Source organism: Halomonas heilongjiangensis (genome assembly GCF_002879645.1).
Classification (GTDB): Bacteria; Pseudomonadota; Gammaproteobacteria; order Pseudomonadales; family Halomonadaceae; genus Halomonas; species Halomonas heilongjiangensis.
Genome location: NZ_PNRE01000082.1, coordinates 1 through 42,603, shown reverse-complemented (window position 1 = coordinate 42,603; position 42,603 = coordinate 1). Strand labels below are relative to the sequence as shown.

The 42,603-nt window shown below is 68.5% G+C and carries 40 protein-coding genes, 1 tRNA gene and 1 pseudogene; 21 read left to right on the top strand and 21 right to left on the bottom strand.

Going from position 1 to position 42,603, the window contains the following annotated elements:
- A pseudogene (locus C1H66_RS23290) lies at positions 1 to 101 on the top strand (electron transfer flavoprotein subunit alpha/FixB family protein); the annotation flags it as partial.
- Positions 102 to 269: 168 nt separating this feature from the next.
- Here C1H66_RS23290 and C1H66_RS17860 read toward each other — a convergent pair.
- The 5 genes from C1H66_RS17860 to C1H66_RS17840 form a co-directional block, all read right to left on the bottom strand.
- Positions 270 to 1,391 (bottom strand): acyl-CoA dehydrogenase family protein, encoded by a 1,122-nt coding sequence (locus C1H66_RS17860; RefSeq protein ID WP_102629231.1) that lies wholly within the window; start codon positions 1,389 to 1,391, stop codon positions 270 to 272.
- A gap of 32 nt (positions 1,392 to 1,423) precedes the next feature.
- Complete coding sequence (locus C1H66_RS17855; protein WP_102629230.1) at positions 1,424 to 2,620, bottom strand: acyl-CoA dehydrogenase family protein; 1,197 nt, start codon at positions 2,618 to 2,620, stop codon at positions 1,424 to 1,426.
- On the bottom strand, positions 2,617 to 4,056 hold the full coding sequence (locus tag C1H66_RS17850) for an enoyl-CoA hydratase/isomerase family protein (protein WP_102629229.1): 1,440 nt from the start codon (positions 4,054 to 4,056) through the stop codon (positions 2,617 to 2,619). The genes C1H66_RS17855 and C1H66_RS17850 overlap by 4 nt, the downstream gene beginning before the upstream one ends.
- Positions 4,057 to 4,100: 44 nt before the next feature.
- Positions 4,101 to 6,113: a TRAP transporter permease gene (locus C1H66_RS17845; protein ID WP_102629228.1), complete on the bottom strand. Its 2,013-nt coding sequence runs from the start codon at positions 6,111 to 6,113 to the stop codon at positions 4,101 to 4,103.
- Between the two features lie 74 nt (positions 6,114 to 6,187).
- On the bottom strand, positions 6,188 to 7,351 hold the full coding sequence (locus C1H66_RS17840; protein ID WP_102629227.1) for a TAXI family TRAP transporter solute-binding subunit: 1,164 nt from the start codon (positions 7,349 to 7,351) through the stop codon (positions 6,188 to 6,190).
- 263 nt (positions 7,352 to 7,614) lie between these two features.
- Here C1H66_RS17840 and C1H66_RS17835 point away from each other — a divergent pair, with 263 nt between their 5' ends.
- Positions 7,615 to 8,448: a universal stress protein gene (locus tag C1H66_RS17835; RefSeq protein WP_102629226.1), complete on the top strand. Its 834-nt coding sequence runs from the start codon at positions 7,615 to 7,617 to the stop codon at positions 8,446 to 8,448.
- Between the two features lie 25 nt (positions 8,449 to 8,473).
- Here C1H66_RS17835 and C1H66_RS17830 read toward each other — a convergent pair whose 3' ends face one another.
- On the bottom strand, positions 8,474 to 10,186 hold the full coding sequence (locus C1H66_RS17830; protein ID WP_102629225.1) for a SulP family inorganic anion transporter: 1,713 nt from the start codon (positions 10,184 to 10,186) through the stop codon (positions 8,474 to 8,476).
- 273 nt (positions 10,187 to 10,459) lie between these two features.
- Between C1H66_RS17830 and C1H66_RS17825 the strand changes: the two genes are divergently transcribed.
- Entirely contained in the window at positions 10,460 to 12,058 is a 1,599-nt protein-coding gene (locus tag C1H66_RS17825; RefSeq protein WP_170064181.1) for a methyl-accepting chemotaxis protein, read from the top strand.
- A 3-nt stretch (positions 12,059 to 12,061) separates the two neighbouring features.
- On the opposite strand, the gene C1H66_RS17820 is transcribed toward C1H66_RS17825, so the two are convergent.
- Both C1H66_RS17820 and rarD read right to left on the bottom strand, forming a co-directional pair.
- Positions 12,062 to 13,219 carry an NAD(P)/FAD-dependent oxidoreductase gene (locus C1H66_RS17820; protein WP_102629224.1) on the bottom strand — a complete coding sequence of 386 codons (1,158 nt, stop codon included), beginning with the start codon at positions 13,217 to 13,219 and terminating at the stop codon, positions 12,062 to 12,064.
- Between the two features lie 114 nt (positions 13,220 to 13,333).
- A complete protein-coding gene (gene rarD / locus C1H66_RS17815; RefSeq protein WP_102629223.1) occupies positions 13,334 to 14,248 on the bottom strand; it encodes an EamA family transporter RarD in 915 nt (304 codons plus the stop codon).
- A gap of 137 nt (positions 14,249 to 14,385) precedes the next feature.
- Here rarD and C1H66_RS17810 point away from each other — a divergent pair, with 137 nt between their 5' ends.
- Both C1H66_RS17810 and C1H66_RS17805 read left to right on the top strand, forming a co-directional pair.
- On the top strand, positions 14,386 to 15,201 hold the full coding sequence (locus C1H66_RS17810) for an amidohydrolase (RefSeq protein ID WP_102629222.1): 816 nt from the start codon (positions 14,386 to 14,388) through the stop codon (positions 15,199 to 15,201).
- Positions 15,201 to 15,902, top strand: a complete 702-nt coding sequence (locus C1H66_RS17805) for a pseudouridine synthase (protein WP_102629221.1) — start codon at positions 15,201 to 15,203, stop codon at positions 15,900 to 15,902. The genes C1H66_RS17810 and C1H66_RS17805 overlap by 1 nt, the downstream gene beginning before the upstream one ends.
- Positions 15,903 to 15,910: 8 nt before the next feature.
- Here C1H66_RS17805 and C1H66_RS17800 read toward each other — a convergent pair whose 3' ends face one another.
- From C1H66_RS17800 to gloB, 7 genes are all read right to left on the bottom strand, one after another.
- Complete coding sequence (locus C1H66_RS17800) at positions 15,911 to 17,656, bottom strand: GGDEF domain-containing protein (protein WP_102629220.1); 1,746 nt, start codon at positions 17,654 to 17,656, stop codon at positions 15,911 to 15,913.
- Positions 17,657 to 17,853: 197 nt separating this feature from the next.
- Positions 17,854 to 19,458 carry an ABC transporter ATP-binding protein gene (locus tag C1H66_RS17795; RefSeq protein WP_102629219.1) on the bottom strand — a complete coding sequence of 535 codons (1,605 nt, stop codon included), beginning with the start codon at positions 19,456 to 19,458 and terminating at the stop codon, positions 17,854 to 17,856.
- Entirely contained in the window at positions 19,451 to 20,536 is a 1,086-nt protein-coding gene (locus C1H66_RS17790) for an ABC transporter permease (RefSeq protein ID WP_102629218.1), read from the bottom strand. Before C1H66_RS17790 ends, C1H66_RS17795 begins: the two co-directional genes overlap by 8 nt.
- A gap of 4 nt (positions 20,537 to 20,540) precedes the next feature.
- Positions 20,541 to 21,614: a microcin C ABC transporter permease YejB gene (locus C1H66_RS17785; RefSeq protein ID WP_102629217.1), complete on the bottom strand. Its 1,074-nt coding sequence runs from the start codon at positions 21,612 to 21,614 to the stop codon at positions 20,541 to 20,543.
- Positions 21,615 to 21,639: 25 nt separating this feature from the next.
- Positions 21,640 to 23,478, bottom strand: a complete 1,839-nt coding sequence (locus C1H66_RS17780; protein WP_102629216.1) for an extracellular solute-binding protein — start codon at positions 23,476 to 23,478, stop codon at positions 21,640 to 21,642.
- A gap of 134 nt (positions 23,479 to 23,612) precedes the next feature.
- Positions 23,613 to 24,857 carry a transglycosylase SLT domain-containing protein gene (locus tag C1H66_RS17775; protein ID WP_306417675.1) on the bottom strand — a complete coding sequence of 415 codons (1,245 nt, stop codon included), beginning with the start codon at positions 24,855 to 24,857 and terminating at the stop codon, positions 23,613 to 23,615.
- An 11-nt stretch (positions 24,858 to 24,868) separates the two neighbouring features.
- Entirely contained in the window at positions 24,869 to 25,636 is a 768-nt protein-coding gene (gloB, locus tag C1H66_RS17770) for a hydroxyacylglutathione hydrolase (RefSeq protein ID WP_102629214.1), read from the bottom strand.
- A 160-nt stretch (positions 25,637 to 25,796) separates the two neighbouring features.
- Between gloB and C1H66_RS17765 the strand changes: the two genes are divergently transcribed.
- From C1H66_RS17765 to nudC, 4 genes are read left to right on the top strand one after another with little or no spacing between them, the layout of a single operon-like run.
- The gene (locus C1H66_RS17765) at positions 25,797 to 26,585 is read left to right on the top strand and encodes a class I SAM-dependent methyltransferase (RefSeq protein WP_102629213.1); all 789 of its coding nucleotides are present in this window, start codon (positions 25,797 to 25,799) and stop codon (positions 26,583 to 26,585) included.
- The gene (gene rnhA, locus C1H66_RS17760) at positions 26,578 to 27,051 is read left to right on the top strand and encodes a ribonuclease HI (protein WP_102629212.1); all 474 of its coding nucleotides are present in this window, start codon (positions 26,578 to 26,580) and stop codon (positions 27,049 to 27,051) included. The genes C1H66_RS17765 and rnhA overlap by 8 nt, the downstream gene beginning before the upstream one ends.
- Positions 27,052 to 27,095: 44 nt before the next feature.
- Positions 27,096 to 27,851, top strand: a complete 756-nt coding sequence (dnaQ, locus tag C1H66_RS17755; protein ID WP_102629211.1) for a DNA polymerase III subunit epsilon — start codon at positions 27,096 to 27,098, stop codon at positions 27,849 to 27,851.
- The gene (gene nudC / locus C1H66_RS17750) at positions 27,851 to 28,624 is read left to right on the top strand and encodes an NAD(+) diphosphatase (protein WP_102629210.1); all 774 of its coding nucleotides are present in this window, start codon (positions 27,851 to 27,853) and stop codon (positions 28,622 to 28,624) included. The genes dnaQ and nudC overlap by 1 nt, the downstream gene beginning before the upstream one ends.
- A 46-nt stretch (positions 28,625 to 28,670) precedes the next feature.
- On the opposite strand, the gene C1H66_RS17745 is transcribed toward nudC, so the two are convergent.
- On the bottom strand, positions 28,671 to 29,012 hold the full coding sequence (locus C1H66_RS17745; protein WP_338066468.1) for an SCP2 sterol-binding domain-containing protein: 342 nt from the start codon (positions 29,010 to 29,012) through the stop codon (positions 28,671 to 28,673).
- A gap of 126 nt (positions 29,013 to 29,138) precedes the next feature.
- Here C1H66_RS17745 and sohB point away from each other — a divergent pair, with 126 nt between their 5' ends.
- Positions 29,139 to 30,179 carry a protease SohB gene (gene sohB, locus C1H66_RS17740; protein ID WP_102629208.1) on the top strand — a complete coding sequence of 347 codons (1,041 nt, stop codon included), beginning with the start codon at positions 29,139 to 29,141 and terminating at the stop codon, positions 30,177 to 30,179.
- A 9-nt stretch (positions 30,180 to 30,188) separates the two neighbouring features.
- Here the strand turns inward: sohB and C1H66_RS17735 are convergent, their stop codons facing one another.
- Positions 30,189 to 30,518, bottom strand: coding sequence for an ArsR/SmtB family transcription factor (locus C1H66_RS17735; protein WP_102629207.1), 330 nt, complete (start codon positions 30,516 to 30,518; stop codon positions 30,189 to 30,191).
- A 383-nt stretch (positions 30,519 to 30,901) separates the two neighbouring features.
- On the opposite strand from C1H66_RS17735, the gene C1H66_RS17730 reads away from it, so the two are divergent.
- Together C1H66_RS17730 and C1H66_RS17725 are read left to right on the top strand one after the other, a co-directional pair.
- Positions 30,902 to 32,812: a propionyl-CoA synthetase gene (locus C1H66_RS17730; protein ID WP_102629206.1), complete on the top strand. Its 1,911-nt coding sequence runs from the start codon at positions 30,902 to 30,904 to the stop codon at positions 32,810 to 32,812.
- 146 nt (positions 32,813 to 32,958) lie between these two features.
- Complete coding sequence (locus C1H66_RS17725; RefSeq protein WP_102629205.1) at positions 32,959 to 33,735, top strand: alpha/beta fold hydrolase; 777 nt, start codon at positions 32,959 to 32,961, stop codon at positions 33,733 to 33,735.
- 7 nt (positions 33,736 to 33,742) lie between these two features.
- Here the strand turns inward: C1H66_RS17725 and C1H66_RS17720 are convergent, their stop codons facing one another.
- Entirely contained in the window at positions 33,743 to 34,984 is a 1,242-nt protein-coding gene (locus C1H66_RS17720) for an ABC transporter substrate-binding protein (RefSeq protein ID WP_240618382.1), read from the bottom strand.
- Between the two features lie 194 nt (positions 34,985 to 35,178).
- On the opposite strand from C1H66_RS17720, the gene C1H66_RS17715 reads away from it, so the two are divergent.
- Complete coding sequence (locus C1H66_RS17715; RefSeq protein WP_102629204.1) at positions 35,179 to 36,885, top strand: potassium/proton antiporter; 1,707 nt, start codon at positions 35,179 to 35,181, stop codon at positions 36,883 to 36,885.
- 46 nt (positions 36,886 to 36,931) lie between these two features.
- Here the strand turns inward: C1H66_RS17715 and C1H66_RS17710 are convergent, their stop codons facing one another.
- Positions 36,932 to 37,486 carry a YaeQ family protein gene (locus C1H66_RS17710; protein WP_102629203.1) on the bottom strand — a complete coding sequence of 185 codons (555 nt, stop codon included), beginning with the start codon at positions 37,484 to 37,486 and terminating at the stop codon, positions 36,932 to 36,934.
- A gap of 137 nt (positions 37,487 to 37,623) precedes the next feature.
- Here C1H66_RS17710 and C1H66_RS17705 point away from each other — a divergent pair, with 137 nt between their 5' ends.
- Entirely contained in the window at positions 37,624 to 38,274 is a 651-nt protein-coding gene (locus C1H66_RS17705) for a metallophosphoesterase (protein WP_102629202.1), read from the top strand.
- 94 nt (positions 38,275 to 38,368) lie between these two features.
- On the opposite strand, the gene C1H66_RS17700 is transcribed toward C1H66_RS17705, so the two are convergent.
- A tRNA-Ser gene (locus C1H66_RS17700) sits at positions 38,369 to 38,458 on the bottom strand.
- 120 nt (positions 38,459 to 38,578) lie between these two features.
- Here C1H66_RS17700 and C1H66_RS17695 point away from each other — a divergent pair.
- From C1H66_RS17695 to C1H66_RS17665, 7 genes are all read left to right on the top strand, one after another.
- On the top strand, positions 38,579 to 39,034 hold the full coding sequence (locus C1H66_RS17695) for an NUDIX hydrolase (RefSeq protein WP_102629201.1): 456 nt from the start codon (positions 38,579 to 38,581) through the stop codon (positions 39,032 to 39,034).
- A gap of 91 nt (positions 39,035 to 39,125) precedes the next feature.
- A complete protein-coding gene (locus C1H66_RS17690; RefSeq protein WP_102629200.1) occupies positions 39,126 to 39,794 on the top strand; it encodes a Bax inhibitor-1/YccA family protein in 669 nt (222 codons plus the stop codon).
- Positions 39,795 to 39,862: 68 nt separating this feature from the next.
- A complete protein-coding gene (gene tusD / locus C1H66_RS17685; protein WP_102629199.1) occupies positions 39,863 to 40,255 on the top strand; it encodes a sulfurtransferase complex subunit TusD in 393 nt (130 codons plus the stop codon).
- Between the two features lie 25 nt (positions 40,256 to 40,280).
- Complete coding sequence (gene tusC / locus C1H66_RS17680) at positions 40,281 to 40,652, top strand: sulfurtransferase complex subunit TusC (protein WP_102629198.1); 372 nt, start codon at positions 40,281 to 40,283, stop codon at positions 40,650 to 40,652.
- 43 nt (positions 40,653 to 40,695) lie between these two features.
- Positions 40,696 to 40,986 carry a sulfurtransferase complex subunit TusB gene (gene tusB, locus C1H66_RS17675; RefSeq protein WP_102629197.1) on the top strand — a complete coding sequence of 97 codons (291 nt, stop codon included), beginning with the start codon at positions 40,696 to 40,698 and terminating at the stop codon, positions 40,984 to 40,986.
- Positions 40,986 to 41,339: a TusE/DsrC/DsvC family sulfur relay protein gene (locus tag C1H66_RS17670; RefSeq protein WP_102629196.1), complete on the top strand. Its 354-nt coding sequence runs from the start codon at positions 40,986 to 40,988 to the stop codon at positions 41,337 to 41,339. The genes tusB and C1H66_RS17670 overlap by 1 nt, the downstream gene beginning before the upstream one ends.
- 1 nt (position 41,340) lies before the next feature.
- On the top strand, positions 41,341 to 41,910 hold the full coding sequence (locus C1H66_RS17665; RefSeq protein WP_102629195.1) for an acyl carrier protein phosphodiesterase: 570 nt from the start codon (positions 41,341 to 41,343) through the stop codon (positions 41,908 to 41,910).
- Between the two features lie 6 nt (positions 41,911 to 41,916).
- On the opposite strand, the gene C1H66_RS17660 is transcribed toward C1H66_RS17665, so the two are convergent.
- Positions 41,917 to 42,603: molybdopterin molybdotransferase MoeA (locus C1H66_RS17660; protein WP_240618380.1), on the bottom strand; the 687-nt coding region annotated here is incomplete at its 5' end.

The window sequence follows — 42,603 nt, the reverse complement described above, 5'->3', positions numbered from 1 at the left end:
CCATCAACAAGGACGAGGAGGCGCCGATCTTCCAGGTCGCCGATTACGGGTTAGTGGCGGATCTGTTCGAGGCGCTGCCGGAATTCGAGAGCAAGCTGTAAGGAAGATCGCTTCCAGGTCGCGCTCTCGACAACTAACGGCCTGGTCGCCGATCTCTTCCAGGCGCTGCCGGAGCTCGAGCAGACGCTGTAGCGAAGATCGTGATCTTCCCGACGTAAAAAACCGGCCCTCTCAAGGGCCGGTTCTTTTGATGCTGACACCATGGGCCGTCAGGCGGCGGTCTCGAGCTGGTCGCTGACATGCTCCAGGTGGTGGTCGCAGTCACCGAGGTAGTGGTCGAACATCACCAGGTGCTTGGCATAGTGGGAGACATGGCACTCGTCGGTCATGCCCATGCCGCCATGCAGCTGGATGGCCTGTTCGGCGACGAAGCGGGCGGCCTCGCCGCAGTAGGCCTTGGCCGCGGCGAGGCGATAGTCGCGTTCGGCGGCGGGGCGATCGAGGCTGGTGGCGGCGAGAATCGCCATGGAGCGGGCCTGCTCGAGGTGCAGATGCATGTCGACCATGCGGTGCTGCAGGCTCTGGAAGCGCGATAACGGGGTGCCGAACTGCTGGCGCTCCTTGAGGTAGTCGAGGGTCTGCTCGCAGGCGACCTCCATGGTACCGACCGCCTCGGCACACAGCGCCGCGCGGCCGAGCGCCAGGGTGGCATCGAGCGCATTGGCGGCGTCGGCGCTCAGGCAAGCGTCGGCGCTCAACGAGACGGCCTCGAGGGCCAGGTTGCTGGCCGACTGGTCGTCGATGGTACGGTAGTCGCGGCGGCTCAGGCCGGCGGCGTCGGCGGGGACCACGAACAGCCCCAGGCGCCCGTCGTCGAGGCGGGCGGTGACCAGCAGGGCGATGGCCGAGGCGGCATTGAGCACCAGCTGCTTGTCGCCATCGAGGCGCCAGCCATCACCCTCCCGACACGCGGTGGTGGCGATGCCATGGGCATCATAGCGGGCGTCACCCTCCTGCCAGGCCAGTGCCAGCTGATGCTCGCCCTCGAGCAGCGGCGCCAGCCAGCGCTTCCGCTGCCCGGCATCGCCGAGTCGGGCCAGCAGGTCGCCGGGCAGCACCAGGCCAGCCAGGTAGGCTTCGGGCACCAGGCCGCGTCCCAGCGCCTGCATGATGAGCATCAGGTCGGTGCCGTCACCGCCGAGGCCGCCGACCTGCTCGGCGAAGGGCATGTGCAGCAGCCCCAGTTCGGCGAAGGTCTGCCACAGCGCCGAACGTTCGCCGGCAGGTGCCTCGAGCAGGGCGCGGCGCTGCTCGGGGGCGACCCGGTCGGCAATCAGGCGCTCGAGGGTGTCGGCGAGCATGCGCTGCTCGTCGGTCAGGGAAAAGTCCATGGGCGGCTCCTTACATGCCGAGGATCGGTTACTTACATGCCAAGAATCGTCTTGGCGACGATGCTCTTCTGGATCTCGTTGGCACCGCCATAGATCGAGAGCTTGCGGCGATTGAAGTACTGGGCGGCGCTCGAGGCGCTCTCGGCCAGGGCCGGATCGTCGAGCTCGCCGTCGCCGTGGAGGAAGTCGGGGAAGAAGGGCAGCGCGGCCGGTCCCAGGGCGCGGCGGGTCAGGTCGCTGAGCTCCTGGCGAAGCTCCGAGCCGCGCACCTTGAGCAGCGAGCTCTCCGCCCCCGGTGCGCCACCATCCCGGGCCGCGGCGATGACCCGCAGGTTGGTGACCTCCAGTGCCATCAGCTCGAGCTCGGCCTTCACCACCCGCTGACGGAAGCTCGCCAGCTCGAGCAGCGGGCGGCCGCGGTGCTGCACCCGGGTGGCCAGCGACTTGAGATGGCGCAGCGCCTGCTTGGCGTGGCCGAGCCCGGCGATGCCGGTGCGTTCGTGGGTCAGCAGGAACTTGGCGCAGGTCCAGCCCTGGCCCTCCTCGCCGATGCGGTTGGCCACCGGCACGCGGACCTCGTCGAGGAAGACCTCGTTGACCTCGTGGGCGCCCTCCAGGGTGATGATCGGGCGTACCGTGATGCCCGGGCTCGCCATGTCGATCAGCAGGAAGCTGATGCCGGCCTGCTTCCTGGCGTCGGGGTCGGTACGCACCAGGCAGAACATCATGTTGGCGTGCTGCCCCAGGGTGGTCCAGGTCTTCTGCCCGGTGACGACATAGTGGTCACCGTCGCGCACCGCACGGGTCTTGAGGCTGGCCAGGTCGGAACCGGCACCGGGTTCGGAGTAGCCCTGGCACCACCAGTCCCGGTTGGCGAGGATGCGCGGCAGGTAGTGGCGCTGCTGCGCTTCGCTACCGAATGTCATGATCACCGGCGCGACCATGTTGACGCCGAAGGGCACCACGGTCGGGGCATGGGCGGCGGCACACTCCTCGTCGAAGATGTGCCGCTGCACCGGGCCCCAGCCGGGACCACCGTGCTCTTCTGGCCAGTTGGCGGCCAGCCAGCCGCGCTCACCGAGAATAGTCTGCCAGCGCAGGTGATCGTCGGCGGAGAGCCGGCGGCCGAGACGGACGCGTTCGCGGATGTCGTCGGGGAGGGAGGTGGCGAGAAAGCCTCGGACCTCCCGGCGGAACGCCTGCTCCTCGGCACTGTAGGTCAGGTTCATGGGGACGTCTCCGAGGTGGCGGATCCAGTGAGGGTGGCCTGGCGGTGGGGACCGCCGAGGTGACGCGGGTAGCCCAGGGCCTCGATGGCCAGCAGGTCGATGTCGCCGGTGCGGTAGCAGAGCCCCTGCTCGGCGAGGGGCAGGCTGGCCGCCTCCATGGCGGCGCACCGGTCGTCGGGCGAGGCGTTCGCGGCCCGGTACAGCGCGGCGAGCAGGCTGTCGCGGCGGCTCACCACGACGGCCTGACGCAGTGCCTTGAGGGCATCGGCCGTGGCCTGCTGCTGCTCGGCGCTGGCGCGAATGGCGACCAGTTCCAGCAGCGCGCCCTGCGGTGGCGTGACCAGGACCAGGTCGGCGTCCAGCTCATCCGGCCGGCCGTCGGCCTCGGCCGGCTGCAGGGCGATACGCAGGCAAGCCGCCGGGCAATCGGGGGGCGCGTCGCGGGGGGCGATCAGGCAGGCCTGTGTCGACGCGTCCGGCCGGTCGGTGAATTCGATGCCGGTGCGCCCGGCATGGCCCTCGAGGCGCTCGAAGAGCGGATGCTCGCCGACCAGGGCGATGCGGGTCAGCGCCGGGGGCTCGCCGGCGTCGGGCACCCGGTGCGGGGCGCGGGCGGCGAAGAAGGCGTGGATCAGGCCGGTCCGCTGGGGGGAGTCCATGCAGGCGAGGAACAGCTCGCGCTCGCGGCGCAGCCCCTCGGCCAGGCTATTCTCGGTGCTGGCCGCGACGGCCTCGAGGCAGCGGAATGGCGAGAACAGGTCGGGCACCTCGGCCTCGAGCCGGGCCCGATGGCGGGCGATGGCCCCGGGGTCGGCGGCGGGGGCGGGCAGCTCGCCGGTCCGGCGGGCGGTGCGCTGGCCCTCCAGGATGGCGCGGGCGGCGCCGAGGCCGGCATCGAGCGGGACATCGGTCTGGTCGATGGCATCGATGATGCCCAGCGTCAGTGCCTCGTCGGCGGCCACGAAACGCCCGCTGGTGATCAGGTCCAGGGCACTGTCCACGCCGACCAGGCGGGGCAGCCGCTGGGTGCCGCCGGCACCGGGCAGCAGGCCGAGCTTGACCTCGGGCAGGCCGACCCGGGTGCCCGGCAGGGCCACCCGGTAGTGGCAGCCCAGTGCCACCTCGAGGCCGCCGCCCAGGGCGGTGCCGTGGAGTACCGCCACCAGGGGCTTGGTGCTGGCCTCGAGGCGTGCGATGACCTCCGGCAGTAGCGGCTGCCGGGGAGGCTGGCCGAACTCACGGATATCGGCGCCGGCGATGAAGGTGCGGCCGTCGGCCATCAGCACCAGGGCACGTGCGCCGTCATCGGCCTGGCCCTGGTCGAGCGCTTCGAGCAGGCCGCTGCGCACGGCATGGCCGAGGGCGTTGACGGGGGGATTGTCGATGCGGATCACGCCGATGTCGTCATGGCGCTGGTAGTGGACAGAGGCTGGCATGCAATGGGCTCCAGGTGAGGGTCGTGGTGTGGGGTGGGGCCGCTTCACAGGCCCGGCTGGGGCGAGCCGTTACGGCTGTGGCGTCGACTCCAGCGGGCCAGCAGCACGGCGGGCACCAGGGCGGCCAGCGAGATGCCGAGCAGCTCGAACTGACCGAGAGGCACCATGCCGCCCCCGGGCAGGGCCAGGGTCAGCCCCGAGATCAGCACCAGGGCGCGGATCGCCGTTTCCTGGATCGCGCCATGGCCCAGTCGCCCGACCCCGATCAGGTAGCCCTGCATGGCCGAGGCGAACAGCACGATGCCCACCAGGGCCTGGACGAACACCAGCAGGATCTGCAGCGGCTCGCCCTGCATGATCAGCGCCGGATTGAGCACGAACAGGAAGGGAATGAAGTAGATCACGCTGCCCAGCCGCATGGCCTGCAGGCCGGTCGCCATCGGCCGCGCCCCGGCGACGGTGGCCGCGGCGAAGGCGCCCAGCGCCACCGGCGGGGTGATGAAGCTGAGCATGCCCCAGTAGAGGATGAACATGTGCACCGCCATGGGGTCGAGGCCGCCGCCCTGGATCAGCGCCGGCGCCAGGGCCACCGCCAGGAAGATGTAGGCGGCGGTCACGGTCATGCCGATGCCCAGCACGAAGCTGGTCAGGGCCCCCATGATCAGCAGCAGCGGCACGCTGCCCCCCGCCAGGTGGATGAAGTCGTTGGCGATGGTGCCGGAGAGGCCGGTCATCGACAGGGCGCCGACCAGCATGCCGACCCCGGCGAGGATGGCGATCAGCTCGGCGAACAGCCTGGCCGCCCCCGACAGGGCGTCGCCGAGGTCCCGCCAGTTCCAGCGGTTGTGCTTGGAGAGCTGGTTGAGCACCAGCAGCAGGGCGGTGGCGTAGAAGGGCGCGACGGCCTCGCGCTGCATCACCAGCAGCATCCACACCAGCAGAGCGAAGACGAAGATGAAGTACCAGCCCTCCTTGAGGGTGGCCCACAGCGAAGGCAGCTCGGCCGCTGGCAGCCCCTCGATGTGGTGGCGCGCGGCATAGGCGTCGATCTGGATGAACAGGCCCAGGAAGTAGAGGACGGACGGGATCACCGCGGCCAGTGCCACGGCGGCATAGGGCACGTCGAGGAACATGGCCATGACGAAGGCCGTGGCGCCCATCACCGGAGGCATCAAGACACCACCGGTGGAGGCACAGGCCTCGACCCCGCCGGCGAAGGAGCGGCTCATGCCGATGCGACGCATGGCGGGAATCGACAGCACGCCGGTGGTCAGCACGTTGCTGATCACGCTGCCGCTCATCGAGCCCATCAGGCCGCTGGAGAAGATCGACACCTTGGCCGGGCCGCCCCGCACGTGGCCGAGCAGGGCGAAGGCCAGGTTGATGAAGAACTTGCCGCCGCCGCTCTTCTGCAGCACCACCCCGAACACCAGGAAGCCGATCACCAGGCCGGCGAAGGCCTGCAGCGGCACCCCCATGATGCTCTCGGTGCTCATGGTGTGGTACATGGCCGTCTCCTCGAGGGAGGAGGGGAAGGCCTGGATCGGCCCCGGCATCACATCGGCCACCAGGGGGTAGAGCGAGAAGGCGGTGACGATCACGGCGATGGGCCAGCCTCCGGCGCGTCGTGCGGCCTCGACGATCAGCAGCCAGTAGGCGTAGCTGGCCCAGATGGCGGGGTCCGGCGCGGCGAAGGCCCAGCCGCGCTCGAGGATGGCGTCGGCGTGGAAGACGAAATAGCCGCCGACGACCAGGGTCACGGCACTGAGCAGATAGTCGTACCAGGGAATGGGCCCGTGCAGGGCGGCGGCCCGGGGCGGCCAGAGCAGGTAGACCAGGGGCAGCAGCAGCGCCACCACCGCATAGTAGAACCGGGTCTCGAGGCCCGTGACGATGTTCAGCAGGCCGAGATTGAACAGGTAGTCCAGGGTCATCAGCATCAGCGCGATCGTGACGGTACCCGGAATCCAGTTGAGCCAGGATGGCAGCCGGCGAATCTGGCTGATCTTCTCCCTGACCTGCGGCGGCGAGCCGCCTTGTGTGTTCGCTGTGGTCATGTCGGGGTCCAGGGCGTTGGAGCGGGGCTGTCGGGAAGGGCGAACCGGGGCGGCGCGAGCCGCCCCGGCGGGGGTCACTCGAAGACGGGGTCGAGACCGGCGTCACGCAGGGCATCGCCGCGGGCGGTCATCCAGGCCTCGCGGAAGGCGTCCTCGTCGTCGGGGGCACCGTCGAGGAAGGCGTTCCAGGCCTCGAGCAGCACGGCCTGGCGCTCGACCAGGGCGTCCTGGTGCGCCTGCATCTCATCGGTCCAGACGCCGATCTCCTCGTAGTACGCCACCACGGCGTCGTGGAAGGGGATCACCCACTGCAGGTCCTGATACTCGAGCGCGTAGCCCACCGCGCCCGGCGCCGCATCCTTGTAGTCGTCGTAGTTGTCCTGCAGGGCCTTGATCAGCCCGTAGGCGACCTTGTCGTCGAGGTCCTGGTTGGCGACCACGATGGGGTAGGGGTAGCTGGCACTGGGCACCGGGTTGTCGGCGCTGACGCCGCCGGCACCGGAGGTGACTTCATGGGGGCGGAAGTAGGGGGCGATCGCCGCCATGCGCTCCCAGCCCTCGGCGTCGTCGGGATCGAGCACCGGCCAGCTGATGCCTCGCGGGCTGCTGGCCAGCTGCTGGGCGGGGGGCGTGACGGTGGTGGTGAAGGAGGCGTCGACGTTGCCGGCGATGATGCCGTCGAAGGAGCGGCCGTAGCCGGGGTAGTCGACGCGCTCGACGTCGTCCCAGCTCAGGCCGCCGAAGGCCAGGTAGGCCTCGGTGCCCTTGTTCAGGGCGTCGTCGCCGCGAATATAGGCGACCCGCTTGCCCCTGAGGTCGGCCGGCGTCTTCACCTCCAGGTCGCCGGCCACCGCCAGCGAGAGCCCGAAGGAGGCCGTGGAGGTGGTGATCACCCGCAGCGGCTGGGGGCCCCAGTCGGGATGGGCGAACATCATCACGCCCTCGGCGCCGTAGTAGCTGGCGATGCCGCAGGCGCAGAGGTCGACGCGCCCCTGCTTGAGGGGGGTCATGCGCGAGACATCGTTGTCGCCGGGCAGGATGCGCACCGAGGTGTCGTAGTGGTCCTGCAGCATGCCGCCGATGGCCACGGCCTGGGCATAGCCGCTGGAACCGGTCCCGTAGGCGGTCCAGGCCATGGTGCGCGGTAGTTCCACTTCCTCGCTGGCCTGGCCGACGGCGGCGGCGAGCAGCGAGAGCGGAAGCGTGGCAATGGCGAGGTGTCGGGCGAGCTGACGCATGGGGGCGCTCCTGTGTCTTGGTTGTTGTTCTCGATGGCTGGTGTTTTGCTATGCGGTACTATGTTCCGAATATGTCATCGATACTAGGGAAGAGCCGGTGCGGGTGTCAACGTCCGAGTGCATCCGGCAGCTGCGGTCCAGCTGACGACACCCTGCTCCATCCCGGCAAAGGATGAATTCATCAACTCGGTGCTGTCTCGTGCTGGCTGGCTTCACTATGCTTCCAAGGAGAGATTGCTTCGGTCCGCTCAGGAGGTGGCACCATGATTCAGTCGATGTTGTTGGCCGTTGACGGTTCGCCGTCCGCGAAGGGGGCGACCCGTTATGCCAGCGACCTGGCCCGTCGCCTGGGGGGCACCATCCATGCCATCTATGTGGTCGACTCCCGTACGGTGGAGATCGGCTTCTATGGCGAGGACGTCCGCCCCGAGGTGGTTCAGGAAGCCATGAAACTGCGGCGCCAGACCGAACAGCAGCTCGAGGCGCTGGGGGAGTCCCTGCTGGCCGCCACCAGCCGCGAACTCGAGGCGGACGGCGTCCAGTGCCACCCCGAGCGTCTCGCCGGGATTCCCGCGGTGCGCATCCTCGAGGCCGCTCAGAACAGTGACCTGATCGTCATGGGGCGACGGGGAGAGTCGGCAGGCCTTGGCGACCCCAAGGGCCTCGGCGAGGTCGCCGAGCGGGTGCTGCGCACGGCGGAACAACCGGTATTGCTGGCCGGCGAGGCGCATCAGGAGTTGACCCGCATCCTGCTCGGCTTCGATGCCTCCAAGCCGGCCCGGGAGGCCATGGTCTATGCCATCGAGCTGGCCCAGCGCCTGGCCTTGCCGGTGACGGCGGTGAGCGTGCATCACGACGAGACGGTCGCCCGCCAGCGCCTCGACATCATCGAGCACTATGCAGGGGACCGCCGGGTCAAGATCGACAGCGAGATACGCAAGGGCGATCCGGCCGAGGTGATTCTCGGTCTGGCCGAGCCGGGCGACCTGATCACCATCGGCGCCTTCGGCGACGGGCGCATCCGCGAGTGGTTGCTGGGTTCGACCACCGAGACGATCCTGCGCTCGGCGCAGCAGCCGGTGCTGCTGCACCGCTGAAGGCCGGGCGAGGGCGGGAGGGGGCTCAGTCCGCCTGGCGAGACAGCTCGCTCCAGGCGGCATAGGTGCTGAGGAAGACCCGCCCGGTGATATCGTCGAGGAAGTCGCTGTTCTTCAGCTGGTCCATCACCGGCCCCTTGACCTCGGCCAGGTGCAGGGTGACGCCGGAGTCCTTGAGGCGGGCGTTGATGGCGTCCAGGCTCTCCAGCGCCGAGGCGTCGATCAGGTTGACCGCCGAGCAGATCAGCACCACGTGTTCCAGCTCCGGACGACCTGCCACCAGGGCGTAGATGGTGTCCTCGAGGTAGCGCGCGTTGGCGAAGTAGAGGCTCTCGTCGATGCGCAGCAGCGCGACATGGCTGGCCGTCTCGGTGTCGTGGCGCTCGATGTTGCGGAAGTGCTCGGTGCCGGGGATACGCCCGACCAGGGCGCTGTGGGGCCGGCTGGTGCGGTAGAGGAAGAGCCCGATGGAGAGCAGCACGCCGGCGATGATCCCGGCCTCCACGCCTTCCACCAGGGTCAGCAGGATGGTTGCCGCCATGGCCGAGAAGTCGCTGCGCGAGTAGCGCCAGGTCCGGCGGATCATGGGGATGTCGACCAGGGTGAGGACCGCCACCGTGATGGTGGCGGCCAGGGTGGCGATCGGCAGGTGGTGGAGCAGCGGGGTCAGGGCCAGGGTCACCAGGCCGATCCCCAGGGCCGCGAAGAAGCCGGCCATGGGGGTCTGGGCGCCGGCCTCGAAGTTGATGACCGTGCGTGACAACCCACCGGTCACCGGCATGCCGGCGGAGAAGGCCGCGGTGAGGTTGGCGCCGCCCAGGCCGATCAGCTCCTGATTGGGCGAGATCCGCTGGCGCCGCTTGGCGGCGAGCATCTGCGCCATGGAGACCGACTCGACGAAGCCCACCAGGCTGATCAGCAGCGCCGGCACCAGCAGGGTGCGCCACAGCGAGGCATCGAAGCCCGGCAGGGTCAGCGGGGGCAGGCCCGGGGGGATGTCACCCACCACCGCCACGCCCCTGCTCGCCAGGTCGAGCTGCCAGGTGAGCAGGGTGGTGACCACCACGGCGAGCACCGGGCCGGCCTTGGCGAGCAGGGCGGCGATGCTCTCGGGCAGCCCCAGGCGTTGCAGCGTCGGCTTGCCGGCGTGGCGGATCGCGACCAGGAAGCCGAGGCTGCCGGCGCCGATGGCGAGCGTCGGCCAGTGGGTGCCGGCCAGGTTGCCGGCCAGGCTCAGCCCGAGCTCGGCCACGGTATAGCCGTTGGCCTCGATGCCGAGCAGGTGGGCCGCCTGGCTGGCGGCGATCAGGATCCCCGAGGCGGAGAGGAAACCGGCGATCACCGGGTGGCTCAGGAAGTTGGTGAAGAAGCCCATCCGCATCAGCCCCATGAGGGTGAGCATGCCGCCCGAGAGCAGCGAGAGCACCAGGGCGGCCTGGAGATACTCCGGCGTGCCCGGGGTGGCGACCCCGGCCAGGGCGGCGCCGGTCATCAGGGCGATGATCGCCACCGGCCCCACCGCCAGGGTGCTGCTGGTGCCGAGCAGGGTGTAGGCCAGCAGCGGCAGGATGCTGGCATAGAGGCCGACCACCGCGGGCAGGCCGGCGAGGATGGCGTAGGCCAGCGACTGGGGGATCACCATGATGGTGACGATGATGCCGGCGAGCAGGTCGGCACCGCAGAGTCGGCGGTTGTAGTGGGGCAGCCAGGTGAGGATCGGCAGATAGCGCTTGAGCATCCGGTCTCGTCGTCGTCGAAGGAACACCCGGCCACGCGGGCCGCTGACAGGCTACCAGACTAAACGATATTGCCGGGCGGGTTGAGTGTTGGTTGGCATCTGGTGAAACCGCCGTCGGCGAGCGCCAATATCGGCCGATGCCGGGAAAGCTTGAGTCCGACCTTGGTGTGTCAGGCCAAAGTGCAGCACAGTCCCGCGTGGCAAGGCGCTATGCTCCATGCTTGAAGACCTTGCCAGCAACAAGACATCCACCATGATCGAGTCTCGACCGCCATGCGAATCCTGATGCTTCTGGCCGCCCTGCTGACGGCCACGGCGGCTGTGCTGCCGCTCGTCCTCCTGCGCGCCGACTGGCCGTTCTATCTCGCCCTGGGCCTTGCCTGGTTGTCCGGGGGCGTGCTGTTCACCGTCGGTATGGCCACCGTCCATGCCGCCGGTGCCGCGGCCCTGAAACGGGACGGCTGGCGCGGCTGGTTGCCGCCGGTGCGCGACTATCTGTCGCTGCGCCGGATGGCCCATGACCTGGTGGGCCGTGCCGGCAGCACGGCCATCGCCTCGGCGGAGGTCTCGCATCACGCCGATCGCATGGACCAGCGGCTGGCGCGCCAGGAGAGCGTGGTGCGTGACGCCTCGTCGAGCATGAGCGCCATCACCAGCGCCATCGAGCAGGTCGCCAGCGGCACCGCCGAACTGGCGTCGGTGGCCAGCCGCTCCCGGGCGTCGAGTCACGAGAGTCGCGAGGCCCTCTCGCGGGTCGTGGTGGACATGCAGGCCCTGGCCGAGCGCTCGCGGGAGGCCCTGGGCCTGCTCGCGGCGCTGGAGCAGAAGGCCGACAGCGTGCGCAGCGTGACCTCGCTGATCGAGGAGATCGCCGAGCAGACCAACCTGCTGTCGCTGAATGCCTCCATCGAGGCGGCGCGTGCCGGCGAGCACGGGCGCGGTTTCGCCGTGGTCGCAGGCGAGGTCCGCGAGCTGGCGCGGCGGACCGCCGAGGCGACGCGCAGCGTGGAGGCGCTGGTCGGGGACATCGGCGGCAGCAGCCACCAGGTGGTGGATACCATCGGCCACCTGATGGCCCGGGTCGGCGACCGCGCCAGCGAGATGCAGCAGGTGGGCGAGCAGCTCACGGCGATGACCGGCGACTTCGATCGCGTCGAGGGCGAGATCGCCGGCATCGCCGAGGCGATGGAAGATACCCGACGGCACAGCCGCCGCGTCGCCGAGACCCTCGCGTCGCTCGAGCGGGAAGTCGACGAGGGCAACCGCGACATGCATGACCTGGCCAGTCAGGCCCGCGCCCTGATGGCCGCGGCCGAGGCCGTGGACGCGGCCCTCGCCCAGCAGCGCCTCGAGGGACGCCATCAGCAGGTGTTCCGGGCGGCCCGCAAGGCGGCCGACCAGCTCGGCCGGTTGCTCGAGCAAGCCGTCCAGCGGGGTGAGTTGAGCCTGGCGGCGCTGTTCGAGCCCAGCTACGAACCCATGGCCGGTACCCAGCCGCCCAAGTACCGTACCGGTTTCGACGGCTTCACCGACGAGCACCTGCCGGCCATCCAGGAACCCCTGCTGGAGCGGCTCGGCCTGGCCTACGCCATCGGCTGCGACCGCCATGGCTATGTACCGACCCATAACCTGAAGGTCAGCCGTCCGCCCACCGGCGACCCCGAGCATGACCTGCAATACAGCCGCAGCAAGCGGATCTTCGACGACCCCACCGGGCGGCGCTGCGGGTCCCACCAGGACACCCTGCTGCTGCAGACCTACAAGCGTGATACCGGCGAGATCATGCACGATCTCTCGGTACCGGTGTTCGTCAACGGCCGGCACTGGGGCGGCTTCCGCATCGGCTACCAGCCGGAGCGCAGTGCCGCCTGAGGGTCAGCGATAACGCGCCATGAAGCGGCGATCCAGCCAGCGTTTCCAGAGCAGCATCAGCCGCCCGGCCCACCAGGACTGACCCCGGATCGCCAGGCCGAGCCCGTCGCCGAGGTCGAGGATCGCCAGGGCCCGCGGCTGGGGCACATGGTCCCGGAGGGGGCGACCCGCGAGCCGTGCGGCCAGGTTGTCGAGCAGCACCGGTGCCTGGCGCACGCTGTAGACCCCGAGCCGCGGCAGCCGATGGTTGACCAAGGCGGCGCAATCGCCGGCAGCGAAGACATCCGGGTCGCCGGTGCTCTGCAGGCTCGCCGCCACCGCCAGCCCGCGGTCCGGGATCACCGGCAGGCCGAGTCGATCGATCACGCCGGGTGGCGTGAGGCCGCTGGCGTGGATCACGTGATCGGCCTCGAGCAGGGCCAGGCTGTCTTCCCCACTGAGCGTCTCGTCGCTGCGGATCAGGGCCCCGCCGGCGGCGTGGCCGATGACGCGGGCGCCACCGAGTACCTGAATGCCGCGGCGCGCCAGCAGGCGTGACAGCCAGCGGCTGGCGCCGCGGGGGGCGTCCTCGAGCAGGCGCTTCCCGCGGGTCACCAGGGTGATCGTGCTGTTGACCCCGTGACGCCGGCTCAGCGCCGAGAGGTTGCAGGCGACCTCGACGCCGCTGGCCCCGCCGCCCACCACGACCAGGCGCGGCCCGACCCCGCGGCGGAAGTCGGCCTCGAGGCAGCGGCGCAGCGCCACCAGGCAGGGAATCGGCTTGACGGTCCAGACCGCCGGGCCCGGATGTCGCGCCGGTGGGGCCTGGCAGCTGGAGCCGAGATTGAGCGAGAGCAGGTCGAAGGGCAGGGCGCGGCCGTCCTCGAGGATCGCCTGGCGATGGTTGAGATCGAGGCCGGCGAGGCGCCCTCGCACCGCCGTGACGCCATGCCGAGCGGCGAGCCGGGCCGGGTCGAGGCGGTCCTCGGCCGGCGTGAGCCGACCGCCGAGCATGCCATTGGCCATGCCCGAATACCAGAAGCCACCGGGGTCGACGAGCGTCACCCGGGTGTCGTCGAGCCGGTGGCGCTGGCTCACCACATGGAGGTGGGCATGGCCCGCTCCCACCAGCACCAGCTGGCGTGACGGCGGGGCCGCGGGGGTGTCGGAGACGTGAGGCATGGCGCGATGGTAGCCGAACGGGCGGGGGGGAGCGAGGGCCGGCGCGACGCCTGGCCCGTCCTCGGGCCTGCCAGGCAAGGGGGTGGCTGGACGATGCCCGAGGTCGGTGGCGGCTCATTCCATGCCGGCGGCGGGTACCCGGGGGCGCGATCGCCAGGCCGACCAGGAATAGAGCGCCAACCCGGTCCAGATCAGCAGGAAGGTGCCGAGCTGTACCGGCGAGAGCGGCTCGCGGAACACCAGCAAGGCGATGAAGAACTGGATGCTGGGGTTGATGTACATCAGGAACCCCAGGGTGGCCAGGCGCAGGCGCCGCGCGGCGCCGGCGAAGGCCAGCAGCGGCAGGGCGGTGATCACGCCGCTGGCGACCAGCAGCAGGCTGATCTCGGTGCCGTCCAGGAAATGGGAGAGGCCGGTCTGGTCGAGCCAGGCCAGGGCCAGCAGGCCCAGCGGGAGCAGCAGCAGGGTCTCGACGAACAGCCCCGAGAGGCCATCCAGCGGTACCTGCTTGCGAAGCAGGCCATAGGTGCCGAAGGAGAGCGCCAGGGCCAGGCTGATCCAGGGGAGCTCGCCGAGCAGTACCAACTGGATGACGATGGCCAGTCCGGCCAGCCCCACGGCCACGGCCTGCAGGCGGTGCATCGCCTCGCGCAGCACCAGCATGCCGAGGGCGACGTTGACCAGCGGGGTCATGAAGTAGCCGAGGCTCGCCTGGAACACCTGGCGGGTCTCCACGGCGTAGATGTAGAGCCCCCAGTTCAGTGCGATCAGCAGGGCGCAGCCCAGTACTCGGCCCAGCCGACGGGGTGCGCGCAACGCCTGGCGGATCGGCGACCAGCGGCCGAGCAGGGTGACCAGCCCGACCAGGAAGAGACAGGACCAGATCACCCGATGGATCAGCACCTCGAACGCCGGCACGCCCTCGAACAGCGCGAAGAACAGCGGGAAACAACCCCACAGGATGTAGGCGGTCAGCCCGAAGGCAACGCCCTTGCCGGTTTCCTGGGCGGGAGTGGGGAGAGTAGGCATGCTCGGCTCGTCCGGGGAAAGCGTTAACTTAGCAGGCTATTGGTGTGGCTGTCATGTCGCAGGACCGTCGGCTGACGTCGGGCGGCCGCTGGGTTACGCTGGTGCCATGCCACTTCACCTGGACGGGAGTCCCCTGCATGAGTGAATTGAGAACGACCCTGGTGCAGTGCGACCTGCGCTGGGAAGACCCCGCGGCCAATTGCCGGATGCTGGAAGAGACCCTGGGGGAGTTGGGGGGCGACGACACCGACCTGATCGTGCTGCCGGAGATGTTCGCCACCGGCTTCACCATGAATTCCCGGGAGATGGCCGAGCCCATGGCGGAGAGCGCCACCGTGGCCTGGTTGAAGGCTCAGGCACGCGAGCGAGGCTGCGTGATCACCGGCAGCATCGCCGTGGTGGAGCACGGCGACTACTTCAATCGACTGGTCTGGGCGCGGCCCGACGGCAGCCTGGTGCATTACGACAAGCGCCACCTGTTCCGCATGGCCGGCGAACACGAGCGCTACGCCATGGGACACGAGCGGGTGATCGCCGAGCTCAAGGGCTTTCGGGTGCTGCTCAGCGTGTGCTACGACCTGCGCTTCCCGGTCTGGCTGCGCCAGCAGCCGGCGCCCGGCGAGCATTTCGAGTACGACCTGCTGCTCTGCGTGGCCAACTGGCCGGCGCCGCGGCGACACCCCTGGCGCATCCTGCTGCAGGCCCGGGCGATCGAGAACCTCTGCCCGGTGATCGGCGTCAACCGGGTCGGCGAGGATGCCAAGGGACTCGCCTATGCCGGCGACTCCATGCTCATCGACTTCAAGGGCGAGGCGCTGATCGACGAGCCGCGGGACACCCCCTTCGTGCGGACCGCGAGCCTCGACCGGGGCGAGCTCGACGCCTTCCGCGAGAAGTTTCCCGCCTGGCGCGACGCCGACCACTTCGGCCTCGCCGACGGGGTCGGCTTCTGATGCGGCTGGATCGATTTCTCACCGAGACCACCGAGCTGACCCGCAGCCTGGCCAAGAAGGCGATGCATCGCGAGGAGGTCAGGGTGGATGGCGAGGTGGTCAGGAACCCCGCGACCCGGGTCGATGCACGCAGCGAGGTGACCTGGAACGGCGAGCGCCTGGCGCTGGTGGGGTTGCGCTATGTGATGCTCAACAAGCCGGCCGGGGTGGAGTGCAGTGCCCGCCGGGGGCTCTATCCGCTGGTCAGGGAGCTGATCGACCTGCCCCAGGTGGAGCGGCTGCAGACCGTGGGTCGCCTGGACGTGGACACCACCGGCCTGGTGCTGCTCACCGACGACGGCCAATGGTCCCATCGGGTCACCTCGCCGCGTCGCCGCTGCGGCAAGGTCTACCGGGTGAGCCTGGCCGAGCCGCTGGTCGGCGATGACCTGGCCCGAGCCGTGTCGCGCTTCGCCGAGGGGATCGAGCTCGAGGGCGAGGAGAAGACCACGCGCCCCGCCGAGCTGATCATGCGCACGGCCACCGAGGCCGAACTGACCCTCTACGAGGGCAAGTACCACCAGGTGAAGCGCATGTTCGCCGCCATCGGCAACCATGTGGAGGCCCTGCATCGGGAGTCGATCGGCCCGCTGGTGCTCGACGAACGACTGGCGCCTGGAGCGTGGCGCGAACTCACCGAGGCGGAGCGGGCGGAGTTCTGAGCCGGTGCTCACGAGACGGCGTAGATCTCGCTGCGGTCGCGCCCGCGGTGCTTGGCGCGATAGAGCGCCTCATCGGCCAGCCGGGTCAGCGCCAGCGGATCCTCGGTGTGTTCGGGCCAGGCGGCGATGCCGCAGGAGAGGGTGATGCCGCCGAGCTCGGTGTCGCGATGCCGGAAGCGGCACTCGCGAATGCCGTGCAACAGCCCCCGGATGCGCGCCTCGGCCATGGCTGCCGTGGCACCGGGCATGATCACCACGAACTCCTCGCCCCCCAGCCGGCACACCACGTCGGCATCACGGAAGTGCTCCCGCAGCAGCGCGCCAGCAGTGGCCAGCACCGCATCCCCTGCCTCGTGGCCATGCCGGTCGTTGAAGCGCTTGAAGTGATCGATGTCGACCATCACCAGCGCCAGCGGGGAGTCGTGGCGACGTGCGGTGGCCGCCTCGTGGGCGAGGATCTCGTCGAAGTGACGACGGTTCTTCAGGCCGGTGAGGGGATCCTGGTACGAGAACTCCCTGAGCCTCTCCACCATGGCTTCCAGCTCTCGGGTCCGGGTGGCGACTTCCTGCTGCAGGTCGCGGTTGAGGCGCCGGATCTCGCGTTGGGTGCGCGAGTAGTCGGCCACCGAGATCGCCACCAGGGCGAGCGAGAATGCCAGGGCGCCGAGGCTGACGGGAATCCGCTGCCACGGCAGCAGGCCATGGGCCACCGCCATGTCGGCAATCAGCAGCAGACCGAAGAGCGCATAGGCCGCGATGATCACCTTCTGCTCCGACACCAGGGCGCGCCACTGGATGACGATGGCGACGAACATGATCGTGAGGCTGATCAGCAGCAGGGCGTCGAAGGGCGGGTAGGTGCTCGAGAGGTTGATGACGCCCGCCATCGAGAGGCCCAGAGCGACCACGGCATAGAGCAGATGGCCCTGCCACAGGCGCCGCATCAGCAGGGGCTGCTGGCGAGCGAACCAGTGTTCAAGCAGCAGCGCCATGGCCACCGGCAGCATGAAGTAGGCCCCGGCGGCGAGGGTGTCCCACAGTAGTGGCTCCTCGAGCAGCAGTTGGCTGGCCTGGCTCTCGGCGAGGATCATCATCCCCGAGGCCAGCGAGAAGAGGCCGATGCCGGCGAAGCTTCGACGGTTGGCCTGGAGCACGGCGAGGATGAAGGCGAGCAGGGCGATCAGCAGGGAGAAGCCACTGACCACCAGGGCCTGGGCGGAGCGTTCCAGAATGTAGAGGATCAGGTCGGGACGCTCCATCAGCTTGACCTCACCCCACAGCCCGATATCGGTGTAGTCCGAGAAGACGCGGAAATGGAGTCGCTGGCCGGCGAACCTCTCCGGCAATTCGATCATGTGCCAGGGCCACCCCGCGAAGCGTCCCTCCCCTCGTTCGTCGAAGTGGCCGTACTGATAGATGAGCTCCGAGCCCAGATAGACCTGCACGATCAGGTCGACGCTGAAGATGTAGAGCACCGGGTCGCGCCAGTCGCCGTCGGGAAGCGGGATGCGGAACCAGGCGTGGTGTCGACCCTCGCGGCCCGGCGGGTTGGAGGGGAAGGCGATGGGATGCCACTCGGTGGGGGCTTCCTGCCGCGTCCAGAGGGGCGTGGCGGCGTCATCGAAGGGAGAGTCGCCCCAGCGGTATTGCCACCCCGTATCGAGGGGCAGCGTCGACGAATCCGCCTGCAGCGGGGAGCCGGCCAGCAACGCAAGCAACAGGGCCCAGACCACTGGGATGAGGGTCGAACGCATCGGGACTCGAAATCGGCCGCAGGAAGCTCGGCCAGTATAGAGCAAGGCGTGCCCCCTGTCCGCGGGTCCCCGCCGGCTCGCCCTCATCGCCTGGAGATGAGGGGCGGGCGGGATATCGCTATCGCGGTTTTATACCGTTATCTACCCGATGTCCTGACACACACCGCACCGCCGGCGCCAAACACAGCACCCGTGGCTCAGGTGTCGGGGGATGCGGCGACGAACGCGGAGAGCCCGGCGGCCTCGACCAGTGCCCGGGTGTAGTCGGTCCTGGGCCGGCCGAGCACCTCCAGGCAGTCTCCCTGTTCCACGACCTCGCCCTCCTTGAGCACCATCACGCGATGCGCCATCGCCCGGATCACGGCCAGGTCATGGCTGATGAACAGGTAACTCAGGCCGCGCCGCCGCTGGAGGTCGCGCAGCAGTTCGACGAGCTGCTTCTGCACCGTGCGATCGAGCGCCGAGGTGGGCTCGTCGAGCACCACCACCTCGGGTTCGAGGATGATGGCGCGGGCGACCGCGATGCGCTGGCGCTGACCACCGGAGAATTCGTGGGGATAGCGCGAGGCGCAGTCGAGCGGCAGGCCGACCTCCGCGAGCGAGGCCTGGACCCGGCGCACCACCTCGGCCTCGTCGAGCTCCGGGTAGTGGAAGCGCAGCCCCTCGCTGATGACCTCGGCGACCGGCAGGCGCGGCGATAGCGAGCCGTAGGGATCCTGGAAGACCACCTGCAGGCGCCGGCGCTGTTGTCGCAGGTCGTTGCCGGTGAGCCGGTCCAGGCGGGCCTCGCCGAAGCGGATCTCGCCTTCGCTCGTGGCCAGTCGCAGCAGGGCGAGGGCGAGGGTGGTCTTGCCGGAGCCGGATTCGCCGACGATGCCCAGGGTCTCGCCGCGGGCCAGGGTGAGTGACAAGGGCTGCACGGCGACGAAGGGCGCCGGCCGCGGGGCGAAGAGCCGCCTGGGACGCTGGAAGGCGACGCTCAATCGATCGGCCTCGAGCAGCGGCTGGCGCGTGGCCAGCGCGACCGGACGCCCCCGCGGCTCGGCATCGAGCAGCAGGCGGGTGTAGTCGCTGCCCGGTGAGCGGAACACCTCCTCGACCGGCCCGGTCTCCTGCTCGCGGCCTTCGTAGAGCACGCAGACCCGGTCGGCATGACGCCGTACCAGGTTGAGGTCGTGGGTGATGAACAGCATGCCCATGCCGTGACGGTCGCGCAGTTCGGCGAGCAGGGCGAGGATCTCCTTCTGCACGGTGACGTCGAGCGCCGTGGTGGGCTCGTCGGCGATCAGCAGCTCCGGATCGTTGGCGATGGCCATGGCGATCATCACCCGCTGTCGCTGGCCGCCGGAGAGCTGGTGAGGCCAGGCATCGAGCAACTCGTCCGGGCGCGGCAGCTTGACCTGGATGAGCAGTTCCCTGGCCCGGGCGCGGGCGGACTTGCCGCTCAGCCCCTGATGCAGCCGCAGTGTCTCGCCGATCTGCTTGGCCACGGTGTGCAGGGGATTGAGCGAGGTCATCGGCTCCTGGAAGACGAAGCCGACCCGGGCGCCCCGCAGTGCCTGCCAGTCGCGTCGTTTCAGGCGGGTGAGGTCGGTATCGCCCAGCCAGCGGCCACCCTCGACCCGGGCGTTGGCCGGCAGCAGGTTCATCGCCCCGAGCGCGCTGACCGACTTGCCGGAGCCGGATTCGCCCACCAGGGCCAGGGTCTCGCCTCGACGAATCTCCAGCGAGAGGCGATCGACCACCACGGCGTCGTCGAAGGCGATGCTCAGTTCATCGAGGCGCAGCAGGGTGTCAGGCATGGGGCGGGGTCCTTGGCGTCGGGGCGCTGGGGGCGGCGTACTGGATATGGCGCGGGTCGAAGGCGTCGCGCAGTCCCTCGCCGATGAACACCAGCAGCGAGAGCATCAGCGACAGGCTGACGAAGGCGGTGATGCCGAGCCAGGGGGCATGGAGGTTGTTCTTGCCCTGGGCGACCAGCTCACCCAGCGACGGCGACCCCGGCGGCAGGCCGAAACCGAGGAAGTCGAGTGCGGTGAGGGTGGTGATCGCCCCGGTGAAGAGAAAGGGGATGAAGGTGAGGGTGGCGACCATGGCGTTGGGCAACACGTGGCGCCACATGATCAGCCGTGGGGTCAGCCCCATGGCCTTGGCGGCACGCACGTACTCCAGGTTGCGTGCGCGCAGGAACTCGGCGCGCACCACATCGACCAGGCCCAGCCAGGAGAACAGCAGCATGATCCCCAGCAGCCACCAGAAGCCGGGCTGCACGAAGCTGGCCAGGATGATCAGCAGGAAGAGCACCGGCAGCCCCGACCAGATCTCGGTGAGGCGCTGGCCGATCAGGTCGGTCTTGCCGCCGAAGTAGCCCTGGACGCCGCCGATGAACACGCCCATCACCAGGGAGCCGGCGGTGAGCACCAGGGCGAAGGCCACCGACAGCCGGAAACCGTAGATGACGCGGGCCAGGACGTCGCGGCCCTGGTCGTCGGTGCCCAGCCAGTGGCGGCCGTCGGGGGGCGCCGGCGAGGGCTGCATCATCTGCATGTCGAGGGTCTGGTAGGAGAACGGGATCGGCGGCCACAGGGCCCAGCCGCGTTCGTCGATCCGCGCCTGGATGAAGGGGTCGTGGTAATCGGTGCGGGTGGGCAGGAAACCACCGAACTCGGTTTCCGGGTAGTCGACCAGCAGCGGCGCATACCACGCGCCGTCGATCCTCATGACGAGCGGCTTGTCGTTGGCGATCAGCTCGGCGGCGAGGCTCAGGCCGAACAGCGCCAGGAAGATCCACAGCGACACCCAGGCGCGCCGGTTGTGGCGGAACACCGACAGCCGGCGCCGGGCGATGGGGGAGAGCTTGGAGGAAAACGCAAGGGCCATCGTCTCAGGACTCCCGGGTCTCGAAATCGATACGAGGATCCACCCACACATAGGTGAGGTCGGAGATCAGCTTCAGGATCAGGCCGATCAGGGTGTAGAGGAACAGCGTGCCGAAGATCACCGGGTAGTCGCGCTGCATCACCGCTTCGAAGCCGAGCAGGCCCAGTCCCTCCAGCGAGAAGATCACCTCGATCAGCAGCGAGCCGGTGAAGAAGATGGTCACCAGCGCCCCTGGCAGGCCGGCGATGATGATCAGCATGGCGTTGCGGAACACGTGGCCGTAGAGAGTCTGGCGGTCGCTCGCCCCCTTGGCCCGGGCGGTGAGCACGTACTGCTTGTGGATCTCGTCGAGGAAGCTGTTCTTGGTCAGCATGGTCAGGGTGGCGAAGCTGCCGATGGTCATGGCCACCACCGGCAGGGTGATATGCCAGAAGTAGTCCTTGACCTTGCCCCAGGTCGAGAGCTCGGCGAAGTCGGGCGAGGTCAGCCCGCGCAGCGGGAAGAGATCCCAGTAGCTGCCGCCGGCGAACAGCACGATGAGCAGGATGGCGAACAGGAAACCGGGGATGGCGTAACCGACGATCACCAGCCCCGAGGTCCAGACATCGAAGCGCGAGCCGTGGCGCAGCGCCTTGCGGATGCCCAGCGGAATCGAGATCAGGTAGACCAGCAGGGTGGTCCAGAGGCCCAGCGAGATCGACACCGGGAGCCGTTCGATCATCAGCTCGACCACGGGGCGGTCGCGGAAGAAGCTGTTGCCGAAGTCGAAGGTGACGTAGTCGCGGATCATGCCGGCGAAACGCAGGTGGGCCGGCTGGTCGAAGCCGAACTGCTGTTCGAGTTGTTCGATGAAACGCGGATCGATGCCACGGGCGCCGCGGGATTCGTCGCGCACCACGACATCGCCGCCACCGGCATCGAGGCGGGTGCTGACCATGCTGTCGATGCCCTCGAAGCGAGCCAGCATCTGGTCGATGGGGCCGCCGGGGGCGGCCTGCACGATGATGAAGTTGAGCAGCATGATCCCCAGCAGGGTGGGAATCATCAGCAGCAGGCGGCGCAGGATGTAGCGGGTCACGGGGCGTCCTTGTGCAGGGCTGGCGTCAGCGACGACGCAGACGACGGTTGAGCTCGGCTTCGCGTTCGACATCGACCCACCAGGCGGCGAGGTCCATGCCGTACTCGGGGAAGGGCTCGGGCCAGGCGAACTTGTCCCAGACCGCGATCCGCGTCTCGCCGGAATGATATTGGGGAATCAGGTAGAAGCCCCACAGCAGCACGCGATCCAGGGCCCGGGTGATGGTGTTGAGCTCCTCGCGGCTGTCGGCGCGGATCAGCCGTTCGACCAGCTCGTCGACCACCGGGTCGGCGAGTCCCATCAGGTTGCGGCTCTGGGGGCTGTCGGCGAAGTCGCTGGTCCAGAACTCGCGTTGCTCGTTGCCGGGGCTGTTGGACTGGGGGAACTGCCCGATGACCATGTCGAAGTCGAAGCTGCGCAGTCGATTGAGGTACTGGTTGATGTCGACGATACGGATGCTGCCCTGGACGCCCAGGCGCGCCATGTTGCGCAGCATCGGCTGGACGACGCGTTCCATGCCGGTATCGAACATCAGCACCTCGAGGGTCAGCGGCCGTCCGGTGTCGCCGTGCACCAGCACGCCATCCTCGACCTCGTAGCCGGCCTCGCGCAGCAGCGCCAGCGCCAGGCGCAGTCGCTCGCGCAGGTCCCGGGGGTGGTCGATGGGCACCTCGGCCTCGAAGACGCGTTCGGGCAGTGCCTCACGGTGAGGCTCGAGGAGTTCGCGTTCCGCCTCGCTGGGGAGCCCCCTGGCGGCCATCTCGGAATTCTGGAAGAAGCTCTCGGTGCGCCGGTAGGTATCGTAGAAGAGGTTGGCGTTGAGCCAGGGGAAATCGAAGGTCAGCGACAGCGCCTCGCGTACCCGCGGGTCCGCGAACTTGTTGCGCCGCAGGTTGAAGACGAAGGCCTGCATGGTGGCGGGCTGACCGTCGGGCACGGTGAGGCGCTTGACCAGGCCGTCGCGATAGGCGGGGAAGTCATAGCCGATCGCCCAGGTGGCGGCCCGGGCATCGGTGCGGTAATCCATGACGCCGGACTTGAAGGCTTCCCAGGCGATGTCGCGGTCGCGGTAGTAGTCGTAGACCAGCCGATCGATGTTATGGCGGCCACGGTTGACCGGCAGGTCACGCCCCCAGTACTCCTCGGCCCGCTGGTAGACGATGCGTCGCCCGGGTTCGACCTCGGCGATACGATAGGGTCCCGAGCCGGGATGGCGGGCCAGGGTCGGGGCGGCGAAGTCGCGTTCCTCCCAGTAGTGCCTGGGCAGGATCGGCAATTGGCCGACGATCAGCGGCAACTCGCGGGAGTGATTGCTGGCGAACTCGAAGCGCACGGTATGGGGGTCGAGTGCCTCGACGCTGGCCACATCGGCATAGTAGGCCCCATAGAAGGGATTGCCCTGTTCGGTGAGCAGTTCGAAGCTGAACACCACGTCATCGGCGGTCACCGGCTCATCGTCGTGGAAGCGAGCCTCGGGTCGCAGGTCGAACTCGATCCAGTGGCGCTCCGGATCGAGGCGGATGCCTTCGGCGAGCAGGCCATAGGCACTGAAGGGCTCGTCGGGGTTGCTCTCGAGCAGGGTGTCGTAGATCTGCGAGATGCCGATGGCCGGCGTGCCGCGGATGATGAAGGGGTTGGTGGAGTCGAAGCTGCTGCCGACCGCGGCGCGGGTCATGGTGCCACCCTTGGGCGCCTCCGGCTCGACATGGGGAAAGTGCTCGAAGCCGAGCGGGAGCTCGGGTTCGTCGTAGAGCGCCAGACCGTGGACGGTGGGGACTTCGTCGGCATCGGCGGCCAGCGCCGTTGAACAGAGCCAGCCGGTGGCCAGGGTGCCGAGCAGGAGACAGCGTACGGCGATCGACATCGGTGACATCCTTGGTCGGGTCCGAACCCCGGATGACCCGGGGCAAGTTACCGGCATAAGGTGTCAGGCCGTCGTTGTCTTGTAAACCTGTCTTGTAAACCTCCGTGGTCTGCGCAGATGCCACCCTGGCGAGATCAACGGGCGGCGAGGCTGCGTTGCGGAATCTCGAGCTCCTGGCCGGCGTGAATCACATCACCGCTCAGGCCGTTGTGCTGGCGGACCTCGACGATACTGAGGCCATGGCGGGAGGCGATGGCCGAGAGGCTGTCGCCGCTTTGCACCACGTAGCGATCGCCGCCGATGGGGGCATCACCGGCCACGGCGGTGGGCTCGGGATTCTCCAGGCGGGCGATCAGCGCCTCCTCGCGATCGGCGGGGACCAGCAGCACCCGGGCGTGGCCGGGGCTGGCACTGCCGTTGATCAGCCCCGGGTTGAGCTCGGCCAGCGCTTCGTGACTCACCCCGGCGAGGCGGGCGGCCTCGGTCAGGTCGAGCGGACGGGTCAGGGGAATCTTGGCGAAGGCCGGGGCGTCCTCGATCTCGGGAAGGGCGACCTGGTACTCGTCAGGATCGGCGATGATCGCCGCGATGGCCTTGAGCTTGGGCAGGTAGTTCATGGTCTCGGTGGGCAGCCGCAGGCTCCAGTAGTCGCCGCGTTCGCCGCGGGAGAGGGCGGCGTTCCTGGCCCGGTTCACCGTGCCGGCGCCGGCGTTGTAGGCGGCCAGCGAGAGCTCGATGTCGCCGTCGTACCACTGCTCGGCCTGGAGCTCGATATAGTCCAGCGCGGCCTTGGTCGAGCTGACCACGTCGAGCCGGCCGTCATAGGCGCCGTTGCGGCTCAGGCCCAGGGCATCGGCGGTGCCCGGCATGAACTGCCAGAGGCCGGCGGCACCGCGATGGCTGCGTGCCTGGGGGTCGAAGGAGCTCTCGATGAAGGGAATCAGGGCGATCTCGCCGGGCAGGTCACGGGACTCGATCTGCTCGGTGATCCAGGACAGCCAGGGGCGCGCGCGCTCGGTGATCTCGACGATGTTCCCGGGGTTGGCCCGATAGTGATTGATCCAGTGCCGAACCCGCTCGTTGTAGCGATCGTCCTGCCACTGGAAGCTGGCACGCAGACGACTCCAGGCATCCCGCGGCTCGAGGGCCAGAGCCTCCCAGAAATGCTCTCCGGGGGTGAAGCCGCGGCTCGATGCCTCGCTGGTCGCCGGCAGGGGCGACGCCTGGGAAACGGCGCCGGCCGCCATCAGCGAGCCGAGCAGGGCAAGGGTGCTGGTCAGCCCCAGAATTCGTCGGCGTGTGGTGTGGTAGGTCATCGGTCGGTAGCCTCCTGGTCGCAGCAAGGCCCGGCGGTTGGCCGGGCCCTGGGTGGCGTCCATGTGCGTGTCATTCAGAAGTTGTCTTTCCAGGCACGCAGGGTGGCGAAGGTCGCCTCGCTGGTGTCGGTGTCGCCATGGACCGAGGCGGTCCGGCGAACGCTGTCGGCATCACAGCGCAGGAAAGGGTTGATGCGTCTCTCGCGGCCCAGGGTGCTGGGCAGGGTCGGGCGATCGAGCTCCCTGGCCCGACGGCACTCCTCCATGGCTTTCTCGACGTCGGGGTTCTCCGGGTCGGCGGCCCGGGCGAAGGTCAGGTTGGCCAGGGTGTACTCGTGGGCAGCGAACACCAGGGTGTCGTCGGGCAGGGTGGCGAGCCGGGCCAGTGAGGCATGCATCTGATCGGGCGTACCCTCGAACAGCCGGCCGCAGCCGGCGCTGAACAGGGTATCACCGCAGAACAGCAGCGGCGGGATGCCCGCGGTGAAGTAGGCGATATGATCCAGGGTATGGCCGGGCACGGCATGTACCTCGAACAGCCGGCCCATGACGCGGACCTCGTCACCGTCGCCCACGGTCTCGTCGATGCCGGCAATGCTCGGGTTGTTCGGCCCGATCACCCGCGGCGAATAGCGCTCGATCAGTTCGGGCAGGCCCCCGGTATGATCGTGGTGATGATGGGTGATCAGCACCGTGGAGAGTGTCAGGCCTTCGCGCTCGAGCATGTCGATGACGGGGGCCGCATCACCCGGATCGACCACGCAGACGTCCGGGGTCGAATCCTGGCGCAACAGCCAGATATAGTTGTCGCCAAAGGCGGGGATCGGTGTCACGCTCATCATGGGCATGGAGTCCTGATTCGGGACATGAATCACCGCTGCTGACCAGGGTTGCCTCGCGACGGACGACGCACAAGGACCTTGCCGGCTCTCGTCATGGTCAGACGCTGCCGTGAATCGGAACGGGTTGCAAAACCCCGCATCTTGGAGGGAAGTGCACGCCATGTCAACTTCGTCACCCGCCACCGACCTGGCACGACTGGTGCGGGATGGCCGTCGCTATTGGGCGAGTCCGGCCGGGCAGGCCGTCTGGCAGGCCGAGCGCGCCTGCCTGGGGCCGGTGTGCGAGCGGCTGTTCGGCGCCCATAGCCTGGAACTGGGCATGACCAGTGCCCTGGCCGACATGTGCCCGGTACGACACGCCATGCGCTGGGCACCGACCCGGGAGCTGGTCGAGCAGGCGGCGACCCTGGTCTGTCCACCCGATGCGCTGCCGCTGCGCGACGACAGTCTCAGTCTGGTGGTGATCCACCATCTGCTGGAGGTATTGCCCGACCCGCACCACATGCTGCAGGAAGCCGCCAGGGTCACCGCCGATGACGGCCGGCTGATCATCTTCGGCTGGGTGCCCCTCGGTCCGGCCGGCTGGTCGCGGGCCTGGCCGGGTCGGCGGCGCCGGTTGCCCTGGCGCGGCCACTGGCGCACGCCGGGGCGGCTCAAGGACTGGCTGGCATTTGTCGACTTCGAGATCGAGCGGGTAGACTACTGTGGTTTTCATCTGCCCGGCAGCCTGCCGCGCAATGCCATGCTGGAGACCCTGGGGCGGCATCACAATCTGCCTCTGGGCGACAGTTACATGATTCATGCCCGTCGCAAGCCGCAGCTGGCCCAGACCCAGCGCTCGCGCCTGACCTTCGCCCGGCCACTTGGCGGTTCGGTACTGGGCGGGGCCACGCGGCTCGGGCCGTCGCGGATCGAGCCGGAACAGGAAAGGATGACCGAGGGTGACTGATAGACACCAGGCCGATGCACTTCCCCGAGTCACCATCTACACCGACGGCGCCTGCCGCGGCAACCCGGGCCCCGGCGGCTGGGGGGCATGGCTGGTGAGTGGGAGCCACGAGAAGAAGCTCAACGGTTTCGAGGCCACCACCACCAACAACCGCATGGAGCTGATGGCAGCGATCATGGCCCTGCGTGAGCTGAAGCGCCCCTGCGAGGTGGCCCTGTGGACCGACTCCGAGTACCTGCGCCGCGGCATCACCGAGTGGATCCATGGCTGGATCAAGCGTGGCTGGAAGACCGCCAGTCGCGCCCCGGTGAAGAATGCCGAGCTGTGGCGGGAGCTCCATGAGGAGACCCGCCGCCACCGGATCGAGTGGCATTGGGTCAAGGGGCACAGCGGCCACCCGGGCAACGAATGCGCCGACGCCCTGGCCAACGAGGCCATCGACCGACACCAGCGGGCGCGCGCCTGAGCCACCTTTCACACGACTGCAAGCCGAGCTGACGAGACTCCACCATGCGCCAGATCATCCTGGATACCGAGACCACCGGCATCGACCCGCGCGAGGGCCACCGGCTGGTCGAGATAGGGGCGGTCGAGATGGTCAACCGCCGCCTCACCGGCAACACCTACCATCAGTACATCAACCCCGAACGGGAGATCGAGGCCGAGGCCGTGGCGGTGCACGGCATCACCAATGAGCGCGTCGCCGACGAGCCGGTCTTCGCCGCGGTCGCCGACGACTTCTGGGCCTTCATCGAGGGCGCCGAGTTGGTGATCCACAACGCCCCTTTCGACGTGGGCTTCATGGATCACGAGTTCGAGATGCTCAACCGCCGGCGCGGCGAGCCACGCCTGGGGCCGGTCGCCGAGCACTGCCGGATCCTCGATACCCTGCAGATGGCCCGGGACAAGCATCCCGGCCAGCGCAACAACCTCGATGCCCTGTGCAAGCGTTACGAGATCGACAACGGTCACCGGGTGCTCCATGGGGCCCTGCTCGATGCCGAGATCCTCGCCGATGTCTACCTGGCGATGACCGGCGGCCAGACGGCGCTTTCGCTGGATGCTTCCGCCGGTAGCGGCGAAGGCGCGGCCACCGGCAACACGGGCCTGGTCATTCGGCGCCTCGCCCTGGAGCCGGGACGGCTCGGCGTGCCTTCCCCGAGCGAGGCCGAACTGGCCGCCCACCAGGCCAAGCTGGGGCGTATCCGCGAGGCCGCCGGCGCTTGTCTCTGGGACCGGCTCGCCAAGGGGGGCGCCCCGAGCTGATGCTGCGACGTGACCTTCCCGTGGGTGCTGCCAGCGGTCACGTCATCCGCCTGGCCGAGGGGCGCATCGCCCCGGCACCGGACGGTGGTTTCCTGCAGCCTGCCTGCCCCTGGACCCCCGAGATGCAGCCGCTCTGCTACTGGCACGACGCACCGGTGGCGCTCAGCCTCGAGGAGCGGGCAGGGGATGCCTGGCCCGACGGGCGCGGCTGGCTCGGGCAACTTCCGGAATCCTGGTTCGCCCTGCTCTCCACGGCCCTCCAGGTGGGGGCCTGGTTGCGCGACCATCGCTTCTGCGGACGCTGCGGGGCTCCCGCCTCCCGGCTGGATGCCGAGTTCGCCATGCACTGCCAGGGTTGCGGCCACCGCAACTACCCGCGCATCTCCCCCTGCATCATCACCCTGGTGACCCATGGCGAGTCGCTGCTGCTGGCCCGTAGCCCGCGCTTTGCCCCCGGCCGGTATTCGACCCTGGCCGGTTTCATCGAGCCCGGGGAGTCCGCCGAGGAGGCGGTGCGGCGCGAGATCTTCGAGGAGGTGGGGCTCACGGTGGGGCGGGTGCGCTATTTCAAGAGCCAGGCCTGGCCCTTTCCTCATGCCCTGATGCTGGGCTACTTTGCCGAGGCGGCGAGCCGGCGCATCCGCATCGACGGGGTCGAGATCTCCGATGCCGCCTGGTTCAGCCCGCGACGCCTCCCGCAGCTGCCGCCGCTCTATTCCATCTCGCGGGCGCTGATCGAGACGCACCTGAACGAGGTGAGGGCAGCGCAATGACGACGGGCCGCCCTTGGGCGGCCCGTTCATCGCTCGTGCCGGGTGCTCAGCCGACGGGAAAGAGGCTGCCGAGCTTGGTCGCCAGCATGACGTTGCCGGTGGCCTTGAGCTTGCCGGTCATGAAGGCAGTCATGCCGTTGATCTCACCGTTCATCACTCCCTTGAGGGTGTCGGTGCTCATTTTCAGGGTCACGGAGGGGGCGTCGTGCTCGCCCTCCTCGACGGCGAGGCTGCCATCCTTCACCACCAGATAGTGGCTGTTGGCATCGCTGAAGTGGAACTGGAAGACCTCGTCCATGCCGCTGGCGGCCTGGGCGTCGAAACGAGTCTGCAGCTTGTCGAGGGTCGAAGGGGTCATGTCGTATCCTTGGTCTGGGGATTGGGTGATGGGCGCGGGCGCCGTCGGCGATGAGGACGAGAATATTTAAAACGATCGTTTCAATCAAGTATTGCTCCCGCCTCCGCTTCATGCTTGGCTGGGAGGCGACGAGAGCCGCGAGGCGAGGAGAGCCCGGTGAACGAGTGGTTGACGGATTTCGGCATGTTCCTGGCCCAGGTGTTGAGCCTGGTGGTGATCGGCGGCCTGGTGGTCGCCGTGGTGGTGAAGGCGCGTGGCGAAGTGGGCGAACGTACCCGGCTGCGCATCGAGGAGCTCAACACGAACCGCGAGTATCGGCGCCGCCGCCTGACCATGGCGGCCAGTGAGCCCGGTGAACGCAAGCGGCTGCTCAAGGGCTTCCGCAAGGATGACAAGTCTCGCGGCCGGCGTGGACGAAAGGGCAAGGCGGAGCCCCGGCAGACGGTGTGGGTGCTCGACTTCCATGGCGACCTGCGCGCCAGTGCGACCGGTCGCCTCGGCGAGGAGGTGTCGGCGCTGCTGGATGCCGCCGACGAGGGGGACGAGGTGGTGATACGCCTGGAGTCGGCGGGGGGGCTGGTGCATGCCTATGGCCTGGCCGCCGCCGAGCTCGATCGACTGCGCGAGGCGGGGTTGCGGACCACCGTCTGCGTCGACAAGGTGGCCGCCAGCGGCGGCTATCTGATGGCCTGCGTCGCCGACCAGCTGCGTGCCGCGCCCTTCGCGGTGCTCGGCTCCATCGGCGTGGTCGCCCAGTTGCCCAATGTCCACCGCCTGCTCAAGCGTCACGACATCGACGTGGAACTGCTCACCGCCGGGCGCTACAAGCGCACCCTGACGGTGTTCGGCGAGAATACCGAGGAGGGGCGTGAGAAGTTTCGCGAGGACCTGGAAGGCATTCACGAGCTGTTCAAGCGTTATGTGGCCGAGCGCCGCCGGCACCTCGATATCGAGGCGGTGGCCACCGGTGAGGTGTGGTACGGCAGTGAGGCGCTCGAGAAGGGGCTGGTCGATGCCCTGGGAACCAGCGAGGCCTATCTGGCCGAGCGCATGAAGGATGCCCGGGTGATCGGCCTGAAGCTGGAGCCGAAACGCAAGCTGGGCGAGCGCCTCGGCATGGCGGTCTCTCGCGGCGTGGAACGGGCCGTCGAGCGTGGTCTCGAGGTGCTCGACGCCAGCCGCTGGCAGAAACGCTGACGGTCTGCCTCAGGGCGTCGCGTCGAAGCCGAGCCGACCGAGCGCCTCGATCACGGTGCGTGCACTGTCGCCGTGCAGCGAGTAGTAGATGGTCTGGGAGGCGCGTCGCGTGCTGACCAGGCCCTCGCGGCGCAGGATCGCCAGGTGCTGGGACAGTGCCGACTGGCTGAGGGCGAGCCGCTGGTTGAGCTCCGTCACCGAGAGTTCATTGCCGTCGAGCAGGCACAGGATTCTCAAGCGATTGTCATTGGCCATGGCCTTGAGCAGTGTGGTTGCCTGGTCGATGATCGGATCCCCGCCATCGAGCAGGCGAGAGGCGACGCTGTTAGAAGTGCTCATGAGGATCCCCTCCTGCGCTGACAGGCCCTGCGGCCCCGGCACAATGGCTCGACACCCGGCTGTCGCCGGCGGTTGAGGCATTGCTGACGTTTTCCCCCGACCCTCCGTGGCACTTCCCGGTCCTGGCCTGGCGACTAGGCATTTTCTGTTTTAATCATTGCTCAAGCATAGCCCACCGCAAGCCCAAGCCAAGCCGCGTTTTCACGATGGTTCAATGGCGCGCAATGGGTGAACTGTGCTTGCCACCGGCATCGTTGTCGACAATAGGGCGCGAGACCCTTCACCTTTTGTCGCAAATTAGCCGATGGTATGAGGGCGGCCGGACAAAACTCCTCTAGAGTGTCAACAATTCCAGCCGTCATCCGATTGCAGACAGGACGCCCATGAGCACCTATCATCGCGAATTTCGCCGCTCCATCGAGCAACCCGCAACCTTCTGGGCCGAACAGGCACGCCGGCTTCCCTGGTTCACGCCGCCCACCACGATCCTCGAGTACGACGAGGCAGGGCATGCCCGCTGGTTCGTCGATGGCGAGCTCAACATCTGCCACGCGGCTCTGGACCACCATGTCGAGCAGGGGCGTGGTGACCAGCCGGCGATCTTCTGGGACTCGCCGGTCACCGCCGCCAAGCGCGTGATCACCTATGCCGAGCTGCGCGACCAGGTGGCCGGTTTCGCCGGCGCGCTAAAGGGGCTCGGCGTGGCGAAGGGCGACCGGGTGGTGATCTACATGCCGATGGTGCCCGAGGCGCTGGTGGCGATGTATGCCTGTGCCCGACTCGGTGCGGTGCATTCGGTGGTGTTCGGCGGCTTCGCCCCCCACGAACTGGCGGTGCGCATCGAGGATGCGGAACCCCGGGTCGTTGTCGCCGCCTCCTGCGGTGTCGAGGTCGACCGGGTGCTTCCCTACAAGCCGATCATCGACGCCGCCATCGAACAGAGCCGCTACAAGCCGGAGGCCTGCGTGGTGCTGCAGCGCGACCAGCATCGCGCCGAGCTGGGGCCGATCGACCACGACTGGACAGCCCTGGTCGAGAAGGCCGAGCCGGCCGACTGCGTGCCGGTCAGGGGCAGCGACCCGCTCTACGTGCTCTACACCTCGGGGACCACCGGCAAGCCCAAGGGGGTGGTGCGTGACACGGCGGGCTACGCGGTGGCGCTGCACTATTCCATGGAGACCATCTACGACATGGCGCCGGGGGAGGTATTCTTTTCGGCCTCCGACGTGGGCTGGGTGGTCGGTCACTCCTACATCGTCTACGCTCCGCTGCTGCGTGGCTGTACCACCGTGGTCTACGAGGGCAAGCCGGTGAAGACCCCGGATGCCGGCGCCTTCTGGCGACTGATCGCGGAGTATCGGGTGAAGAGCTTCTTCACCGCGCCGACCGCCTTCCGGGCGATCAAGAAGGAGGACCCGGACGGCAAGCTGCTCGGGCAGCACGATATTTCCTGCCTCAAGGCGCTCTTCCTCGCCGGCGAGCGGCTCGACCCGCCGACCTTCCACTGGCTCGACGACCTGCTGGACGTGCCGGTGATCGACCACTGGTGGCAGACCGAGACCGGCTGGCCCATCGCCGCCAACCTCCAGGGCCTCGAGCCGATGCCCACCAGGGCCGGCTCGGCCACGGTGCCGGTGCCCGGCTTCGACGTGCAGATCCTCGACCGGGAAGGCGAGCTGGCCGCGGCCATGGAGCAGGGCAGTGTGGTGATCAAGCAGCCGCTGCCGCCGGGCTGCCTGGTGGGGGTGTGGCGCGACCCGCAGCGCTTCCACAGCGCCTACATGGCGGCCTTCCCGGGCTACTATCTCACCGGTGACGGCGGCTATTTCGACGAGGACGGTTACCTCTTCATCATGGGGCGCACCGACGACGTCATCAACATCGCCGGCCACCGCCTCTCCACCGGCGAGATGGAGGAGGTGGTCGGCGCGCACCCGGCGGTCGCCGAGTGCGCGGTGATCGGCATCCACGACGCCCTGAAGGGGCAGCTCCCGGTGGGGTTGGTGATTCCCAAGGATGGCTTCGATGGTGACGAGGTGGCCCTTGAGGAGGCGCTGATCGCCCTGGTGCGCGAGAAGATCGGCCCCATCGCCTGCTTCAAGCAGGTGCTGGTGGTCGATCGGCTGCCCAAGACCCGCTCCGGCAAGATCCTGCGCAAGCTGCTGCGCAGCATCGCCGACGGCAAGGAGTACGGCGTGCCCTCGACCATCGACGACCCGGCAAGCCTGCAGGACGTCCACGAGGCGATGAAGGCGCGCTCGGTGGGGGCGGCCCACGATGCTCGCCAGGTCTGAAACCGCCAGACCTGCGTGACCGGCGCCGCCCCTGGAGGGCGGCGCCAGCGTATGCGCTCACCCCGGGCGCATGGCCAGGCACGCTGCGAGGCCGTATAATGCGCGCCCTGCTCGCCCCTGAAGCCACCGCAGCCGAGGAGATTGCCATGCCCATTGCACTCAATCATGTGGATACCGGAGGAGCGGGCATTCCGCTGGTGGTCGTCCATGGCCTGTTCGGCAGCGCCGACAACTGGCGCTCCCACGTGAAGGCATGGCAGGCGGGGCGCCGGGTGATCACGGTGGACCTGCGCAACCACGGCCGCTCGCCCCATGCCGTGGGCATGGACTATGAGGCGATGGCCGCCGACCTGCTCGCGCTGCTCGACCGCCTGGGCATCGCCCGGGCCCACCTGCTGGGCCACTCGATGGGCGGCAAGGTGGTGATCAGCCTGGCGCGGCTCGCCCCGGAGCGGGTGGCCTCGTTGATCGTCGCCGACATCGCGCCGCGGGCCTATGGCCATGACCACGATGCCGTCTTCGCCGCCCTCCGGCGGGTCGCCCAGGGCAGACCCGCCAACCGGCGCGAGGCCGACGAGCTGCTCGCCGAGCATGTCGAGGAGCGTGCCGTGCGGCTGTTCCTCGCCACCAACCTGGAGCGAGCCGAAGAGGGCGGCCTCCGGCTGCGCCTGGGGCTCGACGAGATCCAGCAGGACTACGAGGCGATCATGGGCGCCCCGGCCGGAGAGGGGGCTTTCGCCGGGCCAACCCTGGTGCTGCGCGGCGCGCACTCGCACTACGTCACCGACGAGATGCTGCCCGAGCTTCGCGAGGTGTTGCCCGAGGCGCGGGTGGTGACCCTGGACGCCGGACACTGGCTGCATGCCGAACGGCCCGAGGCATTTCGCGAGGCGGTGGACGACTTCCTCGGCGGAGCGGGCTGATTCGGCCTCAGAAGGTGCCGGGGTCGAGGGCCAGGCGCTCCACCGGGGTCAGCCGCTCGACCAGGCCGGCATCGTGCAGGAACTTCTCGAAGCGGGCGTAGCGGCCGTGGTCGACGGCCGCAGGGCTTGCGCTCAGGTGCATCAGGATGTCGGGCCAGGCCGCCAGGTTGGCCGGCGTGTCCAGCCCCGGCTCGGCGACCAGTAAGTGGGTCCAGGCCGCGGAGGGGTGTTCCAGGATCCAGGCGGTGGCTTCCTCCAGTGCCTCCACCAACTGACGAATCGCTTCACGCTGGCCATTCAGCCGATCGCGGTTGGCCAGCAGGATCAGGCCATCGTGCAGCGGTACCCCGTACTCCTCGACCCGCATCAGGCGGGTAGCGATCCCTTCGTCGCCGAGTTCGCGAGGCAGCAGGTGGCGCATGGCGCCGATCACGCCGTCCACCTCGCCCTCGCTGATGGCCCGCCCAGGACCGAAATTGATGCCGCGCACCTCGACCTCGGCTCGCTTGATGCCTTGGGGGCGCAGCAGGGTATCGAGCAGCACCGCCAGGCTGTCTTCGTCGGCATGGCCGATGCGTCGCCCCGCCAGGTCGGCAGGCGAGTCGATCCGCAGGCCGTCGCGGACGACCAGCGCGGCCAGGGTGCCGTCGACCAGGGTCGCGACCCGTATCAGCGGCAGGCCCTGGTCGACCTTCAGGTGAAGCAGCGGCTGGCGGGTCAGGGCGAGGTCCACCCGCGAGGCGGCGAGCAGCTTGGTCGGTACGTTGGGGTCGGCCGGCGTCGACAGGCGCACCTCGAGGCCGCGCCGCGCGAACATGCCCTTGTCACGGGCCACGATCAGGGCGGCATGCCGCGGGCTCGGGTACCAGTCGAGCATCACGTCCAGTTCCGTCATCGGCGGTGGCGCGATGGGTTCGGCCGGCGCCTGGGTCGTGCGGGGCACCGCGGGTTCGGCCTCACCGTCGAGCCGCTTCGGCAGCGTCGCCATGGGCGCTTCCCCCGATCCCCGCCGTCGTACCTCCGGCGGAGGGGCGGCCGGCCCGGTCGTCTCTGCCGATGGCGCCGGGTCCAATGGTGCCTCGCCCAGCACGGGCACCATCACCTCGGTCTCGAGGGCCGGGGGCGGCAGGGGCGGCACCGCCAGCGGCTCAACTTCGCCCCCGGCGGCGTGACCCGATGGCATGGTCAACGCCACCAGGAGTGACAGGGTGAATCCCCAGCTCGGCAGGCGGCGAGCGCGAGTGGTCATCGTGGGGGCTCCAACGGCTGGAAACGACAGGGACGCCCGTGGCGCGGCGCCAGTTTAGCCTCTGGCGCGGCGCCAGTTTAGCCTCTGGCGCTTCGCCGTGGCCAGTTCGGACCACGCCGCCCGCTTGGCCCGCCGTCGCGATGGGCAACGGGCCGTGCGATAATCGCCCTTCCCCGTTGTCAGGGCAGGACGCCATGGATGTCATCAATACCCTCTTTCTGCTCAGCGGCTTCCTGATTGCCCTGAGCGTGCTCGCCAGCCGGCTCTCCACCCTGGTGGGGCTGCCGCTGCTGTTGATCTTCCTGGGGCTGGGCATGCTGGCCGGGGAAGAGGGGGTGCTCGGCATCCAGTTCGACGACTATTCGCTGGCCTTCCTGATCGGCCACCTGGCGCTGGCCATGATCCTGCTCGACGGCGGGCTGCGCACCCGATTGAAGACCTTCCGGGTCGGTTTCCGTCCGGCCCTGTCGCTGGCCACCTTCGGGGTATTCATCACCAGCGCCCTGGTCGGCGCGCTGGCCATGTGGATCTTCGACCTGAGCCTGGTAGAGGGGCTGCTGGTGGGAGCCATCGTCGGCTCCACCGACGCCGCCGCCGTGTTCTCGATGCTCAGCGGCCGCGGCATCAACCTCAACGAACGCGTCGGTGCCACCCTGGAGATCGAATCCGGCACCAACGATCCCATGGCGATCTTCCTGACCATCATGCTGGTCGAGCTGCTGGTCGGGGAGATCGGTGGCGTGCTGAGTACCACGCTGTTCCTGGTTCAGCAGTTCGGTTTCGGGGTGGCGATCGGGCTGGGGGGTGGCTGGCTGATCGCCAAGCTGCTGCGCTGGGTCGACCTGGCTCCGGGGCTCTACTCCTTGCTGGCCCTGGCCCTGGGGTTCTGTGTCTTCGGCCTGACCAGCGTGCTGGGCGGCAGTGGCTTCCTGGCCATCTACCTCACCGGCCTGATGATCGGCAACCAGCCCGGCCGGCACCTCAATTTCATCCTGCCGGTGCACGATGGCCTGGCCTGGTTGAGCCAGATCGGCCTGTTCCTGGTGCTGGGACTGCTGGTCACCCCCAGCGAGATGCTCGAGTACGCCCTGCCCGCCTTGATGGTGGCCCTGGCGCTGATCTTCGTGGCGCGCCCGCTGGCGGTACTGATCACCATCAAGCCGTTCTTCAAGTTCCGCTGGCGTGAGGTGGGGTTCATTTCCTGGGTGGGGCTGAGGGGCGCGGTGCCCATCGTGCTGGCGATCTTTCCGGTGATCGGGGGGGTGGAGAATGCCTCGCTCTATTTCAACGTCGCCTTCGCGGTGGTGTTGATGTCGCTGCTGATCCAGGGGGGGACGCTGTCCTGGATGGCCCGCTGGATGAAGGTCGAGGTGCCGCGCAGCGTGACGCCTAACCTGCGCGGCCCGCTCGGGGTGCTGCCGGAGAACGACTACGAGATGTTCGTCTACGAGGTCGAGAACTCCGACCTCGAGGACGTGCCGATCCGCCTGCTGCGCTTCCCATCCGGGGCGCTGATCTCGGCGCTGTTCCGCGAGCACGCCATGCTGCACCCCAAGGGCGGCACCCGGCTGCAGCTCGGCGACGTGATCTGCGTGATCGGCCGCACCGATGACCTGCCGGCCCTCAACCGGCTGTTCAATGGCGAGGCCAAGCTCAAGCGGGAGCGTGCCTTCTTCGGCACCTTCACCTTCGACGGCGACGCCCGGATGCAGGATATCGCCGATGTCTACGGCCTGACCCTGAGCCCCGGCGAGAAGGAGATGACCCTGGACCAGTTCATCTCGCTGCGGGTCGGTGGCCACCCGGTAGTGGGCGATGACGTCGACTGGCACGGTATCCACTGGGTGGTCAGCGAGGTCGAGGGCGACAGGATCACCCGGGTGGGGCTGCGCCTCTACTGAGCCGGCTCCGCTGCCTGCTGCCGGCGCCGGCAGGCAACGGTGCGGTTCAGCGCCGGGTCCTCGGCTGCTTGCGTACGGCGAGCTCGACCTCCACCGACGCCTCCGGGCTGGTCATCCGGACTTCGCCATCCTGCACCGTGCAGCTCAGCGTCATGCCCTTGGCCGCCAGCGAGGCCAGGGCCTGCACCGATGCCGGGGGGATGTCGATGACCGACAGGTTGTCGAGGGTGGCACATTTCCCCGCGACCTGCTCCCACCAGATCTCGGCGCCATGGCCGCTGTAGGTGTAGAGGATCACACGGCCGGCCCGGCCGCAGGCACGGCGGATGGCCTTCTCGTCGGGCTGCCCCAACTGGATCCAGAGGTCGATGGCGCCGGTCAGGTCCTTCTGCCAGAGGTCGGGCTCGTCCTCGGTGCTCACTCCCCGGCCGAAGGCCAGTGCCTCGTTGGCGTGAAGCGCAAAGGCCAGCAGCCGTACCATCATGCGCTCATCGGTCTCGGAGGGGTGACGAGCCACGGTCAGCGTGTGGTCTGCATAGTAGTGCCGATCCATATCGGCGATCTGGAACTGGATCCTGTGAATCGTTGCCTTCAATGCCATCTGTCTACGTCACCCGACCGACTGGAAAAAGTATCTGCCATGATGACATAGACGGGGAGGATCTCGAGGGGCAATTGATACCGAAGTGGCCGGAGGGCTGTGCCGGGGGCCGCCTTCCTGCCAGAGGAGGCCGAGTCATGCTGATCGAGCATGAAGCGAACATCCGGGGCCGCGACTTCTTCGTGGGTGACATTCACGGCCAGCACCGACTGCTGCAGGAGGCGATGCGGCGTGTCGGTCTCGATCCGGCGACGGATCGCCTGTTTTCCGTTGGCGACCTCATCGACCGTGGTACCGATTCGCTCGTTTGCCTGTCGCTTGCCTCCAGGCCGTGGTTTCACGCCGTGCGCGGCAATCATGAGGAGCTGGCCCGGAGCGCGCTGCGGGAGGGCGAGGACAGCACCGCCTGGGCACTGTGGATGATCAATGGTGGCGGCTGGGTCGCGCGTAGTGGGGTGGGTGAGGTGCGCAAGATCCTGGATGAGGCGCTGCGCCATCTGCCCCATGCGCGCGAGATCGCGATCGCCGGGAAGCGCGTCGGCATGGTGCACGCCGAGCCGCCGGCAGACTGGTCGCGTCTCGCGGACGCCGACCCGGAAACCCTGGTCTGGGGGCGCGCCCGGATCCAGCGGCGCGACGAGACGCCGGTGGCGGGGGTCGACGCCGTCGTCGTCGGCCACACCATCGTGGAGCGGCCGCTGACCCTGGGCAACGTCCATTACATCGACACCGGTGCCTTCTGTACTGGACATCTGACCCTGGTCGATGCCCGCGAGCTGCTGGGGTGAGGGGGCGACGACGATGGCAAGCGTTGCCCGGGCAACAGGGGGATGTCGGGCCCATGAAAAAAGCGCCCGCAGGCGCTTGATTCATGAAGCATAATGGCGGAGGGACAGGGATTCGAACCCTGGGAAGGCTCTCACCTTCGCCGGTTTTCAAGACCGGTGCATTCAACCGCTCTGCCATCCCTCCGGCTCACGGGTGGGCATATTACCAGTTTTCGAGGTCGGGTCAAGAGCCCCTTGGGATCAAGGCGTTAGCGGGTTCGCTCGGTGTGGGCCAGAATGGGGGTGAGCGACCCCGGGAGACCGCATGAATCACGTCCCACCAGTATCCCCGCGCCCCGTTGCCGCCGTCTCGGCGGCGCTGGTGCGTGAGGGGCGGCTCCTGATGGTCCGTCGCCGCCATCCGCCCAATGCCGGTTACCTGGCCTTGCCCGGGGGGAAGATCGAGGCCGGCGAGAGCCTGGGCGACGCGGCGGTTCGCGAGCTGCTCGAGGAGACCGGGCTACATGCCACGCCACACGAGGTGCTGACGGCCATCGATGTCCTCGATCATGATGGCCAGGGGCGGCTGCAGACCCATTACGTCGTCGTGGTGATCCGCATGGCAGGGCAGTGGGGTGTCGAGGCGGCGGCTGACGACGCCAGCGAGCTATACTGGATGGATATGGCGGCGCTGGAGGCCGCTGGTGACGACGTCTGCCGGACGGCCGCCGAGGTGGCGCGCCGGGCTCTCCGGATGGAGCAAGGGAGGAATCACCGTTGAGGCATGGAGAGACAAGGGCTTGCGCCGTGAACGTCGAGTGGGCATTCTAGGTCGCGTGCCCAGATCAATAACCTCAGGGAGCTCTGGATCAATGGCTTACCAAGACACTCAGCTGACACGGCAGCAGACACAGGTGGTCAGCACCAACAAGGTGCTGCGCAACACCTACGGCCTGCTGGCCATGACACTGCTGTTCTCCGCCGTGACCGCCGGCGCCGCCATGGCCATGGGCATCGAGCGGATGAACATCCTGGTGTTCTTCATCGGCGCCTACGGCCTGATGTTCCTCGTGCACAAGACCGCCAACTCGGCGTTGGGGCTGCTTTCCACCTTCGCCTTCACCGGCTTCATGGGCTTCACCCTGGGGCCGATCCTCAGTGCCTACCTGGCCTTGCCCAACGGCGCAGCCCTGATCATGAACGCCCTGGCCATGACCGGCCTGACCTTCATCGGTCTCTCCGCCGTGGCACTGGTGTCCAAGAAGGACTTCAGCTTCCTGGGCAACTTCCTGCTGGCAGGCGCCATCGTGCTGATCCTGGCCATGGTGGCCGGGCTGGTCTTCCAGATCCCGACCCTGATGCTGATGGTCTCCGCAGGCTTCGTGCTGTTCGCCTCGGCGGCAATCCTCTACCAGACCAGCGAGATCGTGCACCGGGCCGGCGAGACCAACTACATCCTTGCCACCATCACCCTCTATGTGTCGATCTACAATCTGTTCATCAGCCTGCTGTCCCTGCTCGGCATCATGAGCAGCGACTGAACCCCGCTCGGCTGGATCCTGCTGGCCCCGCCTTCCCGGTGGGGCCAGACTGTTTCCGGAGACCCTTCATGCGCTATGCCATCCTGCTGCTGGGTGCCCCATACAGCTGCCAGGCCTCTCATTCCGCGCTGCGCTTCGCTCGCGCCGTGGTGGAGCGTGGGCACCATCTCGAGACGGTGTTCTTCTACCATGATGGGGTACAGAATGCGGCCCGTCTGGCGGCCCCTCCCCAGGACGAGCCGCACCTGGTCGACGCCTGGACGACATTGCACAGCGAGCACGGCACCTCGCTGCAGGTCTGCATCGCCGCCGCCCTGCGCCGCGGGCTGCTCGATGCACGCGAAGCGGTTCGGCATGGCAAGCAGGGCCATAGCGTCGAGCCCCCCTTCGAGCTGACCGGGCTGGGCCAACTGGTCGATCTCGGCCTGAGCTGCGACCGCCTGGTCACCTTCGGCCCCTGAGCCTGTATCGCGTCGAGGAAGCGACATGACCGAGCCAACCCCGTCCGACCTGCTGGTCATCCTGCGTCACGGCCCCCACGGCACCAACTGGCTGCGCGAGGGGCTCGATGCGGCCCTGGTCGCGGCCGCCTTCGGCCGCCGGGTCTCGCTGCTGTTCATGGGCGAGGGCGTGACCGCGTTGCTCCGGGGCCAGCAGGCCGGTCCGCTCGGCCAGAAAGGCACCAGCGCGACCCTGGAGATGCTGGAGATGTATGATATCGAGACGTTACTGGTGGAAGAGGCCGCTCTCGAGCGTTTCGGTCTCACCGAGGCAGATCTGATGCTCCCCGTGCGTCGGTTGTCCGCCGAGGCCATCTCCCGCCAGCCGGGAGCCCACCGCCTGGTGCTGACCTTCTGAGCACGCCACCGGCGACGCCATCCGTTGTACCGAGGATCCCCGCATGTTGCTGCACATTCTGAATCGCTCCCCTGCCGCCAGCCGGGTCTACCAGCAGGCTCTGGCCGCCATGGGGCCGGAGGATCGACTGCTGCTGATCGAGGACGGGGTCCAGGGCGCACTGCCCCAGTTGGTGCGCTACTTCGATGGGCTGCAGGGCCGGCTGTTCGCGCTGCGCGAGGACCTGGCGGCACGCGGTCTCGAGGGACGCTGCGAGGCGTCGGTCCAGGTGGTCGACGTGGACGGCTTCGTGGACCTGACCGAGGAAGCCGAACGCACGGTGAGCTGGTACTGATGGCAACGACGGCGATCGCACGCTTCGTGGAGGTGGGGGGGGAGCGGGTCGGCCTCGATCCCGAGGGGTATCTGGTCGATCTCGGCGACTGGTCGCCGGCGGTGGCTGTCGCCCTGGCCGCGGAAGAGGGGCTTTCGCTCACCGACGAGCACTGGGAGGTGATCGACGTGCTGCGCGCCTTCTACGAGCGCTTCGAGATGGCGCCGGCCATGCGCCCTCTGGTCAAGGCGGTTGGGCAGGCGCTGGGCCCGGAGAAGGGGCGCTCGATCCACCTGATGCGGCTGTTTCCCGGCAGCCCGGCCAAGCTGGGCGCGCGCCTGGCGGGCCTGCCCAAGCCGGCGAATTGTCTCTGACATGAATTTCCTGGCCCATGCCTGGCTCGCCCGCGGCGGCAGCGATGACTTCCTCTACGGCAACCTGATCGCCGACGGCGTCAAGGGCCCCGACCTCTCCGACTGGGATGCCGCAATCGCGGCGGGTATCCGTCACCATCGGCGGGTGGATGCCTTCGTCGATTCCCACCCGGTGGTTCTCGCGGTGCGGGAAAGAGCCCCGCGGGCCCAGCGACGCTATGCCGGTATCGCCCTCGACCTGGTCTGGGACCACTTCATTGCCCGCGAACTCGGGCTCGACATGAGGGAGTCGGCGCTGGTCGCCCGCAGTTACCGCCTGCTGGCGGACCGCCCGGCGCCGGCCCGCCTGGCCACCCTGATGCCGGTGCTGGTGGAGCAGGACTGGCTGCACGGCTATGCCGACTTCGCCTTCACCTGCCGCGCCATCCGCGGCATCGGCCAGCGGCTGTCCGGCCCCAACCGCCTGGCCGACCTGGTGCCCTGGCTCGAGGCGGACTACGCCAACCTCGAGGCCGACTTCCGGCGGCTGTGGCCGGCGGTCATCGACGTGCTCGAGTTTCCCGATCCCTGACCCGATTCAATCGCTCCTGAGCCACAGGCAGTCGACCCTGTCCCCCGGCTCGATCCGCGATTCGGCGGGAATCACCGCCAGGGCGTCGGCACCGACGCAGGAGGAGAGCACCGCGGAGTTCTGGTCGCGAAACGCCTTCGCCACGATCCCTTCCTCGCCGAATTCCAGTGCCACGCGCATGTAGTGGCGCCGCGGCCCGGTGGTGGTCGCGAAGTCGGCCCGGGCGGCGAGTACCGGCAGGGTGGCCAGCGCCGGGGAGCCGAGCAGGGCGCCCATCAAGGGGCGCAGGAACAGCCAGGCGCCGACGAACCCCGACACGGGATTGCCGGGCAGCCCGACGAAGTGGGCCTCGCGGCCGTCCGGCCGGGGCAGGCGACCGAGCGCCAGGGGCTTGCCCGGACGGATGGCCAGGCGCCAGAGGTCGAGCCGGCCCAGGGTCTGCAGCGCCGCCTTGACGTGATCCTCCTCGCCGACGCTGACCCCGCCGGTGGTGATCACCACCTCGGCACGCTCGGCGGCCAGGCGCAGCATATCGAGCGTCGCCACGCGGCTGTCGGGCACCGAGGCGGCCCACACCACCTCGGCGCCGAAGCGCTCGAGCAGGCGCTTGAGCATCGGCCGGTTGGAATTGTAGAGCTGCCCCGGCGCTAGCGGCCGAAGCGCTCGAGCAGGCGCTTGAGCATCGGCCGGTTG

What these genes read in the sequence shown, in the direction of transcription:
- C1H66_RS17820 (WP_102629224.1), bottom strand. Translation starts at nt 13,219, where the DNA reads ATGCCTCACGTCTCCGACACCCCCGCGGCCCCGCCGTCACGCCAGCTG.
- dnaQ (WP_102629211.1), top strand. Translation starts at nt 27,096, where the DNA reads ATGCGCCAGATCATCCTGGATACCGAGACCACCGGCATCGACCCGCGC.
- gloB (WP_102629214.1), bottom strand. Translation starts at nt 25,636, where the DNA reads ATGATGAGCGTGACACCGATCCCCGCCTTTGGCGACAACTATATCTGG.
- C1H66_RS17810 (WP_102629222.1), top strand. Translation starts at nt 14,386, where the DNA reads ATGAGTGAATTGAGAACGACCCTGGTGCAGTGCGACCTGCGCTGGGAA.
- C1H66_RS17720 (WP_240618382.1), bottom strand. Translation starts at nt 34,984, where the DNA reads ATGACCACTCGCGCTCGCCGCCTGCCGAGCTGGGGATTCACCCTGTCA.
- C1H66_RS17825 (WP_170064181.1), top strand. Translation starts at nt 10,460, where the DNA reads ATGCGAATCCTGATGCTTCTGGCCGCCCTGCTGACGGCCACGGCGGCT.
- C1H66_RS17845 (WP_102629228.1), bottom strand. Translation starts at nt 6,113, where the DNA reads ATGACCACAGCGAACACACAAGGCGGCTCGCCGCCGCAGGTCAGGGAG.
- rarD (WP_102629223.1), bottom strand. Translation starts at nt 14,248, where the DNA reads ATGCCTACTCTCCCCACTCCCGCCCAGGAAACCGGCAAGGGCGTTGCC.
- nudC (WP_102629210.1), top strand. Translation starts at nt 27,851, where the DNA reads ATGCTGCGACGTGACCTTCCCGTGGGTGCTGCCAGCGGTCACGTCATC.
- C1H66_RS17860 (WP_102629231.1), bottom strand. Translation starts at nt 1,391, where the DNA reads ATGGACTTTTCCCTGACCGACGAGCAGCGCATGCTCGCCGACACCCTC.
- C1H66_RS17800 (WP_102629220.1), bottom strand. Translation starts at nt 17,656, where the DNA reads ATGCGTTCGACCCTCATCCCAGTGGTCTGGGCCCTGTTGCTTGCGTTG.
- tusD (WP_102629199.1), top strand. Translation starts at nt 39,863, where the DNA reads ATGCGCTATGCCATCCTGCTGCTGGGTGCCCCATACAGCTGCCAGGCC.
- C1H66_RS17780 (WP_102629216.1), bottom strand. Translation starts at nt 23,478, where the DNA reads ATGTCGATCGCCGTACGCTGTCTCCTGCTCGGCACCCTGGCCACCGGC.
- tusC (WP_102629198.1), top strand. Translation starts at nt 40,281, where the DNA reads ATGACCGAGCCAACCCCGTCCGACCTGCTGGTCATCCTGCGTCACGGC.
- C1H66_RS17840 (WP_102629227.1), bottom strand. Translation starts at nt 7,351, where the DNA reads ATGCGTCAGCTCGCCCGACACCTCGCCATTGCCACGCTTCCGCTCTCG.
- C1H66_RS17725 (WP_102629205.1), top strand. Translation starts at nt 32,959, where the DNA reads ATGCCCATTGCACTCAATCATGTGGATACCGGAGGAGCGGGCATTCCG.
- C1H66_RS17695 (WP_102629201.1), top strand. Translation starts at nt 38,579, where the DNA reads ATGAATCACGTCCCACCAGTATCCCCGCGCCCCGTTGCCGCCGTCTCG.
- C1H66_RS17705 (WP_102629202.1), top strand. Translation starts at nt 37,624, where the DNA reads ATGCTGATCGAGCATGAAGCGAACATCCGGGGCCGCGACTTCTTCGTG.
- C1H66_RS17855 (WP_102629230.1), bottom strand. Translation starts at nt 2,620, where the DNA reads ATGAACCTGACCTACAGTGCCGAGGAGCAGGCGTTCCGCCGGGAGGTC.
- C1H66_RS17850 (WP_102629229.1), bottom strand. Translation starts at nt 4,056, where the DNA reads ATGCCAGCCTCTGTCCACTACCAGCGCCATGACGACATCGGCGTGATC.
- C1H66_RS17765 (WP_102629213.1), top strand. Translation starts at nt 25,797, where the DNA reads ATGTCAACTTCGTCACCCGCCACCGACCTGGCACGACTGGTGCGGGAT.
- C1H66_RS17715 (WP_102629204.1), top strand. Translation starts at nt 35,179, where the DNA reads ATGGATGTCATCAATACCCTCTTTCTGCTCAGCGGCTTCCTGATTGCC.
- C1H66_RS17665 (WP_102629195.1), top strand. Translation starts at nt 41,341, where the DNA reads ATGAATTTCCTGGCCCATGCCTGGCTCGCCCGCGGCGGCAGCGATGAC.
- C1H66_RS17790 (WP_102629218.1), bottom strand. Translation starts at nt 20,536, where the DNA reads ATGGCCCTTGCGTTTTCCTCCAAGCTCTCCCCCATCGCCCGGCGCCGG.
- C1H66_RS17690 (WP_102629200.1), top strand. Translation starts at nt 39,126, where the DNA reads ATGGCTTACCAAGACACTCAGCTGACACGGCAGCAGACACAGGTGGTC.
- C1H66_RS17710 (WP_102629203.1), bottom strand. Translation starts at nt 37,486, where the DNA reads ATGGCATTGAAGGCAACGATTCACAGGATCCAGTTCCAGATCGCCGAT.
- C1H66_RS17835 (WP_102629226.1), top strand. Translation starts at nt 7,615, where the DNA reads ATGATTCAGTCGATGTTGTTGGCCGTTGACGGTTCGCCGTCCGCGAAG.
- C1H66_RS17735 (WP_102629207.1), bottom strand. Translation starts at nt 30,518, where the DNA reads ATGAGCACTTCTAACAGCGTCGCCTCTCGCCTGCTCGATGGCGGGGAT.
- C1H66_RS17670 (WP_102629196.1), top strand. Translation starts at nt 40,986, where the DNA reads ATGGCAACGACGGCGATCGCACGCTTCGTGGAGGTGGGGGGGGAGCGG.
- C1H66_RS17795 (WP_102629219.1), bottom strand. Translation starts at nt 19,458, where the DNA reads ATGCCTGACACCCTGCTGCGCCTCGATGAACTGAGCATCGCCTTCGAC.
- tusB (WP_102629197.1), top strand. Translation starts at nt 40,696, where the DNA reads ATGTTGCTGCACATTCTGAATCGCTCCCCTGCCGCCAGCCGGGTCTAC.
- C1H66_RS17830 (WP_102629225.1), bottom strand. Translation starts at nt 10,186, where the DNA reads ATGCTCAAGCGCTATCTGCCGATCCTCACCTGGCTGCCCCACTACAAC.
- C1H66_RS17775 (WP_306417675.1), bottom strand. Translation starts at nt 24,857, where the DNA reads ATGGACGCCACCCAGGGCCCGGCCAACCGCCGGGCCTTGCTGCGACCA.
- C1H66_RS17730 (WP_102629206.1), top strand. Translation starts at nt 30,902, where the DNA reads ATGAGCACCTATCATCGCGAATTTCGCCGCTCCATCGAGCAACCCGCA.
- C1H66_RS17805 (WP_102629221.1), top strand. Translation starts at nt 15,201, where the DNA reads ATGCGGCTGGATCGATTTCTCACCGAGACCACCGAGCTGACCCGCAGC.